Origin of the sequence: Escherichia sp. E3659 (assembly GCF_005781135.1) — a bacterium.
Lineage (GTDB): Bacteria > Pseudomonadota > Gammaproteobacteria > Enterobacterales > Enterobacteriaceae > Escherichia.
Genome location: NZ_VATQ01000026.1, coordinates 1 through 57,103, shown reverse-complemented (window position 1 = coordinate 57,103; position 57,103 = coordinate 1). Strand labels below are relative to the sequence as shown.

Sequence of the window (57,103 nt, the reverse complement as noted above, 5' to 3'; positions counted from 1 at the left end):
CCGCGCTTGGCTGCGGGATTGGTCGTGACGAGTACAACCCGGACAAACTGCGTTATCACAGCATCATCATCATGACCGATGCGGACGTCGACGGTTCGCACATTCGTACGCTGCTGTTGACCTTCTTCTATCGTCAGATGCCGGAAATCATCGAACGCGGTCACGTTTACATTGCCCAGCCGCCGCTGTACAAAGTGAAGAAAGGTAAGCAGGAACAGTACATTAAAGACGATGAAGCGATGGATCAGTACCAAATCTCCATCGCACTGGATGGTGCTTCCTTACATACCAACGCCAGCGCACCAGCTTTAGCGGGTGAAGCGTTAGAAAAACTGGTGTCTGAGTACAATGCGGCGCAGAAAATGATCGTGCGTATGGAGCGTCGTTATCCGAAAGCAATGCTGAAAGAGCTTATCTATCAGCCAACGCTGACGGAAGCCGACCTCTCTGATGAGCAGACCGTTACCCGCTGGGTGAACGCGCTGGTCAGCGAACTGAACGACAAAGAGCAACACGGCAGCCAGTGGAAGTTTGATGTCCACACCAATGCCGAGAAAAACCTGTTCGAGCCGATTGTTCGCGTGCGTACCCACGGCGTGGATACTGACTACCCGCTGGATCACGAGTTCATCACCGGTGGCGAATATCGTCGTATCTGCACTCTGGGCGAGAAACTGCGTGGCTTGCTGGAAGAAGATGCGTTTATCGAACGTGGCGAGCGTCGTCAGCCGGTAGCCAGCTTCGAGCAGGCGCTGGACTGGCTGGTGAAAGAGTCCCGTCGTGGCCTCTCCATCCAGCGTTATAAAGGTCTGGGCGAGATGAACCCGGAACAGCTGTGGGAAACCACCATGGACCCGGAAAGCCGTCGTATGCTGCGCGTTACCGTTAAAGATGCGATTGCCGCCGACCAGTTGTTCACCACGCTGATGGGCGACGCCGTTGAACCGCGTCGTGCATTTATTGAAGAGAACGCCCTGAAAGCGGCGAATATCGATATTTAATGGCGTTAACAATGCGAGCGTGCCTGATGCGCTACGCTTATCAGGCCTACAAGACTCATGCAATATATTGAATTTTCATGATTTTGTAGGCTGGAGAAGGCGTTAACGCCGCATCCGGCAAGAAGCTTTAAGAAAAGGGCGGAAATTATCTCCGCCCTTTTTATTTCTGCAATCCGCAATTATCATCCCGCAGAACTATACTTTTTGAGTCAACACGTAACGCTTTACAGGTGATTATCATGGGGCTTTTTGATGAAGTTGTCGGTGCCTTTCTGAAAGGCGATGCGGGGAAATATCAGGCGATTTTAAGTTGGGTTGAGGAGCAGGGCGGCATTCAGGTGCTGCTGGAAAAACTGCAAAGTGGCGGCTTAGGTGCCATTCTCACATCCTGGTTGAGTAACCAACAAAGTAATCAACCGGTGAGCGGAGAACAACTGGAGTCGGCGCTCGGCACAAATGCGGTGTCCGATCTCGGGCAAAAACTCGGTGTTGATACCAGTGCTGCTTCCAACATGCTGGCGGAACAATTGCCGAAGATTATTGATGCTCTATCGCCGCAGGGCGAAGTTTCGCCGCAAGCCAATAACGATTTGCTTTCCGCAGGCATGGAACTGCTGAAAGGAAAACTTTTCCGCTAAGCAAAAGGGGAGCACGCAACGCGCGTTGCATCCCCGTTTTCCCTCAGGTGTTGTACTGATTTTTGAGCGCAATCGCGTTAGCATGGGTCAGGAAACAATCTACCTGGGGAACTCATGGCTATCAAACTCATTGCTATCGATATGGATGGCACCCTTCTGCTGCCCGATCATACCATTTCACCCGCCGTTAAAAATGCGATTGCCGCAGCTCGCGCCCGTGGCGTGAATGTCGTGCTAACGACGGGGCGCCCTTATGCAGGCGTTCACAACTACCTGAAAGAACTGCACATGGAACAGCCAGGCGACTACTGCATTACTTACAACGGCGCGCTGGTACAGAAGGCTGCTGATGGCAGCACCGTGGCGCAAACAGCATTGAGCTATGACGACTATCGTTTCCTGGAAAAACTCTCTCGCGAAGTCGGTTCTCATTTTCACGCCCTGGACCGCACCACGCTGTACACCGCCAACCGCGATATCAGCTACTACACGGTGCATGAATCCTTCGTTGCCACCATTCCGCTGGTATTCTGCGAAGCGGAAAGAATGGACCCCAATATACAGCTCCTGAAAGTGATGATGATTGATGAACCCGCCATCCTCGACCAGGCCATCGCGCGCATTCCACAGGAAGTGAAAGAGAAATACACCGTGCTGAAAAGTGCGCCGTACTTCCTCGAAATCCTCGATAAACGCGTTAACAAAGGTACGGGTGTGAAATCACTGGCCGACGTGTTAGGTATTAAACCGGAAGAAATCATGGCGATTGGCGATCAGGAAAACGACATCGCAATGATTGAATATGCAGGTGTTGGTGTGGCAATGGATAACGCTATTCCTTCGGTGAAAGAAGTGGCGAACTTTGTCACCAAATCCAACCTTGAAGATGGCGTGGCGTTTGCTATTGAGAAATATGTGCTGAATTAATCAGTGGGCGGGCAAACAGCATGAATGCGTTTGCCCGCTTACTGATTATTGGTTTACTGCATATATAACCAGGAATTGCAGCGGTGCAGTAATGATGTCCAGCGTAACAGTCACTGGCAGTAATGCTGCGGTAACACCATCCGGAATGCCACTGGATGAATAGTATTCATAAAATCGCACTTTAAATGGATGGTAGAAAGCCATCACCTTTGAGTAATCCATGTTTTTATTTTTCTCATGGATTGTGCCTTTGAGGTTTTCCAGTGACCTGGTACAGTGTTGAACACCACAGGCAAAACCATAATGCGTTGCCAGTGCCTTTTCTTCTTCGTTATTCCAGTAGTAGTAAAGCGATAACGTGCCGGTAAATTTCTTTTTCCCCGCGTTTAAAACAAATCTTGCGTCGTCAGCAACCTGAATATTATGCCTGTTTAGTGCTGGATCATTGAGCATCTTAACGATGTCATCGGCGCCGTCAGTGATAAGGTAATCCAGAGATTCCCCCACAAAAACATAGCCTTTTGTTCCGTTACTATCTTTTGCCTGCGATAGCCCCGTGATGGTGTCTGACTGCGATTGATACTTTCCTGAAGTACCCTTTGCGGTATGGGAAACCAGGGCATACGAGATACAGCCTGAAAGCATCAGCGCCAGTGGGAATAAACCAGCAGCCTTAAAAAATCCTTTAAAATTCAACTTCATGATTAATCCTTTAAACGAGTAGCTAAGCCGTTGAAAGCATACTCTTCTTTCCCTCCTGATTAGCGCCTGATATCCCTTTTCAGATTTCTGCCCGACGCATGTCATTTTTTTATGCATTGTTCTTTTTGTGATCTAAATTGTAGTACAACAATATAAATTTGTACTACATTACGCGCACGGCAAACGCGAATGTCATCACGCTGGTACTACAAAGTTGCCGCGTTATGCATCGATCGGGGTAAAGTAGGGAAGAACATACAGAGCACAAGGACTCTCCATGACTCTCAATAAAACCGATCGCATCGTCATTACGCTGGGTAAACAGATCGTTCACGGCAAATACGTGCCAGGCTCGCCGCTTCCGGCCGAGGCGGAACTCTGTGAGGAGTTTGCAACCTCGCGCAACATCATCCGTGAAGTGTTCCGTTCGCTGATGGCGAAGCGGCTGATTGAAATGAAACGTTATCGCGGGGCGTTTGTGGCAGCGCGTAACCAGTGGAATTACCTCGACACTGACGTACTGCAATGGGTGCTGGAAAACGACTACGATCCACGGCTTATCAGTGCAATGAGCGAAGTACGAAATCTGGTGGAACCTGCGATTGCCCGCTGGGCGGCGGAGCGCGCGACTTCCAGCGATCTGGCGCAGATTGAATCGGCGCTGAACGAGATGATTGCCAACAATCAGGATCGCGAGGCGTTTAACGAAGCGGATATTCGCTATCACGAGGCGGTACTGCAATCGGTGCATAACCCGGTATTACAGCAACTTAGCATCGCGATCAGTTCGCTGCAGCGGGCGGTTTTTGAACGAACCTGGATGGGCGATGAGGCCAACATGCCGCAAACGCTCCAGGAACATAAGGCGCTGTTCGATGCGATACGGCATCAGGACGGCGATGCGGCAGAGCAGGCGGCGCTTACCATGATCGCCAGCTCGACACGAAGGTTAAAGGAAATCACATGACAGTGTGCTACATCGCAATTGACTGGGGAATATCTCTATAACCCCCAGCGTGTGCCTCTCTCATGACGATAACCACAATGATATGCGTGGTGAAGAAACCCAATTGCACGGCGCGCAGGCACCGGGCAATCCGTAGAACGTACCACGTAGCAGGCAGCAGCATTTGTTAAGGCGTATCGAGAGGCAGTGCAATGAAAATCACCAAAATTACCACGTATCGTTTACCTCCCCGTTGGATGTTCCTGAAAATTGAAACCGATGAAGGCGTGGTCGGTTGGGGCGAGCCAGTGATTGAAGGCCGCGCGCGCACGGTTGAAGCGGCAGTTCACGAGCTGGGTGACTATTTGATTGGTCAGGATCCATCGCGCATCAATGACTTATGGCAAGTGATGTATCGCGCCGGATTTTATCGTGGCGGTCCAATCCTGATGAGCGCCATCGCCGGGATCGACCAGGCGTTATGGGATATCAAAGGCAAAGTGCTGAATGCGCCAGTCTGGCAACTGATGGGCGGCCTGGTCCGTGACAAAATCAAAGCCTATAGTTGGGTCGGTGGCGATCGTCCGGCGGATGTTATCGACGGCATTAAAACCCTGCGTGAAATTGGCTTCGATACCTTCAAACTGAACGGTTGTGAAGAACTGGGGCTAATTGATAACTCCCGCGCGGTAGATGCGGCAGTCAACACCGTGGCACAAATTCGTGAAGCTTTTGGCAATCAGATTGAGTTTGGTCTTGATTTCCACGGTCGCGTCAGCGCGCCGATGGCGAAAGTGCTGATTAAAGAACTGGAACCGTACCGCCCGCTGTTTATTGAAGAGCCGGTGCTGGCGGAACAAGCCGAATACTACCCGAAACTGGCGGCACAAACGCATATTCCACTGGCAGCGGGTGAGCGCATGTTCTCACGCTTCGATTTTAAACGTGTGCTGGAGGCGGGCGGTATTTCGATTCTGCAACCGGATCTCTCCCACGCAGGCGGTATTACCGAATGCTACAAAATTGCCGCAATGGCAGAAGCCTATGATGTGACCCTCGCGCCTCACTGTCCGCTCGGACCGATTGCACTGGCGGCTTGCCTGCATATCGACTTTGTTTCCTATAACGCGGTACTTCAGGAACAAAGTATGGGCATTCATTACAACAAAGGCGCGGAGTTACTCGACTTTGTGAAAAACAAAGAAGACTTCAGCATGGTCGGCGGCTTCTTTAAACCGCTAACGAAACCGGGCTTAGGCGTGGAAATCGACGAAGCTAAAGTTATTGAGTTCAGTAAAAATGCCCCGGACTGGCGTAATCCGCTCTGGCGTCATGAAGATAACAGCGTAGCAGAGTGGTAATTCCTGCCACGTAAGCCCCTCATCGGGCACTAAAACAGCAATACAAAAATATAACCCTCTGTACATTACAGGGCATGGTGAGCGGCTTCGCTATGCCCAAAATCTGGAGAAAGCTCGCTATGGATATTCCCGTTAATGCAGCAAAGCCGGGGCGTCGGCGTTATCTGACGCTGGTGATGATCTTTATTACGGTGGTCATTTGTTATGTTGACCGCGCTAACCTGGCCGTGGCTTCCGCCCATATTCAGGAAGAGTTCGGCATTACGAAAGCGCAAATGGGCTATGTATTTTCGGCCTTCGCCTGGCTTTATACGCTATGTCAGATCCCCGGCGGTTGGTTTTTAGATCGCGTAGGTTCACGCGTGACTTATTTTATTGCGATATTTGGCTGGTCAGTGGCGACTTTATTCCAGGGCTTTGCCACGGGATTAATGTCATTAATTGGTCTGCGCGCGATAACCGGTATTTTCGAAGCGCCCGCTTTCCCGACCAATAACCGGATGGTGACCAGCTGGTTCCCGGAACATGAACGTGCTTCCGCCGTTGGTTTTTATACGTCTGGTCAGTTTGTCGGTCTGGCGTTTCTGACTCCGCTGCTGATCTGGATTCAGGAGATGTTGAGCTGGCACTGGGTGTTCATTGTCACCGGTGGTATCGGCATTATCTGGTCGCTGATTTGGTTTAAGGTTTATCAGCCGCCGCGCCTGACCAAAGGCATCAGCAAAGCTGAACTGGATTACATTCGTGATGGCGGCGGTCTGGTGGATGGCGATGCGCCGGTGAAAAAAGAGGCACGTCAGCCGTTAACAGCCAAAGACTGGAAACTGGTGTTCCATCGTAAACTGATCGGCGTCTATCTTGGGCAATTTGCGGTGGCTTCTACACTGTGGTTTTTCTTAACCTGGTTCCCGAACTATTTAACCCAGGAAAAAGGAATCACAGCGCTGAAAGCAGGCTTTATGACCACGGTGCCATTCCTCGCGGCGTTTGTTGGCGTCCTGCTCTCTGGCTGGGTCGCGGATCTGCTGGTACGTAAGGGCTTTTCACTGGGCTTTGCGCGTAAAACGCCGATTATCTGCGGCTTGCTGATCTCCACCTGCATTATGGGCGCTAACTACACCAACGATCCGATGATGATTATGTGCCTGATGGCGCTGGCATTCTTTGGCAACGGTTTTGCTTCGATTACCTGGTCGCTGGTTTCTTCTCTGGCACCGATGCGCCTGATTGGTTTAACCGGCGGCGTGTTTAACTTTGCCGGTGGTCTGGGCGGCATCACCGTTCCGCTGGTGGTGGGATACCTGGCGCAGGGTTACGGTTTCGCACCTGCACTGGTTTATATTTCCGCCGTCGCGTTGATTGGCGCGCTCTCTTACATCCTGCTGGTGGGCGATGTGAAGCGCGTTGGATAATCTTTCAACTGTGGAATATGCGCCACACCACTGCGCATAATCCACTTTCTTAAAGCCGGTGCGGTCAGGCATCGGCTTTTTACTATCTTGCCGAAGAGTTTTAAACGCAGTTTGCGGGTGGCGCGCCAGTAGGCGGCGTTGCTCTTCTCCGGCTGCTTCAGTAACACCGCACGCAGAATGTCTGCGCTATCCAGCGCATAGCTTATCCCCTCCAGCGAGCTGGCGCTGATAAATCCCGCCGCTTCACCAATCAGAAAGGCGTTGTCCTTACCGCAGACAAAATCCTGCCAGCGTGAGGGAAACAGCACCGTGCATTTTTCGCTTTTCACCGCCTTACCAAACTGGAACTGAAAGGCGCTCATTTTCTCTTTCAGCGTCGTGAAACGCGTCTGACCGTCTTTCATTGGATAGGCACCGCCAAAGATAAAATAACCGTCTTTGCTGATACTCCATGAATAACAGTCAGTTATCGCATTATCAAAGATGCAGGAGTAGAACGGCACCGGATGTTTCTCTGCGAACCACTGCTGGATAGCAACATATTTACGAATTTGATGGTCCGGGTAGAGATGTCGCCGTACCATCGAGTTGGCACCATCGGCACCGACCAGATAGCGGGCGGTAATATGCTGCTCCCAGCCGTCTGCGCGAAAAATGACATGCCATTTATCATCCTCACGCCAGATTTTTCGACACAGGCTGTCGTGGTAAACCTCAACGCTGGCGGGGATCAGCGATTTCATCCACAAGTCGAAAGCATGGCGATTAATATTGATATAGCTTCGCTGGTAGTTACGCGTGAGCGATGCGGCGACGTCGACGGTTTTGACGCTGAAAATCTGCGGGTTGGCGATCACATCGACAGGAAGCGTCAGCCCATCGCGAATAAAAGAACGCTGCGCGTCCGGTGCCAGCAGACCGCCGCAAGGCTTGCTGAAACCTTCAGTACCATGCTGGTGCTTTTTATCCAGCGCGATCACCTGCATTTTGCCTGCTAACTTTCGCGCCAACGCCGACCCTGCCGGGCCGAGGCCAATAATCGCCACGTCAAAATGTTCCATCTTTTCACTCACATTCATCACGATGGCAAAAGACTAATGTCTGAAAGTGAAGTCCTTGTGAAGTATGATGGCGGGAACCGTTTTGTATCAGGACCGCGCCATGAAACAGATAACCTTTGCTCCCCGTAATCACCTGCTCACCAATACCAATACCTGGACGCCCGACAGCCAGTGGCTGGTATTTGACGTGCGTCCTTCTGGCGCGTCGTTTACCGGTGAGACCATTGAGCGTGTGAATATCCATACCGGCGAGGTCGAGGTTATCTACCGCGCGTCACAGGGCGCGCACGTCGGTGTGGTGACCGTTCATCCGAAGTCAGAGAAGTATGTCTTCATCCACGGCCCTGAAAATCCTGATGAAACATGGCATTACGATTTCCATCACCGTCGTGGCGTGGTTGTTGAAGGCGGCAAGATGAGCAATCTCGATGCAATGGATATTACCTTTCCGTACACTCCAGGGGCGTTACGCGGTGGCAGTCATGTACATGTCTTTAGCCCGAACGGTGAAATGGTGAGTTTTACCTATAACGACCACGTGCTGCATGAACGCGATCCAGCGCTGGATTTGCGAAACGTCGGGGTGGCAGCGCCGTTTGGTCCGGTCAATGTGCAAAAGCAGCATCCACGTGAATACAGAGGTAGCCACTGGTGCGTGCTGGTGAGTAAAACAACGCCCACGCCGCAGCCGGGCAGCGATGAAATCAATCGTGCTTATGAAGAAGGATGGGTAGGAAACCACGCTCTGGCGTTTATTGGCGATACGCTTTCGCAAAAGGGCGAGAAAGTGCCGGAGCTGTATATTGTTGAATTGCCGCAAGATGAAAACGGCTGGAAATTGCCGGGCGACGCGCCGTTAAGCGGAACGGAATCAACTCTGCCCGCGCCACCGCGTGGCGTCGTGCAGCGACGTTTAACCTTTACCCACCATCGGGCTTATCCGGGGTTAGTCAACGTCCCGCGCCACTGGGTGCGGTGTAACCCGCAAGGAACGCAAATCGCGTTTTTAATGCGTGATGATAACGGTATTGTGCAACTGTGGCTTATCTCGCCACAGGGCGGCGAACCGCGCCAGTTAACCCATAACAAAACGGATATTCAGTCAGCATTCAACTGGCATCCATCGGGAGAATGGCTGGGCGTTGTGCTGGATAACCGTATTGCCTGCGTACACGCGCAAAGCGGCGAAGTTGAGTATTTAACCGAAAATCACGCCAACTCACCTTCGGCGGACGCGGTGGTCTTCTCGCCGGATGGTCAATGGCTGGCGTGGATGGAAGCCGGCCAGTTGTGGATAACCAAAACTGGCCGCTAAATCAGTTCACGGGCATTCTGGCTGGTGGAATGACGGCATTGATGGCTTGCGCGTCGGCTTCGCTTTTTTCCACGCGCGAGCGCACTGAACTGTCTTTGCGGAACGCATCCCATGGCAGAAGTAGCGTATCCATGACTGCGGTAAATGGCATATCGAGAATTGCCAGCGATTTGGTTCCCCAGTTTGTTGTGTCATCACCAATCATGGTGGCACTGGCGCGGGTGCCGGGATACGTTCCCTCCTTCCCCCCGGTATGGGACATTACGCTGGAGCATCCTCCGAGTAATGCCATTCCGCTGCATATCATGAACGCTAACAACACATTTCTTATCATAATAAATTCATCTGTTGATCGTGGGTGTTGGCATGATGTGTTATAGCGATCCCTTGCTGAAAATAACATCATCATTACGTCGCACTGTGGCGGCTATCGCACTTTAACGTTTCGTGCTGCCCCCCAGTCTATGCAATAGACCACAAACTGCAAAAAAAAGTCCGTCGAAAAGACTTGAAAAGTGCATATCCAGACCCATTTTTATACCGTAGCCAATGAGAACACGCCTGATGGGTGTTCTGGCTATCCGACCTGTCCATTGTGGAAGGTCTTACATTCTCGCTGATTTCAGGAGCTATTAATTATGCGTAACTTTGATTTATCCCCGCTTTACCGTTCTGCTATTGGATTTGATCGTTTGTTTAACCACTTAGAAAACAACCAGAGCCAGAGTAATGGCGGCTACCCTCCGTACAATGTTGAACTGGTAGACGAAAACCATTACCGCATTGCTATCGCGGTGGCTGGCTTTGCCGAAAGTGAACTGGAAATTACCGCCCAGGACAATCTGCTGGTGGTGAAAGGTGCTCACGCCGACGAACAAAAAGAGCGCACCTATCTGTACCAGGGCATCGCTGAACGCAACTTTGAACGTAAATTCCAGTTAGCTGAGAACATTCATGTTCGTGGCGCTAACCTGGTGAACGGTCTGCTGTATATCGATCTCGAACGCGTGATTCCGGAAGCGAAAAAACCGCGCCGTATCGAAATCAACTAATTCCCTAAGGCCGCAGTGCGCGGCCTGACATTTGATGCTCGCCGTCAGGGAGCATATGCGAATCTTCGGATTTGCAGGTACTTACTCGCTTCTTAGAAGGAGAAATGACTATGCGTAACTTCGATTTATCCCCACTGATGCGTCAATGGATCGGTTTTGACAAACTGGCCAACGCACTGCAAAACGCCGGTGAAAGCCAGAGCTTCCCGCCGTACAACATTGAGAAAAGCGACGATAACCACTACCGCATTACCCTTGCGCTGGCAGGTTTTCGTCAGGAAGATTTAGAGATTCAACTGGAAGGAACGCGCCTGAGCGTAAAAGGCACGCCGGAGCAGCCAAAAGAAGAGAAGAAATGGCTGCACCAAGGGCTTATGAATCAGCCGTTTAGCCTGAGCTTTACGCTGGCTGAAAATATGGAAGTCTCTGGCGCAACCTTCGTTAATGGTTTACTGCATATTGATTTAATTCGTAATGAGCCTGAACCCATCGCAGCGCAGCGTATCGCTATCAGCGAACGTCCCGCGTTAAATAGCTAATTAGCTATTCTCTTTGCCCCGCCAGTTTGGTGGGGCTTTTTTTTGCCTGCAATCTTCAACAATGTTTTAATTTTCGCCAATTTAAGATGTTCCGGCACTTTCTTTACCGTGATAATGTGCGCCATAAGGCAAATCTGCTTCACCGATTCAGCCATAATCCGTAGCAATTAAAATGTTATTTCAAGAGAAATGGACGATGAGTGATATAGCATTAACGGTCAGTATTCTGGCTTTGGTGGCGGTCGTCGGGTTGTTTATCGGCAACGTCAAGTTTCGCGGTGTTGGATTGGGCATTGGCGGCGTGCTGTTCGGTGGGATCATCGTCGGCCATTTTGTTTCACAGGCTGGGATGACATTAAGCAGCGACATGCTGCATGTTATCCAGGAATTTGGTCTGATCCTGTTCGTTTATACTATCGGTATTCAGGTGGGGCCGGGCTTCTTTGCCTCGTTGCGTGTCTCCGGATTACGCCTCAATTTGTTTGCTGTTTTGGTTGTCATCCTCGGTGGTCTGGTCACCGCCATCCTGCATAAACTTTTCGATATTCCACTTCCCGTGGTACTGGGGATTTTCTCCGGCGCGGTCACCAATACGCCTGCGCTGGGGGCAGGGCAGCAGATCTTGCGTGACCTGGGGACACCGATGGAGATGGTCGATCAAATGGGGATGAGCTATGCGATGGCGTATCCATTTGGGATTTGCGGCATTTTGTTCACTATGTGGATGCTGCGGGTTATTTTCCGCGTCAATGTTGAGACTGAGGCGTTGCAACACGAGTCCACGCGGACTAACGGTAGCGTGCTGATCAGGACCATTAACATTCGTGTTGATAACCCTAACTTACATAATTTAGCGATTAAAGATGTACCGATTCTCAATGGCGATAAAGTTATCTGCTCGCGATTGAAACGAGAGGAAACCCTCAAAGTACCTTCTCCGGAAACCATTATTCAGTTGGGCGATTTGCTTCATCTGGTGGGGCAGCCTGCGGATTTACATAATGCGCAATTGGTGATTGGTCAGGAAGTGGATACCTCGCTGTCGACGAAAGGCACCGATCTGCGCGTCGAACGCGTGGTGGTCACCAATGAGAATGTGCTTGGTAAACGTATTCGCGACCTGCACTTTAAGGAGCGCTATGACGTCGTTATTTCGCGCCTGAACCGTGCTGGCGTTGAATTAGTTGCAAGTAGCGATATTAGCCTGCAATTTGGCGATATTCTCAACCTGGTTGGACGCCCGTCCGCGATTGATGCCGTTGCTAATGTATTAGGTAATGCGCAGCAAAAATTGCAACAGGTACAAATGTTACCGGTGTTTATTGGTATTGGGCTTGGCGTATTGTTGGGTTCCATTCCGGTGTTTGTGCCTGGATTCCCGGCTGCGTTGAAGTTGGGGCTGGCGGGCGGTCCGCTGATTATGGCGCTGATCCTCGGGCGTATCGGCAGCATTGGTAAGCTTTACTGGTTTATGCCGCCAAGTGCCAACCTGGCGCTGCGCGAACTGGGTATCGTACTGTTTCTCTCGGTAGTTGGCCTGAAATCCGGCGGCGATTTTATCCATACACTGGTGGATGGCGAAGGGTTAAGCTGGATAGGCTATGGCGCATTGATTACTGCAATTCCGCTGATCACGGCTGGCATTCTGGCGCGGATGTTAGTCAAAATGAATTATCTCACGATGTGCGGGATGCTCGCGGGTTCAATGACCGATCCTCCGGCGCTGGCGTTTGCCAATAATCTTCATCCTACCAGTGGTGCGGCGGCGCTCTCTTACGCCACGGTGTATCCATTAGTCATGTTCCTGCGCATTATCACACCGCAGTTACTGGCGGTGCTTTTCTGGAGTATCGGCTAACTCCTTTTTGGGTGGAGTTACCGTCAATGGTACTCCACCTGGTATTCACAATGCATTTCTGAACATTACCGCGTTGCTTAAACCAGTGAACCGCCGGTCAGGAAGGAAAAGATAAGGAATATCAGCAAAATGCTGCACACGATGCCGATACCAAAAAGCAAGGTATGGAAAGCCAGCGTCCCGCCGCCAAATACCAATGCGCCTCGAATGCCCCAGCGATTTTCCTTACGCATACCGCCAATAAATGCGCAAAGTAGCGCAGCAATGGCCAGTGCGATACCGACTTGATCGAGGATTTTATCGACATCAACCGTCTCTTTTTTCTCCACCGTAGTAATTTTTTCACCTTTTATTCCGGCGAGGAGACCTCTTTTAATTTCAGCCGTTTTGTCCGCCACGATGCTTTCCAGCGTTGGTGGTGGCGCGGCAAAAGGGCCGAATGAAAAGTGGATAATACCCATCAATAAAGCGATGGCACCGAACAGCATGCCCAGTGAACTGCTTTTATTTTGCGCTATGATACCCATCTGACCTCCTTGTAATGGATGGCAAAAGCATATCAGGAAACGGGCGGACGAAATTCTTAAAAATAACCGCTAAAGGCAGAGCGTTAGTGAAAGTGCAAAGGAGCAACAATGAAAATTTCCCGCCTCGGAGAAGCGCCTGATTACCGCTTTTCGTTGGCTAATGAACGTACATTTCTGGCATGGATCCGTACCGCGTTGGGATTTCTGGCGGCGGGCGTCGGGTTGGATCAACTTGCGCCAGACTTCGCCACGCCCGTCATTCGTGAGCTGCTGGCGTTATTGTTATGCCTGTTTTCCGGCGGGTTAGCGATGTATGGCTATCTGCGCTGGTTACGCAATGAAAAAGCGATGCGTCTGAAAGAGGACTTACCCTATACCAACAGCTTATTAATCATCAGTTTAATATTGATGATCGTAGCGGTAATAGTCATGGGGCTGGTGCTGTATGCCGGATAGTCGCAAAGCCAGACGCATTGCTGATCCCGGACTTCAGCCAGAACGGACATCGTTGGCGTGGTTTCGCACCATGCTGGGCTATGGCGCGCTGATGGCGCTGGCAATTAAACACAACTGGCATCAGGCCGGCGCGTTGTTCTGGATTTCTATTGGCATCCTCGCCATTGTGGCATTAATACTTTGGCGCTATACCCGTAATCGTAATTTAATGGATGTGACTAATAGTGATTTTTCTCAATTTAACGTAATCCGTGACAAATTTATGATCTCCCTCGCGGTGTTATCTCTTGCAATACTGTTTGCTGTAACGCATATACATCAACTAATCGTATTGATTGAGAGAGTCGCATGACAGGAAGTCAGGTTGTAAATGCTGAAGAGGACAGGCATAAATTGGTTGTAGAGTATAAAGATGCGCTACAACCTGCCGATTTTTATCAGAATTTCAAACAGCGGGGTCTTCGCTCCGTGCAACTTATTCCCCATATAGAATTTGATGACCGGGGCGAGCTGACAGCTTCTTCGGTGACGGCTGAACTGTGGGGGCAATTTTTAATCGCTCTGTTCGAGCATTGGGTGCGTGCAGATATTGGTCGTATATCAGTCGAACTTTTTGACGCCACGCTGCAAAAATGGTGCGGGAGTGAAAACGTACAACTTTGGCGGGAGTGTCAGGTGTGCGACTGGCATCGCTTGTGCCGGCATTCCCAGGAGGATTCTCCTGGCAACGTGCTTTGTGTTGGCTATCAAGCTTTTTATTCCCACTCTGCGCCGCACATGCGGGTGATGCGTGACCTGATAAAGCAGCATCGTTCTCCCATGGAGTTGATGACGATGCTGCGGTGACGTGAGCTTAAACAGGCTGCCCCTGATGCGACATCCGCGTCGCCAGCGGTAGCCAGCACAGCACGATCAACAATCCCATTAAGGTCATCAACAACCCCAGGCTGCCCTGACCGGTTTGCGGCAGCATCGCGGAGAGCGACGCCAGCACGCCGGAACCAATGTTTTGCAGGCCGCCGACCAGCGCACCAGCCGTGCCAGCCAGGAAGGGGAATGGCTCCATTGCGCCGCTGGTTGCCAGCGGAAACAGCATCCCGGCACCGAAAAAGAACAGCGCGGCGGGAACGAGCAACGTCCAGACATTCATCACGCTAAACCAGCCGGGGATCCACATCATCATTCCTGCCAACAGGCAGCAGATAACCGACTGCCACATTAACGTAGAGAAGCGTTTATTCGGTCGACCAGCAAACCATGCGCCGAAGAATGCCGCTGGAATTGGCAGAATAAACAAAATACTGACTGTCATACTGCTCAACCCTAACACTGCCCCCATCAACACACCGGAACAGGCTTCGAAAGCGGCAATCCCTGCCAGACCACCAATTAACATCAGCAAATAGCAGTTAAAGCTGCCATTGCCAAAGAGTGTTTTATAACTGGTGAGCAGGCGCGTACGCGGCGCATCGACAGGGCGTGTTTCCGGCATCCAGCGCGCCATGCTGAACGTCACACTGGCACAAAGCACCAGTAAAAACAGATAACAGGCCCGCCAGCTCCACAGGGTATTCAGCAGGCCGCCAATGAGTGGTGCGAGCAACGGACTTACGAGAATCCCCATATTTAACATGCTATTAGCGTGACGAAGCTGTGTCCGTTCATATAAATCACGCGGCAATGTACGCGCCATTACGCCGCCGACCCCGGTCCCCATCCCCTGAATCGCACTGGCGGCAATTAACACCGTCAGGCTGGAAGTGGTGACTGCCACCAGTGTCGCCAACATAAAAATGGACATTCCGACGAGGATCACCGGGCGGCGTCCCACCCTGTCGGAAATTGGGCCATAAAATAGTTGTGAGATACCGTAGGTCAGCAGATAAGCGCCCATTACGCTCTGCACCGCCCCTTCACGGACGTTGAGATCTTGTGCCATATCGGCAATAGCAGGAATATAAATAGTTTGTGCCATCTGACCGACGGCCACGAGTAATACCAACATCAATAATAAATTGACGTTTCTATGCCTTTTCATTATCACGGACGCTTTTAAAAATATATTTAGAATAAGTTACTACGCATTCGAATAAATGCAGGAGAGGAATCTATCACATTGATAAATGTTAGCCAGATATATATACGGAATGATGAATAACAAAACGGCAGAAAATATAAACAACAGCGGCAATAAATGTTGCCGGAAGGGACTTTAGCTTAAATAAATACTGTGGGCCGGATAAGATGCGTCAGCATCGCATACGACACCAATCTGCCAGCAGAATATGAAAGGGGAGCGGTTTCCCGCTCCCCTTTAGTGCGGCTTGAATCTGAATCACTTCAGGTATTTCAGAACAGCATCAAGCAGTTGCAGTGCAGCAACAATGAGTTTGAGGATAAGAATGGCAATATCCACCAGGCTCATACGCGTCTCCTGTGGTTCAGGAGCACTGCCAGCTGACGTACCTTTCCGCTGCCTGTTGCCAGCTGTTGCGCACGCAGCTTCTTCAGAAGAAACGTTGTGCTTGTTGACATAACACAGTGTGCTCACGCGGGGTTAAGGCGCTGACGGCACCACCCGTTTCAGCCAGGACTTAGTGCGCCGGGTAACGATGCGGCCCCGCATAACACATTGCGTACATTGATATTATAGAATTATACTGTATAAATAAACAGTAAAAATTAGACAAAATCAAAACTGTGATCGATACTCAATTATGCGCTAAATAAGTCAAAATTCGTGCCGAAATTGCGCGTTCTGCGCGGAACACGTATACTTTCAGTGTTGACATAACACAGTGTGCTTTGCGGTTACCAGCCGCGGGCGGCTGACAAAACCTCGCTCCGGCGGGGTTTTTTGTTACCTGCGTTTCAGTACAAAACGTGATCAATCCCCCAATTATTCCTTGATGAAAAATTTTCCATTGTCTCCCCTGTAAAGCTGTGCTTGTATAAATATTGTTAAACACAAAACCAACAAGGTCCCCAATGACTACTTCCATGCTCAACGCAAAACTACTACCAACTGCGCCATCCGCCGCAGTGGTCGTCGTGCGTGTGGTGGTGGTCGTCGGCAATGCGCCGTAGGGACTGGAACAACACACGATTCCAAAACCCCGCCGGCGCAAACCGGGCGGGGTTTTTCGTTTAAACACCTCCCGGAAAGTCGGCCCAGAAGAAAAGGACTGGAGCATGGCAAGTTCGGGCACAACATCGACACGTAAGCGTTTTAGCGGCGCAGAATTTATCGTTCATTTCCTGGAACAGCAGGGCATTAAGATTGTGACGGGGATTCCGGGCGGTTCGATTCTCCCTGTTTACGACGCCTTAAGCCAAAGCACGCAAATCCGCCATATTCTGGCCCGTCATGAACAGGGCGCGGGCTTTATCGCCCAGGGAATGGCGCGTACCGACGGCAAACCGGCGGTCTGTATGGCCTGTAGCGGGCCGGGTGCGACTAACCTGGTGACCGCCATTGCCGATGCGCGGCTGGACTCCATTCCGCTGATTTGCATCACCGGCCAGGTTCCCGCCTCGATGATCGGCACCGACGCCTTCCAGGAAGTGGACACCTACGGCATCTCTATCCCCATCACCAAACACAACTATCTGGTCAGACATATCGAAGAACTCCCGCAGGTCATGAGCGATGCCTTCCGTATTGCGCAATCAGGCCGCCCTGGCCCGGTGTGGATAGACATTCCTAAGGATGTACAAACGGCGGTTTTTGAAATTGAAGAACAGCCCGCGGCGGCAGAAAAAGCCGCCGCGCCCGCCTTTAGCGAAGAAAGCATTCGTGACGCTGCGACAATGATTAACGCCGCCAAACGCCCGGTGCTTTATCTGGGGGGCGGTGTCATTAACGCGCCCGCGCGGGTGCGTGAGCTGGCTGAGAAAGCGCAGCTGCCCACCACCATGACCTTAATGGCGCTGGGCATGTTGCCAAAAGCACATCCGCTGTCGCTGGGCATGCTGGGGATGCACGGCGTGCGCAGCACCAACTATATCTTGCAGGAGGCGGACCTGCTGATTGTTCTCGGTGCGCGTTTTGATGACCGGGCAATTGGCAAAACTGAAGAGTTCTGCCCGAATGCCAAAATTATTCATGTGGATATCGACCGCGCGGAGCTGGGTAAAGTTAAGCAACCGCACGTGGCGATTCAGGCGGATGTTGATGATGTGCTGGCGCAGCTGATCCCGCAGGTGGAAGCCCAGCCGCGTGCAGAGTGGCACCAACTGGTGGCGGATTTGCAGCGCGAGTTCCCGTGTCCTATCCCGAAAGCGTGCGATCCATTAACACATTACGGGCTGATTAATGCCGTTGCCGCCTGTGTCGATGACAACGCGATTATCACCACCGACGTGGGTCAGCATCAGATGTGGACAGCGCAGGCTTATCCGCTCAATCGACCACGCCAGTGGCTGACTTCTGGTGGGCTGGGAACGATGGGCTTCGGTTTACCCGCAGCGATAGGTGCGGCGCTGGCTAACCCGGATCGCAAAGTGTTGTGTTTCTCCGGCGACGGCAGCCTGATGATGAATATTCAGGAGATGGCGACCGCCAGTGAAAATCAGCTGGATGTCAAAATCATCCTGATGAACAACGAAGCGCTGGGGCTGGTGCATCAGCAACAGAGTCTGTTCTACAAGCAGGGCGTTTTTGCCGCCACCTATCCGGGAAAAATCAACTTTATGCAAATTGCGGCCGGGTTCGGCCTCGAAACCTGCGATTTGAATAATGAAACCGATCCGCAGGCGGCATTACAGGAAATTATCAATCGCCCTGGTCCGGCGCTGATCCACGTACGCATTGATGCCGAAGAAAAAGTGTACCCAATGGTGCCGCCAGGCGCGGCAAATACTGAAATGGTGGGGGAATAAGCCATGCAAAACACAACTAATGACAACGTGATTCTGGAACTCACCGTTCGCAACCATCCCGGTGTAATGACCCACGTTTGTGGGCTTTTTGCCCGTCGTGCTTTTAACGTCGAAGGTATTCTTTGTCTGCCGATTCAGAACAGTGATAAAAGCCACATCTGGCTACTGGTCAATGACGATCAGCGACTGGAACAAATGATAAGCCAGATAGACAAACTGGAGGATGTGGTGAAAGTGCAGCGTAATCAGTCCGACCCGACAATGTTTAACAAGATAGCCGTATTTTTTCAGTAACCGCTCAAGGCTTGAACAGTGGCGCGCTTATCGTTAAGGTAAGCGCGTTTTTTTTACCCGCCAGGACAAGACCATGATAACCGTTGCCCTTATAGACGATCACCTTATCGTCCGCTCCGGCTTTGCGCAGCTGCTGGGGCTGGAACCTGATTTGCAGGTAGTTGCCGAGTTTGGTTCCGGGCGTGAGGCGCTGACTGGCTTGCCTGGGCGCGGTGTGCAGGTGTGTATTTGCGATATCTCAATGCCGGATATTTCTGGGCTGGAGCTGTTAAGCCAGCTACCGAAAGGTATGGCGACAATTATGCTCTCCGTTCACGACAGTCCGGCGCTGGTTGAACAGGCGCTTAACGCGGGGGCGCGCGGCTTTCTCTCTAAACGCTGTAGCCCGGACGAGCTGATCGCTGCCGTGCATACGGTTGCAACTGGCGGCTGTTATCTGACGCCGGATATCGCTATTAAACTGGCATCGGGCCGTCAGGACCCGCTAACCAAACGCGAACGCCAGGTGGCGGAAAAACTGGCGCAAGGGATGGCGGTGAAAGAGATTGCCGCCGAACTGGGGTTGTCGCCAAAAACAGTGCATGTACATCGTGCCAATCTGATGGAAAAACTGGGCGTCAGCAACGACGTTGAACTGGCGCGCCGCATGTTTGATGGCTGGTGATGAAGACATTTTTCTCCCGCTTAAATACTGTAGTTTCCTGCTTTTTTATCTTCTCTGCCGCATGGTTTTGCCTGTGGAGTATCAGCCTGCACCTGGTTGAACGACCGGATCTGGCGGTATTGCTGTTTCCGTTCGGTCTGCGACTGGGGCTGATGTTGCAATGCCCGCGCAGATACTGGCTGGTGCTGATGGGCGCAGAATGGCTGCTGATTTACTGGCTGACGCAGGCGGTTGGGTTAACGCATGATCCGTTATTGATGATCGGTAGTTTGCTGACGTTACTTCCTGTGGCGTTGATTTCCCGTTATCGCCACCAGCGCGACTGGCGCACGTTGCTGTTACAGGGCGCGGCACTGACGGCGGCGGCGTTATTACAGTCATCCCCCTGGCTTTGGCATGGGTACGGAAACGAGCCCTGGAACGCCCTACTGATGACCTTAACCGGCGGCCTGACGCTGGCCCCCATTTGCCTGGTGTTCTGGCACTATCTGGCGAATAACACCTGGCTGCCGCTGGGGCCATCGCTGGTTTCCCAGCCGATCAACTGGCGTGGGCGGCATCTGGTCTGGTATTTGCTGTTGTTTGTTATCAGCCTGTGGTTGCAACTGGGGCTGCCGAACGAACTTTCGCGCTTTACCCCGTTTTGTCTGGCGCTGCCGATTATCGCCCTGGCCTGGCACTATGGCTGGCAAGGGGCGCTGATTGCGACGCTGATGAACGCCATCGCGCTGATCGCCAGTCAAACCTGGCGCGATCATCCGGTCGATTTATTGCTTTCACTGCTGGTGCAAAGCCTCACTGGCCTGTTACTGGGCGCAGGCATCCAGCGGTTGCGTGAACTTAACCAGTCGCTGCAAAAGGAACTGGCGCGTAATCAACATCTTGCCGAGCGGTTGCTTGAAACCGAAGAGAGTGTGCGTCGCGACGTCGCACGTGAACTGCACGATGATATCGGCCAGACCATCACCGCCATTCGTACTCAGGCTGGCATTGTCCAGCGGCTGGCGGCGGATAACGCCAGTGTGAAACAGAGCGGACAGCTCATCGAACAACTGTCGCTGGGCGTTTACGACGCGGTGCGCCGTTTGTTAGGGCGGTTACGTCCGCGCCAGTTGGATGATCTGACCCTGGAGCAGGCCATCCGTTCATTGATGCGGGAAATGGAGTTGGAAGGGCGCGGCATTGTCAGTCATCTCGAATGGCGGATAGATGAATCAGCGCTAAGTGAAAACCAGCGCGTAACCCTATTTCGTATCTGTCAGGAGGGGCTGAACAACATTGTGAAACATGCAGATGCCAGTGCGGTTATCCTGCAAGGCTGGCAGCAGGATGAGCGTTTAATGCTGGTGATTGAAGACGATGGTAGTGGTCTGCCGCCAGGTTCCGGGCAGCAAGGTTTTGGCCTCACCGGAATGCGCGAGCGCGTCACCGCGCTGGGCGGCACCTTGACCATCTCCTGCCTGCACGGCACGCGTGTCAGTGTCTCTCTACCTCAACGTTATGTTTAAGGCTTGATGATGTTGCCGTTTCTGAAAGCGCCTGCCGACGCACCGCTGATCAGCGATAAAAGTGAAATTGATGCTCGCTACCGCTATTGGCGTCGGCATATTTTGCTGACCATCTGGCTGGGCTATGCGTTGTTTTACTTCACGCGTAAAAGTTTTAACGCCGCCGTACCAGAAATCCTTGCCAACGGCGTGCTCAGTCGTAGCGACATCGGCCTGTTAGCAACGCTGTTTTACATTACCTACGGCGTATCGAAATTTGTCTCCGGCATTGTCAGTGACCGCTCTAATGCCCGTTATTTTATGGGGATTGGGCTTATCGCCACTGGCATCATCAACATTCTGTTTGGCTTCTCCACCTCGTTGTGGGCGTTTGCCGTGCTGTGGGTGCTGAACGCCTTTTTCCAGGGCTGGGGTTCGCCGGTTTGTGCGCGTCTGTTGACTGCCTGGTATTCTCGTACCGAGCGCGGCGGTTGGTGGGCGTTATGGAATACGGCGCATAACGTCGGCGGCGCATTGATCCCCATCGTGATGGCCGCTGCTGCGGTGCATTATGGCTGGCGTGCCGGGATGATGATTGCCGGTTGTATGGCGATAGTCGTGGGGATTTTTCTTTGTTGGCGGCTGCGCGATCGCCCGCAGGCGTTAGGTTTACCGGCGGTCGGAGAATGGCGGCACGATGCGCTGGAAATCGCCCAACAACAAGAAGGGGCGGGGCTGACGCGTAAAGAGATCCTCACCAAATATGTGTTGCTGAATCCGTATATCTGGCTGCTTTCGTTCTGTTATGTGCTGGTCTATGTGGTTCGTGCGGCGATCAACGACTGGGGTAACCTGTATATGTCCGAGACGCTGGGCGTCGATCTGGTCACGGCGAATACGGCAGTAACGATGTTTGAACTGGGCGGGTTTATCGGTGCGCTGGTTGCAGGTTGGGGCTCGGACAAACTGTTTAACGGCAACCGTGGGCCGATGAATTTGATTTTTGCTGCGGGGATTTTGCTTTCCGTCGGCTCGCTGTGGTTGATGCCATTTGCCAGCTACGTGATGCAGGCAACCTGCTTCTTCACCATTGGTTTTTTTGTCTTTGGCCCGCAGATGTTAATCGGTATGGCAGCGGCAGAGTGTTCCCACAAAGAGGCGGCAGGTGCGGCGACGGGGTTTGTCGGCTTGTTTGCTTATCTGGGGGCGTCGCTTGCCGGTTGGCCGCTGGCGAAAGTGCTGGATACCTGGCACTGGAGTGGTTTTTTCGTGGTTATCGCCATTGCCGCCGGGGTCTCGGCACTGTTGTTACTGCCCTTTTTGAACGCCCAGGCTCCACGCGAAGCGTGATGCATCTCACTTTTCTACCTCATATCCGGCAAAACTAAGAAATTTTCCTGGTTTTGCCTGGACGCTATCTCAAGCCTGATTTGCTGCAGGTTTTTACAATGCCATCATTCGTTAATTCTTTCCCAAAATAATTCAAGTTGCAGGAACGCGAGCAGCTAAGGCACCTGCGGCCTGAAGTATGAAGGGAAATCAGGAGTAACCCATGCTGGCTTTCTTAAACCAGGTTCGCAAGCCGACCCTGGATCTTCCGCTCGAAGTGCGGCGCAAAATGTGGTTCAAACCGTTCATGCAATCCTATCTGGTGGTCTTTATTGGCTACCTGACGATGTACCTGATTCGCAAGAACTTCAACATCGCACAGAACGACATGATCTCGACCTACGGGTTGAGCATGACGCAGCTGGGGATGATTGGCCTGGGCTTCTCCATCACTTACGGCGTGGGTAAAACGCTGGTTTCCTACTACGCCGACGGCAAAAATACCAAACAATTCCTGCCGTTCATGCTGATCCTGTCCGCTATTTGTATGCTGGGCTTCAGCGCCAGCATGGGCAGCGGCTCGGTTAGCCTGTTCCTGATGATTGCCTTCTACGCCTTAAGCGGTTTTTTCCAGAGCACCGGCGGTTCGTGCAGTTACTCCACGATTACCAAATGGACGCCGCGTCGTAAGCGCGGGACCTTCCTCGGTTTCTGGAACATTTCCCACAACCTCGGCGGCGCGGGGGCGGCGGGTGTGGCGCTATTCGGCGCAAATTACCTGTTCGACGGTCACGTGATCGGCATGTTTATCTTCCCGTCGATTATCGCGTTAATTGTCGGTTTCATCGGTCTGCGTTATGGCAGCGACTCCCCTGAAGCGTATGGTCTTGGCAAAGCTGAAGAACTATTCGGTGAAGAGATTAGCGAAGAGGACAAAGAGACGGAATCCACCGACATGACCAAGTGGCAGATCTTTGTCGAATATGTTTTGAAAAACAAAGTGATCTGGCTGCTGTGCTTCGCCAACATCTTCCTGTACGTGGTACGCATTGGTATCGACCAGTGGTCAACCGTGTACGCTTTTCAGGAGTTGAAACTCTCTAAATCGGTGGCGATTCAGGGCTTTACGCTGTTTGAAGCCGGTGCTCTGGTTGGCACGCTGCTGTGGGGCTGGCTCTCTGACCTGGCGAACGGGCGCCGTGGCCTGGTGGCGTGTGTTGCACTGGCGCTGATTATCGCCACGCTTGGTGTGTATCAACACGCCAGCAACCAATATATCTATCTGGCTTCTCTCTTTGCATTAGGTTTCCTGGTATTTGGTCCGCAACTGTTGATTGGCGTGGCGGCTGTTGGCTTCGTACCGAAAAAAGCGATCGGCGCTGCCGATGGGATTAAAGGCACTTTCGCCTACCTGATTGGTGACAGCTTTGCCAAATTAGGTCTGGGAATGATTGCCGATGGTACGCCAGTGTTCGGCCTCACCGGCTGGGCAGGCACCTTCGCCGCACTGGATATCGCCGCTATTGGCTGTATCTGCCTGATGGCGATAGTCGCGGTGATGGAAGAACGAAAAATCCGCCGCGAGAAAAAAATTCAGCAGTTGACAGTGGCATAAACGTAACTGGTGACTTTTGCCCGGCATGACGCCGGGCTTTTTTTTATTATTCAGAGATTTCCAGCGCGGTGAAGGCAAACTTCTCGCCATCAAACAGCCCCTGACTGGTCAGTTTCAATGCGGGGATCACCGGCAGGGAAAGAAACGCCATCTGAATAAACGGTTCATCGGGTAACGGACCACATTCACGGGCAGCGACTTTTAACGCGTCAATTTGCTCTGCCAGCGACTGCGCCGTGTCGGTGCTCATCAGCCCGGCAATGGGCAACGGCAGATGACTCTGTACCTGGCCGTTACGGACCACGCACAGCCCGCCGCCATCCTGAATCACCTGATTGACCGCCAGCGCCATCTCTTCTGCGCTACGACCGATCACCACAATATTATGGCTGTCATGGCTGACTGTCGCCGCCAGCGCGCCTTCATTCAGGCCAAAGCCGCCGAGCAAACCACAGGCCGGAGCCAGATGTTGCCCGTAACGCTCAAGTACGGCAATAAAGCACACATCATCGCGATCAAAACCATTTTCGCTGTAGACGCTGGAGCGGGAGTGCGTGATCAGTTCGTTATGGATGACATCAATGACGCGATAGCGTTTTCCGGGGGTAAATTGCAGGGCAAAGTCGCTGGCGGAAACTGGCTGGCGATCAATGGTATTGCCATATGGCGGGGCGGATTGTGCCAGTCTCGCCGACTCTTCTGCCTGCAAGGTTTGTGCGTCAATCGGTTCGCCTTTCACCAGTACCTGTTGCACTGTGACTTTACGCGCGTCACTTAACAGGACAATGTCGGCCTGCTTGCCGGGAGCCAGTAAACCGAGATGATTCAGACCAAAATGGCGCGCCGTCGACCAGCTGGCTACGCGATATGCCACATGCAGCGGCACATTGTGTTGTTCAATCAGGCGGCGAATTAAGGCGTCGATATGCCCTTCGTGAGCGATTTCCCACGGGTTACGGTCATCAGTACAAAGCATGCATTGTGGGCTGTTAAATTCGGTGATCAACGGAGCCAGCGCGTTGAGATTGCGGGCAGCGGACCCTTCGCGGATCATCAACGACATGCCAAGTTGTAATTTCCGGCGTCCTTCTTCCAGCTGATAACTTTCGTGGCAGTTTTCAATACCCGCGGCAATATAGGCGTTAAGTTCTTTACCGCTTAGACCGGGGCAGTGACCATCCAGAGTCAGATGGCGAAAGGCGTCCAGTTTATCGAGCAGCGCATTTTGTCCGCTAATTACGCCAGGGTAGTCCATCATTTCTGCAAGGCCGGTAACCTGCGGATGGTCGCGCCAGGCGAGCATCTGTTCGAGGGTAAAACTGGCACCGTTAACATCGCAGCCTTCCAGGGCGGGTACGCAAGAGCTGACCTGCAAATACTGGTTTTGCTTTGCCTGTTCGGCACAGCGAGCAAACCAGGCAAACCCGGCTTCGCCCATCACGTTGACGATTTCATGAGGATCGCAAATAACAGTCGTCAGGCCGCGTGGCAGAGTGGCGGTTTCAAAGGTGACTGGGGTCATCATGCTGGATTCAATATGCAGGTGAGCATCAATAAACCCCGGTACTGCCGTTGCGCCGTGGGCGTCAATTCGGCGCAAAGCCGGAGCATCAGCGTATTCTGCGCCGACACCGGCAATGTAACGTCCTTTAATCACGATTGGGCCGGGAATTTCTCCGCCATTGATCAGATCCAGAATAGAGACATTATCAATAATATAATCGGCAGCGGCTTCGCCACGGGAAACGGCTAACAATTCCTGGTATTCTACCCGACTAATGTGATGAAATTTATGGCTAATAGAATTGTTCATATTTTTTCTCATTTTGATTTTATCAATTTGATTATTATTTATCATAAAGAAACGTCGCGAGATTATTAAAGAATATCCATTAATGTGCAATTGAAATGTGATAATTATCACTGAACCGTTGTTGTCATTTGTTTTACAAAAGCAAGGGATTAAATCTCCTCCAATGGACAAAAAAATGAATAATGACAATACCGATTACGTGAGTAATGAATCAGGGACGCTTTCGCGATTATTTAAACTACCGCAACACGGGACAACCGTTCGCACAGAATTGATTGCGGGTATGACTACTTTTTTAACTATGGTGTACATCGTTTTTGTTAACCCACAAATTCTTGGCGCAGCGCAAATGGACCCAAAGGTGGTGTTTGTTACTACCTGTTTGATTGCGGGCATTGGCAGTATTGCGATGGGAGTGTTTGCTAATCTTCCCGTCGCGCTGGCGCCTGCGATGGGGCTGAATGCGTTTTTCGCCTTCGTGGTGGTGGGAGCAATGGGTATCACCTGGCAGACGGGAATGGGCGCTATTTTCTGGGGCGCAATTGGGCTATTTTTGCTGACTCTTTTTCGTATCCGTTACTGGATGATCTCCAACATTCCGTTAAGTTTACGTATTGGTATCACCAGTGGTATCGGGCTATTTATTGCCTTAATGGGATTAAAAAATACCGGTGTTATTGTCGCCAATAAAGACACGCTGGTGATGATTGGTGATTTAAGTTCCCACGGCGTGTTGTTAGGTATTTTAGGGTTTTTTATTATAACCGTGTTGTCATCGCGTAATTTTCATGCGGCGGTGTTGGTTTCTATCGTCGTCACTTCCTGCTGTGGATTATTTTTCGGAGATGTTCATTTCAGCGGAATCTATTCTATTCCACCTGATATTAGCGGTGTTATTGGCGAGGTTGATTTGAGCGGGGCATTATCGCTTGAGCTTGCCGGTATCATTTTCTCCTTTATGCTGATCAACCTATTTGATTCATCAGGAACATTAATTGGTGTAACTGATAAAGCTGGCTTAATAGATAGTAACGGTAAATTCCCTAACATGAATAAGGCGCTATATGTTGATAGCGTGAGTTCGGTGGCTGGCGCGTTTATCGGAACTTCCTCTGTTACCGCCTATATTGAAAGTACTTCTGGCGTGGCGGTCGGCGGCCGCACGGGGCTGACTGCGGTTGTTGTTGGCGTTATGTTCCTGCTGGTTATGTTCTTCTCACCGCTGGTGGCGATGGTTCCACCTTACGCCACCGCCGGGGCCTTAATCTTCGTTGGCGTATTGATGACATCGAGCCTGGCACGCGTTAACTGGGATGATTTTACCGAATCGGTACCCGCATTTATCACCACGGTGATGATGCCCTTTACGTTCTCGATCACTGAAGGGATTGCGCTTGGCTTTATGTCGTACTGCATCATGAAAGTGTGTACTGGTCGCTGGCGCGATCTGAATCTGTGTGTGGTGGTTGTAGCGGCATTGTTTGCGCTGAAAATCATCCTGGTGGATTAGTATCTGATAAGCGTTTCCAGATATCATGAGTGCCGGTTACGCAGGAGAACTCATGATCTGGATAATGCTCGCTACGCTGGCGGTGGTGTTTGTGGTTGGTTTTCGGGTGCTGACATCCGGGGCCAGAAAAGCGATTCGCCGCCTCAGCGATCGGCTGAATATTGATGTTGTACCCATTGAGTCAATGGTCGATCAAATGGGAAAGTCAGCCGGTGACGAATTTTTACGTTATCTGCATCGCCCGGATGAGTCGCACCTGCAAAATGCCGCGCAGGTGTTGCTTATCTGGCAGGTTGTCATTGTCGATGGCAGCGAACAGAACCTGCTGCAATGGCATCGGATTTTACAAAAAGCCCGCCTTGCCGCGCCGATTACCGATGCTCAGCTCAGGCTGGCGCTGGGTTTTCTGCGCGAAATAGAGCCTGAAATGCAGGAGATTAATGCATTCCAGATGCGCTACAACGCGTTTTTTCAGCCTGCTGAGGGCGTTTACTGGCTGCATTAAAACCGCTTTGCCTGATGCGACGCTGGCGCGTCTTATCAGGCCTACAGACCGAGTACGGATAAGGCGTTCACGCCACATCCGCTATCGGATCTGACAGTAGACGGACGCATTCTCTACGTTCTATTTACAGCAGCACCTCTAGCCCGTGTTTTTGCACAATACTAAGTAGTTTTAATGACATGCCGCTGGGGCGTTTAGCGCCACTTTCCCATTTTTGTACAGTTGAAACGCTGGTATTGAGATAGTGAGCGAAGACGGGTTGACTCACTTTTAATTTTTCCCGTAGTGCTTTTATCTCAACAGGTTGTAAGTCTGGCACGCTGGACAGGCAGGCTTTGTCAAAAGTACGCATTGTTTCGGCAGAAATGGCATCAACGCTGGACAATCCAGCAGCCGCGCTGTGAATGGCCTCAAATGCAGGGCTTTTGAATTTAGTTTTTGCAGTCATAGCAGGTCTCTGTCAGTTCTTTACTGTTAATCATTACCGTCAGTTGGGCTTTCGTCAGGAAGGCATAATGCTTTGCGAGTTCACGAAATCCAGACAGTTCCTGACTATTGATGTTCGACATATCCTGTTTTGCATATAAAAACGTGTAAAACCAATAGCTACCCCCTTTCGCCAGAATAATTGCACGCTCACGATTTTGGTGAAGGCGCTTTTTAAAAACGTCACCACCAAGCGCATCAGTTTTACCCTGATCTGTTTCTAAAATGGCCCGGCATAACTCTTCATCTGTTATTGCATGAGACTTGGCTTCCCTTGCAAACCATTTGGTTTTAAACACACGCATATCGTTGATGTCCTGTTATTAAAGCATATCACTAAGTGCGATACTTTATCCCTTGTTTCCAACGAAATCGCGTCAACGCATATCACCTTGCCATATGATTTTTAATTCCTCGAGCAGCCTCGAATTTTTCCCATAACATCGTAAAAGTTGCAAAAACGTTAAATGCATCACACATTTCAATGTTAGACTGGTCGGCTTTTCCCCTGAAACATGCCACGGGTAACACCATGAGTGAATATATCGAAGAAAACCGCGGCGCGGACGCCATTACCCGACCGAACTGGTCAGCCGTTTTCTCGGTGGCGTTTTGCGTCGCCTGTCTGATTATCGTTGAGTTTTTGCCCGTCAGTTTGTTGACGCCGATGGCGCACGATTTAGGCATTTCGGAAGGGGTTGCCGGGCAATCGGTGACCGTAACCGCTTTTGTGGCGATGTTTGCCAGTTTGTTTATTACCCAGACCATTCAGGCCACTGACCGCCGCTACGTTGTCATTCTGTTCGCCGTTTTGCTGACGCTTTCCTGCTTACTGGTTTCCTTTGCCAACTCATTCAGTCTGCTGTTAATCGGTCGCGCCTGTCTGGGGCTGGCACTGGGTGGATTCTGGGCGATGTCGGCGTCGTTGACCATGCGCCTGGTACCGCCTCGTACAGTGCCGAAGGCGCTGTCGGTGATCTTCGGCGCGGTGTCCATTGCGCTGGTAATTGCCGCGCCATTGGGCAGTTTTTTAGGCGAGCTTATCGGTTGGCGCAATGTCTTTAATGCGGCGGCGGTGATGGGTGTGCTATGTATTATCTGGATTATCAAATCATTGCCTTCGCTGCCTGGCGAACCGTCACATCAGAAACAAAATGCCTTTCGCCTGTTGCAGCGTCCGGGGGTGATGGCCGGGATGATCGCTATCTTTATGTCCTTCGCCGGACAGTTTGCTTTTTTCACTTATATTCGCCCAGTGTATATGAATCTGGCGGGATTCGGCGTTGATGGCTTAACGCTGGTGCTGTTGAGTTTTGGTATCGCCAGTTTTGTTGGTACATCGCTTTCGTCGTTCATTCTCAAACGTTCGGTGAAACTGGCCTTAGCGGGCGCACCGTTTGTACTCGCCCTGAGCGCGCTGGTACTGACGCTGTGGGGAAGCGATAAAATTGTTGCTACCGGTGTGGCGATTATCTGGGGGCTGACCTTTGCTTTAATTCCTGTTGGCTGGTCAACGTGGATCACTCGATCATTGGCCGATCAGGCAGAAAAGGCTGGGTCTATTCAGGTGGCCGTTATTCAGCTTGCCAATACCTGCGGTGCGGCAATCGGCGGTTATGCGTTGGATAACATTGGTCTGACTTCGCCGCTGATGTTGTCCGGCACATTGATGTTGCTGACTGCATTGTTGGTTACTGCAAAGGTGAAAATGAAGAAATCCTGATATCAGGTAAAGAAGCGTTGGTCAGTGGTTGTTGCCGCTCTTACATATCCGGGCATTCTACCTTACCCAACGCTTCCCAATAATTGCTCTGATTATTACGTTCCATCGCCACGATGGCCTCGCGTATATGTTGTTTATTGTTTTCATCTGACAACATTAACTTTTCCCACGCTTCATCTGACAACGATGCCTTCGGGGTGCAAATTTTCCGCAAATCCTCTAATACCGTATTTTTCTCTTTTGCGGACTGCAGTGAGCTAAAAGGCGACTCGGCGTATACGATGCCTGGCATAGCGAAAAAAGTGAAAATAAGCAGTAGTGTCGTTGGTTTCATGGATTCAACCTTTTACAAATGTGTATCGAATGAAGCATAAGTGTAGTTTGCTTTCATCGCTCTCATCATGCTGTACGAAACGCGCTTGCGTGGTCAGTAAGAAGTGCCAGACCTTATATTCCACTTTTATTCCTTTTTATTCTTATCGATAGCGTTTCGTTTTTTAAACCGCAGCGACCTTACCGCTATAGTCAGGTAATCATTAATAAAAGGATAAAAAATGAAACTGACAACACATCATCTACGGACAGGGGCAGCATTATTTCTGGCGGGGATCCTGCTGGCAGGCTGCGACCAGCAAAACAGCGATGCAAAACACATTAAAGTTGGCGTCATTAACGGTGCCGAACAGGATGTGGCAGAAGTCGCTAAAAAAGTGGCCAAAGAGAAGTATGGTCTTGAAGTTGAATTGGTTGGATTTAGTGGTTCGTTGTTGCCGAACGATGCAACTAATCAGGGTGAACTGGATGCCAATGTCTTCCAGCATCGTCCTTTCCTTGAACAGGATAACCAGGCGCACGGTTACAAACTGGTGGCGGTAGGTAATACCTTTGTCTTCCCCATGGCTGGCTATTCGAAAAAAATTAAAACAGTCGATCAGCTAAAAGAAGGAGCGACAGTAGCGATTCCGAATGATCCGACCAATCTGGGGCGTGCGCTGTTACTGTTGCAAAAAGAGAAACTTATTACCTTAAAAGAGGGGAAAGGTTTACTGCCAACGGCGTTGGATATTACTGAGAATCCACGCCATTTGCAGATAATGGAGCTGGAAGGGGCACAGTTGCCACGTATACTGGACGACCCGAAAGTGGATGTAGCGATTATCAGCACCACTTACATCCAGCAAACAGGACTTTCTCCGGTGCACGACAGCGTATTTATTGAAGATAAAAATTCACCGTATGTGAACATTCTGGTGGCGCGGGAAGATAATAAGGATGCAGAAAACGTGAAGGAGTTTCTGCAATCTTATCAGTCACCAGAAGTTGCTAAAGCGGCAGAAACCCTCTTTAACGGTGGCGCGGTGCCTGGCTGGTAATGATTAACCGTGCCGCGCCGGACGATTACATTTTTCTGGCGCGGCGGCGGGAATCCATTGAAATCAAAATCACCGATGACAGAATCAGCAGCGTTCCCAGCCAATCTGGTAATGTGAAGGTGATCCCCAGCAACAGCAAAGAGAGCAGTGCGCTACTTAATGGTTCTGCACAACTCAAAATACTGGCTTTCGGCCCGCCAATTAACTGTGCACCTTTCAGATACAGACTAAAGGTCAGCGAAGTTCCAATTACCACCAGATAGAAAAAAGCCAGAATCAGGCTGCCATTAACCACGAAATTTGTTCCTTGCCCGGCATAAAAGGGCAGCAGGACCAGCCCACCAATGAGCATACTCCAGCCGACGACGGGCAGCGTGCCGTAACGGGCAATGAGCGTTGAGGGGTATGTCGTATAGAATGCAGCAGCAAAGGCTGAAGCAACCCCCCAGAACAGCGCAGCAGGAGAGATCGACAACGATGTTGGATTACCGTGGGTGACCAGCAAAAATGTGCCTATCAGGGAGGTCAAAATCGCGGTAAATACCAGAATACCGGGGCGTGATTTTCGTACCAGTGAGAACCAGGCCACGATAATCGTTGGTGATAAAAATTGCAGCACCGTTGCTGTAGCTGCATTGGATTTTTCAATCGTCAGTAAGAAAGTTAGCTGGACGGTCAGGGCGCCAACAATGGAAAAAATAAACAGGCTGATGGCATCTTTATGATTCTTAATGATTGAGAAGACTTTATCGCCGTGGACAAAAGAGAGCGTCAGCAGAATAAATCCGGCAAATATCAGTCGCGTCATGGTCAGAAACTGCGATGACATCTGACTTTGTTCCATGATGTATTGCGCGCAAACGCCTGAACTTCCCCATAATACGGCGGCAATCAGAACGTTTATCATCCCCTTTCTGGTGGAACCCATTTTTCCCTCTGCATACTGTTTTGTCGTTTATGTATGCAGGCATGATAGCAAAAATGGTGAGAATGACCCCTTCAGGTAAACCGTCATTTGATGGGGCGAGCATTTATGAAACGAGTGAAATACTTGTTAAACCGTCAGGTTATGACGTTATCATTTTGTTCTGACAGCGTGCTACTGTTCGCTTTTTAAACGCGAAGAATGTTATGCAAATCCATAAAGTAGTAACCCCCGAGTTTGTGAAGAAGTTTGCCTGCGTCGGCCCCAGCTGCCTGATTTCCTGCTGTCAGGGATGGCAGATACACATCGACAAGAAAACCCATCATACTTACCTCAACGAACAACACCCGAAAATTGCCCTGTTGGCGAAAGAGAATTTATTACGGGTGAGAAATGGTAAAAGCCGCTATTCGATAATCAAACTGGACGCGCAGGGTCAGTGTCCGTTTCTCGATGAAAATAAATTCTGCCTGGTCCATCGCGATCTGGGAGAAAAAGCACTTTCAGAAACCTGTTCTACTTATCCACGTAGCAAAAAGTACTACGCCGATACAACTCGCCATTCGATGGTGCTCTCATGTCCAGAAGTAGCCCGACTGGTATTGTTTGATGCCGACAGCATGTTAGTGCACGAACAGGATGATCTGTTGGCGAAGGCGAAAAACACCTTCACCGCCAGGCAGCCGGTTAATCAGATCCACCAGATTGTGCATCTCTTTGCCTGGCACCTCCTGCAGGCGCCATCGTTGAACGTTGAAGAAAACCTGATGGCACTGGCACAGTTTATGGTTTACCTGCAGCGCATTGAGTTCGATCTGCACAACCATTTTGCGCAGGCTGAACAGTACCATCAGGAGCTATTAAGCGAGCTGGCGGCAGGTATTAGCCTGATGAGCCAATCAACGCCTACGGAGTCGGTGGGATTGAAGGTGCGTGCGCTGACGGTATTGGGGTCGCTTGTCGCGAATAAGAGCAGCAGGGATCGTATTATTGCTGACGCGCATCGAAAGATGGCGGTGTATTTAGACGTAGCAAACAGCCCGGATAAGCAGGTTCTGGCTGACAAGTTTGCTGTCCTGAATAAACAGTGGCAGCAGCTTTGCCAGGATTCTATCCTCAGTGCTCCGCATGTATTGCGCAATTTACTGACCTACAAAATTTACCACTGCCATTTTCCGGATGCTGATTTCTCAACGGTCATGCGCCAGGTTTACCGTTTAATTCTCGACTATTTCTATATTAAGCATTTGTTGAGTCTGACATCGCTGGAAGCAACTCTGGATGAGGCAACGGTACTGAAAATTGTGGCGAGCCTTGCCGAGAAAACCTTGCATTCGTCAACGATTAACCAGCGGATGGATAAAGCGATCGACATGATCAATGCCGGGGACGATCTCTCCTGCCTGTTGTTGATTCGTTAAATTCGCCTGTCGGGGACTGGGTTAAGCGTTTGTCTGACATCTCGCTTCCGCTGTAATAAATATTAAGAACAACTTCGGTAAAGCAGGTTGAATCATGAACAGAAGAAATTATCTGCTTTAAACGGTATTACAAGGGATTGGTAAACGTCAGTAGAGGCATTTTGGCGGAAGATCACAGGAGTCGTATTTGATGGTTAACTGTATTGTTATAAATGGATTTTATCTTACTGATTTTTCTAGATGCCCCCTGTTATGCCCCCAAATGATTTTGCTTGTGGAGCAGGAGGGATTCTGTGCCACTTTGAGATTCCTGTCACTATAGTAAAGCAGCAATATTCCGTCTACTGAACTTGTAAGTTAGCCTTACAGGTTGTGAGGGGGCTGCTGCAATGATTATGTCAGAAATTAAGCTATCTTGTAGGCAGCATTTCTGGATAGTGTTTTGCAATAATATCATTAAGCCTGTCAACCAGTTCTGGTTTTCTGAACGTGATGTGCGCGGAGCCTTTCTTAAAGTATCTGATGCTGAACATCTCATCTTCATAGCTCTCTTTACCCTGAACAGACTGGATGTGATCATCCAGATGAATAGTGATGTTTTCCCGGTTGTCGGGGATCGGTTTGCCGCTGAACAGATGCAGCATTCTTTCTAGGTCGGCAAGTCGATCGGCCTGTGGGCCGTTGTTCAGATGAAATGCCCATCTGTCCCACCTCACCAGATTGTTGACGATAATTTTACTGCCAAATTTACAGGGTGAATTGTTTTTGTAATCCCAGCTCAGTCCCCTGAAGACGTTGATCACCCCTCGCTCAAACACCTCATCCTTACTCCGGTGCAGTTGTTCGAATGTACTCAGGATATTCGCCTCGCTGATTTCCGGAAAGTTATCGTATTCCAGTGACCGATACCATGTGTCCCGGGCCTGCGCATCCATCAGACTCAGCATCCCGGAACGTTGCATCAGGTCACGCCAGATTTCGCGATCGAGATTGCGTGCGATGGCTTTCATTGCCGTTTCAGGTTTCTCCATCAGCCAGCAACCGCAGCGAAAATCCTGTTTCATCGCCCAGTCCAGGGCGGTTTTGCCGCCAATGCCTGCTGTCAGCACTGAGATTTCTGCCAGTTGCCGGATAAGCGTTTCGGTTTGTTGCAGTGCTGCATTCCGTACCGTCACAGCGTGTCGGATACTGGTGGAGCAGATAACGTCCGTATGCCCGGTGACCACTTCCGGACGGGAGATTGTGATGTCTGACATTATCGGTTTCCCTTTTGGTTTATAAACGAAAACGCCAGCCCTGTTCAGGCTGACGTCAGTGGAATGAAGTCTGGTGAGTGAGATGATGAGTAAGACTCATCGGTTCTGGTGCAGAAGCTGCAGTTGGCGCAGGGTACGGATATCCTCCCTGGCCTGTTCAATACAGGGCAGCAGCGCTGCCGAATCCGTTTTATCCTCATCGTTGTCAAAGATAATTCCCGATTCGCAGTCGATATTGTCCTGCAGCCACGCAATCAGAATATCCAGCGCCGTTTCTGTGGTTAATGATTCCATACTGTGTCTTTTGTCCAGGTTACCAGTTGAAAGTGGGTAACCCCGGCAGACATCCGGCACTGGCATCCAGATGAATGAGACTGACGCCATAACGCCGGATAAGTGTGACAACCAGACGGCGGAACGTTTTTGACAGCCCCAGGCGTTTAAGCCGCAGAACCGGGTATGACCACGCATCGGTACGTAACAGATAGCCGCTACCTGTGAAATGAATCCATTCTGATTCACCGAAGTCACTGGTCTGGTGTGACAGCGAGTACAGCCAGGCGTTGTCCTTTTCAGTGATATGTGCGGTACTGCAGCGTATGCCGGAAAGAGTCGTAAACGGTGGTGGTGTGCAGGTTGACTGTTGGTCGGATTCCTCCACCACGCGGAGTGAATAATCGTTTTCAGCGACTTTGTTAATCAGTTCAGCGAGCTCAATACCATCGACGTCAACGACAATTCGCCCCATGTTTAGTGCCTGCACGTTAATGCTGTCGGCTTCCAGCGTCAGGGAAAGTTTCATCGTTTCACCTCAGTATGCTTACCCAGGGTAATGTTATTTACCGTTCTGTAATTGTCGCGGGTCATCAGGCCGGTCGCCCGGCGAGCCCGGAGGATATCGATGCTGTTTATTAACTGAGAGCGGGTACAGGTGCTGAATTCCGGCTGGTCGGTTCGTACCAGCGCGTATTTTTCAACGAGAAAGTTCACCGCATCACACAGTGAAATACCTGCCTCAATATGCTGCTCAATCACACGTTCATCAGCGAACGGTGTGTCATTCAGCGTAAGGCCGTAATGCTGGTCCAGCAGTCGGGTGAGCAGTGTCTGCCAGATGGTGACGGGAGACGGGCAGCGCGATGCCTCCCGTACGTGTGTATCGGGTAATGTTTTCATACTGAAGATTTTCCTGATATGCAGATATAAAAAATGGGAAAGTGGCGTGGTGAAAACACCAGGCCGGAGCAGAAGATTATTCTGATGATTTACTTTTTCGTTTCGGGCGTCGGATAAACAGCCAGATAAACGTAACCACAACTGCCGAGGGTATCGGCTGCGCAGGTCAGCCCTCTGGCATACAGCGTGACGGTATGCTGATGGAGGGGATTCAGTTCACCGCTGGTGAGCATGAGTTCCAGTTGTTTCATCAGCAGCGGAAAGGCCTGGTCCAGATGGTACGCATCCGCGTCGCTGAACCGGCCTCTGATACCCGCACGGTCGGCAAGGTAATGCAACCGGTTACCCTCCTGCACCAGACGGGCGCCGAAACAGGGCGTCACGGTGCAGGGGAGCCCCCAACAGGGACGGTCGTGATTGTCGTCGGGAAGCATTGTCCCGGAGAGTATGTCTGACACGATAAAATCCTCACAGAAAATCGGTTAAGAATGGTCCGGTGGTGGCGATAATTCGGCTCATCAGAATGTCCGTCCTGATTCAGTTCAGGGTGACGCTCATCAGCCGGACATACGGGCCAAAACTGTCCTTACGGCGTTCAGCAAAAACGGCCAGCACACCGGGAATATCCTGCACTTCACGACCGGTATACGCCTCAGCACTGCCGTGCCAGCGGTACTTACCGGTACAGAACGGAAAAAGACGGGATGCAGGATTTTGTTGATGAATACGCATGGCTTCACCACGGGTGATAATTTTCATGGTGGGATACCTCTGAAGACAGAAGATAAAAGTGAAAACAAGTGTGATGTGGTTGTGACGGTGACGGGTTAAAGCAGACCGTGTTCCGCAAAGGAGAAAACCTGGCTGCCACCGACTATCAGATGGTCCGGTACCCGGATATCAACCAGGGCCAGTGCCTGAACCAGACGTTCAGTAATAAGCCGGTCAGCCTTACTGGGGGTGACTTCACCGGACGGGTGATTGTGTGCCAGCACCACGGCAGCGGCATTGTGGTACAGGGCGCGTTTAATCACCTCCCGGGGATGGACTTCCGTGCGGTTGATGGTGCCGGTGAAGAGGGTTTCACTGGCAATCAGCTGATTCTGGTTGTTCAGATACAGCACACGGAACTCTTCACGCTCCAGTCCTGCCATATTTAGAATCAGCCATTCCCGTGCCGCATGCGTGGAGGTGAAGGCCACGCCGGGTTCATGAAGATGACGGTCCAGGGTTTTCAGGGCCCGCTGAATGAGGCTGCGCTCGCCGGGTGTCATCTCTCCGGGCAGAAAGGAAAGCTGCTGCATTGTGCCTCTCTCCATTCAGTCGATGATGCGCATAATAGCGTTGCATTCCGGATGCTGCAGGGCGTAATCCCGCAGCCGGTAATAGTGGACCGTCATGGCATAACATTCCGTACGACAGGCGTGATGGCTGTACGCCATCAGACAGGCGGCAATGCCGGCGGCTTCCGGACTCATTTCAGCGCGGTTACCGTTCATGGCATTGAACAGTCCCCATGTTTCGTCATCATCGTCATCCGGTTCGGGTGCCATAAATGCCCCGCCGTTGTTCAGGGTGTACAGATTCCAGATACCGCCACAGTAGTCTTCGCACAGACGGTCCATCCAGCCGAAGATACGGGGCTCCAGGGTCACCCACTGTGGAATGAGGCCAAAATGCTGCGGCCAGAAGCTGATGCGCTGTTCATCAGGGACGAGGGTGGCAACCAGCTGAGGTTGGTTATTCCCTGGTGCTGTAGCTGAAGAAAGATCAGTTGTGTTCTGAGAAACGACTTTCATGTGTGAAATCCTTACAATGTGAATAAATGAGAGGGAGTAAAGGTCGGGGGGCTGACAACATCACGTTCATCACTGACCGAGAGACCCGGTAATTTCAGGGATGAATGCAATTCGGCTGAAATTCCGGACAGCCGTACGCGTAATCGTTCCGGTCACAGGCGGATGGTCAGATGCCATTGCCTGTACTAAGTCTGCACAGCCTGAGTTCTCCGGGACGATAAAGCAGACGGGTACACCAGGCGCACAGGTCATCATCAGAAATGGAACGACACCCCGGCAGCGCCTCCGGGGCGTCGGGTGATTCAGGGACAGGCTGCATCAGCGCATGCTCTCCAGCAGCGTTTCTGCCATCACCCACAACGCGCGATTGAGCTTAATGTCAGTGTCGATGCTGTGAATGGCACGGGTATGGATACGTTTTCCTTTTGCACTGTGCCCGGGAATGCCGCCTTTCATCAGATTTTCCTGGATGGTCTGCCAGGCACTCCACAGGTCCTTACCGTAATCCTCCCTGCGTCGTGGTGTCAGAATGTCGGCAGTGGTGACGGGCTGATGTTCGTCACCATAACGGTAAGTCAGGGCTGCCTGTGCCAGCGCCTGACGTGCCGGTGGTGGCAGAACCAGCGACTGCATGGCATCACGCTTTTCCTCAATCTGGTCAAAAACGCCCACCACTTCGTAAGCCCCTTCGATAACTTTTTCCACCACGTTTCCCCGGTGTGGTACCCGGACTTCTCCCAGAGACTGACCACAGACAAGGCCATTGGTACAGATGGCACGAAAATATCCGGGTAACATCTGGTAGCTGGATGAACCGTCATGAGAGTTGAGCAGAATAATTTCAGGGACATGCTGACCGGTTATCTCTCCGTCCCGCCGCAGACGCAGCATGTGTTTTGTGTATTCCCGGCGACTCTGGTCACGCACACGGGTCTGGCAGGCGAAGAATGGCTGAAAGCCTTCCTGCTGCAGTTTTTCCAGGACGGTGATGGTGGGAATGTACGCATACCGCTCACTGCGGGAGGTATGCCGGCCTTCACCGAAAATACTCGGTACGTAGTGCATCAGCTCTTCGTGTGTCAGCGGACGGTCACGGCGTATCTGGTTTACATGACCAAAACGACTGGCTAATCGCATAATTGCTCCTTATGAATGATTAAGCGGTATAAATGAAAAAGCCGCGTCTTCCGGAGAAGGCGCGACCTGATGGGTGAAATGAATGACGTTTATTGTCTGAGAAGCCCTTCACTGGCGAGCCACACATTAAGCTGTTTTCCGGCGTTAGACTCAAAATTCCAGCACCGCCAGCGCAACTGACCTTCAGCATTACGGATAACCAGCTGGAAATGCGTTCCCTGGTCATCTTCAATAAACACATTGCTGTAAACCGTTGTGACGGCAACCGCCTGTTCGCGTGAGAAAGGGCCTTCGGGCAATAAACGTGATGTACAACCCGGCATATCTGTTACTCCCTGAAAGTAAAAGGCCCCGGTCATAATGACCGGGGCCTGAAGGGGAGTGACCTGATTATCAGAAAGTCACATTCAGCATGGCCTGACCGTTATAGCCTTCAGCGCTGCTGCCGCTGACACTGTGGGCATAACCGGCCTGAACGCCCAGGGTGATATTTTCCCGGACACGGGCTTCCAGTCCGGCCTGCAGGTCCAGTGACGTGCCATTCTGGGACGGTGAGAACGTCATGTTACTGCCGGCTGCGGCTGTACCCATGCTCATGTCACCCCGGGAGCTGAAGGTGCGGATAACAGAAGGCTGTACCCACCAGTTCACCGGCAGTTCACTCACACTGTGTTTTGCACTGTCGCGCAGGGTGTCACGGGATGAGGTGCCTTCACCAAAGCTCATATCGTTGTGGCTGCCCAGACGGAAGCCGGCACGCACATGTTGTGCACTGCCATGCCCGAACTTCACATAACCGGTGTTATCCTGGCCGTCATCCAGGGAGAGTCCCTGCCAGGTGTACTGCAGTTGTGGCTCCAGCATCAGATTGTCAGTGATACTGAAGGGCAGACCGGTTTCCAGTGAGCCCAGCCAGCCCCAGCCCCGGGCGCGGAAGTCGTTATTGTCCGATGACGCTTTCATGCTGTGGCGGGTTCCCTGGGCCACAATGTCAGCCCACAGGCCGGAGGATGTGTGTACCAGATTCAGGTATCCGCCCAGACTGCCGGCATCATCCCGGACCGTGCCGGCACGGGAGCCGTCATCATCCTTAACATCAACGGAAGAATGGCCTGCAGCACCATACACTCCTGTCGTCAGTGACATACCGGCAACCTCTGTTCTCAGCAGGTCACCCTCCAGACGGACGAGGCCATAGCTGCCGCTGCTTTCCGGCGTGGCCCCACGGGCAATACCACCGTTGTTATCGTGTCCGAGATGACCGCCCTGAATGCTGAGACGGACGCTGTTATTTTCACCGCTTACACCGGTCTGATGGCTGCGGGAGCCTGCCAGAATCCGGTCATAGTCCATTGCCTGTGTCAGCATGGAGGCATACAGGGGGACTTCAGCACGATAAGCATTTTCACTGCGCAGGTACCAGTCTTCATCGCTGTCACGGTTCAGAGTGTAGTTAAAGGCGCCGGCCTGAAGCGGGCGACTCAGGGCAAACGCACCTTCTTCTGTGGTGGCACCATTCTGTGCATCCACAACCCGGATACCCTGTCCGGAGGTTGCCACCCCGAGGTTACTGTTTCCGACATTTGTAAACGCAAGCCAGGTTTTGCCGGTTGCCTGACCACCATTAATCACCAGCTGGTCAGAGGCATTGCTGCCATCAAGGCGAACACGCATATTGATGGTGCCACCCTGACCGGTGAGGTTACTGGTGGTCAGTTTATGGAACGTTACCGGGGAGTCGCCTTTTGCAACAGCACGGCTCAGCGCGGCTTCTTGTGTCATCTGATTATCAAAGTGAATCTCCCCTGCGTTAACAATATCGCCGGTACTGACCACATCACCATTCAGTACCATGCTGGCGCCTTTACTGAGCTGTGTTCTGCCACTCAGACTTCCCCCGGCTGCCAGTGTCAGTGTTCCACGATGTCCGACAGTGGTGTTGCTGGCCTGTCCCCCGGCATTAACCGTAAAGCTGCCGCCATTTTCCAGCAGCAGGCCGCTGGCCTGACCGGATATGCCATCAATACTGAACTTACCGCTGGCATTGGTCCCCTCAACAGTGGCACCACTGTCTGCAATCAGGGCACCACCGGATGTCATGGTGACACCTGTTGCCTTACCACCGGCAGACACTGCCAGGGTACCGCCGTCATCCACCAGTGTTTTCCAGGCTGAATGGCCCTCCAGTACATCCAGACGACCGCCATTTTCCAGAACGACGTTATCTGCCATGCCATTTCCCACGGAGAAATTCCCCAGACGGTTTGTGCCGGTGACAGTTGCAGCAGTACTGGTAACCAGTGCACCGCCCGTGTTCTGGATGACTGCAGTGGCTTCCCCGCCAGCATGTACCCTCAGTTCACCGTTCTGATTTATGGTGGTGTTACCAGCAGCGCCACCTGCCTTAACAACCTGCCAGCCCCCCTCGTTAATTACCGTGTTCAGCACCAGTCCGTCCTTGTGCACATACTGGTAACCGCCATTCAGTGTGGTATTCAGAGCCCTTCCGTGTACCGACTGGTCACCACCTGCGTAAATGAGAGTGTCACGGGCTATCCCGGAAGATAAGATAATCTGCCGTCCATTTTTGTTGATGGTGGTAGATTCTGCTGTTCCCTGGACCTTCTGACCCGTGTCCGAGTTGTCAGAATCCGGGCCGCCTTCTGAGCCGGTGTTGATGATGGTTCCTGTTGCCAGTCCGCCACTTTTAACGCTCTGGTAACCGTCGCGGTTAATAATTGTACCGGTGGCAACCCCGCCTTCATGAACCCACTGCTCGCCTCTGTTAATCAGTGTGGTGTTCACCGCCAGTCCGTTCAGGCTCTGCCCCCCGCCGTCACGAATAACCGTATCACTGGCTGTTCCCCCCTCCAGCACTACCTGACGACCATTTGTGGTGACAGTGGTGTTTCTGGCTGTGCCGCCACTCTGTATCCATTGCCCACCGGTGTTTTCTTCACTGTCCGGCCCCAGTTCCAGCCCGGTACTGATGGTCATTCCGTTGGCTGAACCGAAGACAATCTGGTTGTCGTGATTTGCCAGTGTTCCGCCGTTCACGGTTTCTCCTGCCTGTACAACCGTGTCAGCAGCCAGTGCCGGAACTGACGTGACAGCCGCAAGAGATAGTGCAACCGCCACACCGGCGCGTTTTCCCCGTGAGCGGGCCAGTTCGGAAGCCACCACCAGGGTGCCTGTAATGTGATTCCATACCAGCCTGTAGCTGGTGTTCAGATGTCGTTTCATCAGCTTTTCCTTACAGAGGGTGAATAAAAAAGCCGGTACCCACAAAAGTGGATACCGGCAGGTACAAAATAGCATGGTCAGATAAAGTGGTTTTTCCCGGATATAAACGCTCCCCCTCTCTCATCCGCCAGAGAAGTATCAGTCCGTTGTGTGCAATTCCGTTCTGCATGATGAAGAGATTCAGCTGCCTTTACGCAGGCCATTAACCACTATAAATGATCGATAGTAACGATCGATACCTGTTTAATCGATCGTTTTATTCTATTGATAGCAGGACTGTCACGCAAGAGAAACAGGAGGGTGTGAGGTGTTTGTGTCATGTTTTCAGTTGGTTAACGCAATGTAATCATGCATTTCCCCTGGCAGACTGTTCAGAAGAAAATCCAGTTCCATACCGCGCGGGCAACAGAGACCACCGTGTCACGGACGGCACGCAGAACCGTGCGTGCAACAGAGGCAACACAGACGCTCTCCGCCGTGTCAAATATCCGGTCCACCGCACCGGTAAACTGTTCACGGGCCTGAGACCGGACAGACTCCGTGCGCAGCTCGCCCTGCAGGCGGGTCATCAGGGGGCTGGCGGCATGGTCGGGAAGCGCTGTCATGAGCGCACTGACCAGTGTATCCAGTTCCCAGCCAGTGCGGGCCGATACGGCAACAACCGGATGTACGGGCCGGAACAACCGGAATACCGCATCTGTTTTCTCACGAATGTTCTGTTCTTGTGCGGGAGAAGGCTGAATACCTGCCATATCCCATTCATGGCAGGGCTCCGTTTTGTCGGCCTGCGTCACCACAAACAGCACCTGCTGATGTCCCCGGTGCAGTATGTGTCGCCAGAAATACTCATCCATAGACAGGGCACGGTCATCGGCTTTAATCAGCCACAGTACCAGGTCCAGTTCAGGCAGAATGTCACGGTACAGGGCTTCATACTCTGCATCCCTGTCCCGGCTCTCGCCCACCCCGGGCAGGTCAGTGATAACCATGCTGTGACCATGGCCACTCAGACGGAAGCGCCGCACTTCCCGGGTGCCGGCGTGAACATCACTGACCGGGGTGACCTCCCCCTGAAACAGTGCATTACAGAGTGAGGATTTACCGGCCCCGCTTTTACCCATAATGCCAATCACGGGTTCGTGACTGGTGAGTTTGCGCAGATGTTCCAGGATGTGACGGGAAAGTGAATAAGGCAGGGAGGAGAGCGGTTTTTCAATTGCCTCAATGGCATCAGACGGATTCATACATGTATTCCCGGTGAAAAAAGACAAAACCCCGCGCACCGGAAAGGTGGCGGGGATCCCCGGAGATAATATCTGTCTGAAATTATTTTGAATGTGCTTCAGAATTTGTCGTCAGCCGGGTTTTTTGTTTCTGTGTGGTTGTGTTGCATGCAAAAATGTTCCTGATAGTACTCATTAATCAGTTTCTCCAGCATATCTCCAATACGCAATCTGTTGTGTTCCGCCATTAAATCGAGCCGGGTTTTAGTTTCGTTTTTCAGATAAGTGTTGATTGCTTTTTTATCTGTACGGGATTTACGTAATTTTTGCTGATTCCAGGCTTTATTCAGATTAAGCAAAAACAAACGTCTGCTGTCAGGTGCATCCCAGACATCGAGAGCTGCCTGTAAAGCCAGAGCGCGTTCTGAATGGCTGACAGGAGAGAACCATTGAGTCAGTAGAGGACCTGTATTCCCGAAAGAACCGAATGTTCCGGACTGGTGTTTTTTCAGAGATTCCCAGGCCCACAATACAGCGTCCACATCGTTATCCGGCAACCATTTTAATGGTAACGGTCTGGCGAAGACTGTTTTCCATTTTTGTTTCAGATTCTCCATCAGTGTTTTTTTTCTGTGCATCACTGGAGGTGCAGGGAAAATAAGCTCATCCATAAATGCGATGATAAGGTTTATTCTGTCCTGATGATTTGTTGGTGACAGACTTAAATTTAAACGCTGATACCAGGTGGTGGAAAGACCGTCGCGCAGGTTTTCATTGCTGTAGTCACACATGTATTTTAGCTCAATGTCATCCATGTTGTGGATTGTTGCCCATAACCAGAATGTGGCTCTCTCATTCTTTTTCAACCAGTTGAATGATTCATCCGGAAGAATATTTTCTTCCCGCTTACTCTCCAAGGCGAACATTAAACTTTTTATGGCAAATTCATTGGGCGCATATTTGTGAATTGCGTTGTTTAATTCATATCTGCAAATTTCGATATCCTGACAGGGGATATCAGGAAAGTTATTAAATTCGGTTTTTAAAACTTTTGTATAAAATTTACACACCCGCAAATCCCGGGTTTTTACAGGTCCTGTGGGGTCGTATGGATATTCTTTAGCCATTATCTGATGTCTCAAACAAACTACGTAGTGATACTTTTAGTAGTGATACAATGGTTTTGTTGTGTTCGTCAAGTCACTTAAAAATCACTCTGGTAGTCATCCTGTAGTGATATTGTGTTAATCCAGGGGCTTTTATAAGGTTTTTAACAGGTTGTATCATGGTGCTCATTGGCGTGTTTTGCTGATGTTTTCGCTGTTGAAAGCTCTTTTAAGCAGGTTTTCCTGTTGTTTGTCAGGGGCAGAGGCGATATGAGGTGGTCAGCACCAACCATCTCTTCGGTAATATTCCGGAAGAGAGTTTTTTACTTTATCTGGTTGCATGGTGATGATGAGAAGTTGTGACAGTGTCGCTTCCTTATTGCCTGCAAAACAGGGGAGGTATCCGTATCGGAGGCTATTAACAGGAATGCGCAGTGTTACCGGGGGATGTATGTATTTTTAATGTACTTTGTCAGATTGATGTATTTTTGGGGCGTGATGAGGGTATTACAACGGAAGCGGTCCACAACGCAATAAAATGTACTGTTGCTTTCAGGAGGGTACAATACACTGGCTGAAAACAGTGATGATATCGCCATAATTGTCTGTCCTGATTTATTAAGGTTTGGAGCGAATATTACTGTGCAGAAATCATGTTTTTATACACTTTAGTATACGGTCCGCATTTGAATGTTATCTGACGAACGTATTGGCGGAATTGCAGGAAATCCGGGAGAAACTGCTCAGGATAAATGTTCTGGTTACTCTGAATAAAAGACAAATTTTATGTTGTTATTTTTCAACGGAGCAAATTCTGTAAGGAGAAAGGAAGCGATGCTGTAAAGGAAAGATTATTTCTGTGCAGGCGTGAAAAAACGACTTACAGGTTTTTTTCTGGTTAAGTAACTTTTGATGATGTCCCGGTATACATTCAGGGCACGACAGATAGTGCATTGGCTTTTTTATTATCCTTTGCTGGACTGGTATTCAGCACGTAAATCTGGATGAGAGGGGACATATCAGATGTAAGCGGGCGCATGTGATTATGCTGAGTGACAATTCAGAAATCTGAACGCAGAGAATTAATGAGGGGATTTGGCATTTTTTCAGTATGGACAGATGAGCGTCAACAGGCTCTCGTTAACATCTGCGTATTTTCATTGGTGGTATATGTAAATCATGTTGTCAGCGGATGCAGATACGCCAAAAAAGTTATAATGCTTCAGTGTGATACACATATTATTATTCAATGTGAGCTGGCCCCCTGAATCTCCAGACAACCAGTATCACTTAAATAAATGATAGTCTTACTACTGGTTTTTAGACCAGTCATTGGAGAACAGATGATTGATGTCTTAGGACCGGAGAAACGTTAACGGGCGGAGTTCCGCTGTGCTTTGCTGTCGGGGCAGCCGGGAGTATCCTCTGCTGCCCCGGAATTGTACCTTCCGGTATCACTAAAGGGCCATCAGTAGTGAGCAGTATCAACCGTTGTGCGGTATGCCAGAAGTACATACTGATCCATCAGATACGTCAGGGGTTCATTTTCAGTCTGTCGTTCGATGACCCATTCCGCCAGTTCTTTTTCTGATTTGCGCTTCAGATTCTCTGTCCAGTCTTTCAGGCTGTTGCCGATCATTAAGTCATACCAGCACAACCAGACCAGCTTGAGGCGTAGTTCGGTACCACTGAACTGACGAAAGAGGCTGATCAGTCTGTTTGCCAGAGAGTGCTGTCCCAGGCGCTCACATTCAGATAACAGAACACCTTCCAGCATCGGATGATGCACAAGCAAATGCTCAGTGGTACATAAACTCACCACCAAATCATCGTCCAGGGGCGGTATGGCTTTTTTATCATTACCGTTAATGATCCGGTGCAGGCTCTGGGGAACAATGGCGATCTCAGGTTTTTCACCATTGAATGATATCCATCCGGCCATCAGATTATGGAAGTAATAGATGTTCGGATGGCACATCCCCCAGGATACGGCGTGTCGGGTGAAGCCGGTCAGCCATTTCTGGTAGCTTTCGTGCAGCGATTCGTAACGGGTCTGATACTGTGGTTTCATTTTCATATTCCTTACGGGGTATAACAGGCAGCAGAATGCCCCGGCAGGCCGGAAATTGCGTCTGCTGCAGGTGAACGGATAACGGTTAAGAATTACGGACGGGATTGTGCAATACGCGCCTGCAACCAGGCTTCCACTTCGCTTTTCAGCCAGCGGGAACTGCGGCCCAGTTTGATGGGAGCAGGAAAGGCACCATCTTTGATGAGCTTATAAAACCACTTATCGGTTAAGCCGGTCAGTTGAGTGATAAATGCCATGTCGACCATCTGGTCATCCATCAGCGAAACTGGGGTATTCATGAAAATGTTCCTCCGGATGTTGTTAATCTCAACCGGCGTTGGTGATGAAAACAACGCACCACCTTCACCGGCATAACAACCGGGAAGAAACGTAAAAAATGAGTAGGGGAATGTTCCTGCCGGGAGATAAACAGGGAGCATGATGCTGAGATACCCGGTGGCTACCGCGAAACGATGCTTCTCGCGCGTACGCACGACAGAGAAGGTATGATTTTCGGGAGGACGAGGGGAAGAGCCGTCGTTCTGATAATTGCAGAGTTATTTACGGGGCGGTTACGGTGGGGCAGCCCGTGCTTGGTGGGCAGGCGACAGGTACCACCGATGGGATAAGACTGTCTGATTGGTATTATAAATATATAAGAGAGATCAAATACATGAGTTCATATATGTGAAATAAACACTGTGAGTGTAATCAGTGGGCATGAGAGCGCAGTAGCAACAGATTGCGTTGTACCCACAGGGCTATCCCTGATAGCTGGCGTATAACCTGCGTATATAAAACGTACCTGCAACCCACGTGAACAGAGTGCATTAAGCATCCGCCTGAGCGGTAAGTGTATCCGACCTGGTGAGTGACAGTCTGAGAGAGCGGTTAAGTGCTGGCATGGGAGTAATGAGTTTGGGGAGGGTACCAGAATGCCAGTCTGGTGCGGTATGCTTACAGTATCACGTTAATTGCAGCATAAAGTGATGAGAGGCTAATGGAAGTTAAAACCAAAGAAGACTGGCTGTATCAGTTCCGTCGTTGTTCATCCCGGGAGACGCTGGAAAAAGTGATTTCCCACACTCGTTATAAACTTACCCCTGCGGAGCTGGAAGCCTTCAACTCTGCGGTCGATCACCGGCTGGCAGAACTAACCATGAACAAACTTTACGATCGCGTTCCGGCTTCTGTCTGGAAATATGTCACCTGAACGTTCGGCAATCACAGCGGTATTGCGCCAGGTGTTATTTGCTCTGTGATTCTTTTTGGCTCTTCTCAGGTTGTTAAAAGCTGAATATGTTCCTGTTGTCGGGAGCCAGGATAATACCGGGAACGTTAAGCGGTATAGCGACAACAAAGAATTCGAAATCAAAAGGGAATGGTGTCCGGAGGTGTGGGTGGTCATAGGCTGATTTTCGGCATTACCGACCTCTGTTGAGGTTTTCTCGTATTTACCGGGGATCCGGTGCGTTACTGTCTGGCACAGCAAACGCAGAGGCGGCGGGGCGTTCTGCCCCGTTGATTCCGGATAATCCCTCCCCTGTAACCTACTGCAACAGTACAAATACACTGACGCCTGAAACGACAGCCAGAATCAGCACAAGCCACAATCCCTGCACACCGTTTTGCGTATCACCATAACGCCCTCCTCACAGTTTTATCCGTAACCGGCTTTTTGCATTAAAAAAACAACGCTGAAAATTCAACCGTCAGCCCGGAGACGACAGTTGGGGTATCACAGAGTGCCTGAGACATTGTCCGGTTGGAGATCACTTCAGGGACTCTGCACATTTTTTACAGCGTGGTTATTCCGTATGAACGAAACCATACGGAGATTTAACCATGACATACGAGTACAACCCCTTCTGGCAACAACGTATCCGTGAGACGGTGCTGCGCGCACTGGATGTTCATCCCCGCCTGACGGCATTGCGGGTTGACCTGCGTCTCCCGGATGTACCGGCAGCAACGGACGCAGCTGTGATATCCCGCTTCATCAATGCCCTGAAAGCCCGAATCGACGCTTACCAGAAGCGTAAGCGCCGTGAAGGTAAACGCGTACATCCCACGACCCTGCATTACGCCTGGGCCCGGGAATTCGGGGAGCTTAAAGGCAAAAAACACTATCACCTCCTGCTGCTGGTTAACCGGGATACCTGGTGTCGTGCCGGCGATTACCGCGCTCCGGGATCACTGGCCGGGATGATTAAACAGGCCTGGTGCAGTGCCCTGGGGGTGGATACCGGATGCTATGCCACGCTGGTGCATTTTCCGGCCTGGCCGGCGGTGTGGCTGGAACGCGATGATGATGCTGGTTTACGGGATATGCTGAAGCGTGCTGACTATCTCGCGAAAGAGTACACCAAAGTCAACGGCACCGGTGAGCGCAATTTTGGCTGTAGCCGGAGTTGAGCACGACTAGTGCGCCAATACCCGGCAAACCAAAAGCATGGGCTGTTGTCTGGCGGCAACGATGTATCCACTCGCCCACTGACTGTTTTTTACGCCAGAGCGCCATTGTGTGACAACCACAGTGCTGTAACAGCAACCAGCCTGCTTTACCCAAACCCCAGTCCAGATTTTAACTGAACCGCCATTCACACCCTGACCATGCTGTCCGTACCAGGACGGCTGTTGCCTGCGTGTCGTCTGGCGGCTGAGGAATATGACTATGTACGCAAAATCCTTTCTCGCACTTGATGGCAACGGACGTCTGACTGGTGCCCGTACCGCACAGATTGCGCCATACGATCGTTATACCTGCCATCTTTGTGGCAGTGCTCTCAGATACCATCCGCAATACGACACTGAACGTCCCTGGTTTGAACACACTGACGAAGGGCTGACAGAGCACGGTCATGAGTGCCCTTATGTCAGACCGGAGCGCAGAGAAATACAGTTGATTAAACGTCTGCAGCAATGGGTACCGGATGCTTTACCTGTAGTGCGTAAAGCCAGCTGGCACTGCAGACAATGTCGCCACGATTATTATGGGGAACGCTATTGTACACATTGTCATACAGGGCGTTTCAGTGAGGAGGCAGCAGCAGGATGAACGGTATAAACACGGGGCTGGGGATCACGCCGGGTGAGCACATTATCAGTGCAGACTCTGCGCTCAGCAGAAATATCCGGCATTGTTTCTGCCTTTCCTGTCATGGCCGGTTGATTTTGCAGACAGATGCTCAGGAGACGTGGTTTGAGCACGATTTACATGCCCTGACCGCGCAACAGAAGGCAGCCTGCGTGGTGCTGAATCCGGAAAAATCCCATCCTTACATTGAAGATATGGCGATATTTTTGTCACCATTATCGGTCGTGCTGGAGTGGCATTGTGTGATGTGCGAGAGGCTTTTTCATGGGAAGAAGTTCTGTGAGGCCTGTGGTTCGGGGATTTATTGCAGAGCGACATGTACGAAGTATGTTTACAGGTACCAGCCAGATTTGCATCGGGACCTGGAGTGAGGGAGATGCAACATAATTACTTGGTCATGCCAGTTATGCCCCTGCCGGATCCGTGCGTGGTCCGGCGCTTTGTTCCGCGGATGGTGGTTCACTGGCTGTGTCTGCTGATGATCCTCTTTATGCACCATTCTGACAGGAGAAAAGAGATACATCGACGAACATAATCACCTGATGGCAAATGTTTGTGCCATTCAACGAAGTTACACAGAATGGTCATTGTCACTGGTTATGGCAGAAATTGCCCGGTAATGACCAGGCAAACCATCTGTATTTCAACGGATTTTTACGAACCGATGAAGTTATGTCAGTTGAAACTTTATACGGGATTGCCTTCAGTACACGGTAAGTGTTAACGGAGCACCGTATTGACGGTTATTTATTGGTGAGTGCTATGTTCCATGGCAGGAGTTCGTCAATATGGTTGGAAGGTCATTCCGGCAGCACGCTCAGGATGTAGCAGATACGCTTCCGGATCGATGCTGTTCAGACGGCAAGCCCCGATTAGTTCGTATAACAGTGTACCGCGCTCATACCCGATGGCGTACAGTTGACTGATACGTTTCAGGGGCTCTTCCGCTGTCGCACTTTTGGTACTGACGTATACGATACATCATGGATTTTGCGTCGGGCATGAGTCTGGCATCCCTATTCTGTCAGTGTGCCGCCTTCACGTTCGGCACTGAACAGCCGATCGTAACAGCTGAACGCATCTATCTGAGGGGGACCCCGGAATGGGCTAAGGTGTTGCTCCGTATGTTTTCCCTGATGGTCCGGTGAGTAGGCGAATTAGACTACTCAGTTCCAGCTGTTCCGTTTTTAATCGAGATAGATGCGTTCATTACATTTTGACGGTGTTCCCCCGTCGATCACGGAAGATGAACAGGGGACCGGACAGCGTTTTTCAAGGTAGTTGTCGCCTGATGTAATAAAATTACAGTTATGCCGCTTCTTTTTCTGGATTCAGATAAACTGCCTGAATGAGTTCCCAGTCACGCAACTGTTTGCTCCAGCGCTCAGGATGACGTTTGCGAGCTTCGCGATAAACTTTTTTTCTGGCTTCCAGTATTTGTGCGTCAATTCCGCGATGGCGTTCATCCGGAGTAACATACTTAATACCGCTGTGCTTGTGTTCCAGGTTGTACCATCGCGTGAACCTGCTTAACCAACTTCTGGCTTCATCTATGGTTCGAAAACCATTCTCTGGCCACCATAGACAATACTTAATCGTCCGGAAGAGCGATTCGGAATAAGGGTTATCATTGCTGACCCGGGGACGGGAATAAGAACTTAATACGCCAAGAGCGTACATTTTTGCCAGTAACGTACAACTGCGCATTGGTCCTCCGTTATCAGAATGAAGCACGAGATTGCGGGATGAACATTTTTCATTCCATACAGCACGTTGAAGCAGTTCTGCCTCATATTGCCCAGATTCTTTCGTAAATACTTCGGCAGCTATAATTTTTCGGCTATAAATATCGACGATCATTTAGAGATAAAAATGCTGCCCCTTAACCCACGATGGGATATAACTAATATCCCAGCTCCACACCTGGTTGGGGGCTACAGCTTTGAGTACTTCAGGCCGCTTATATTGGTGTTCACGGGTTCTCCTTGTCAGTTGGTTAGCTGATTTTAATACGCGATAAAAAGTTGATTTTGACGCGATATAAACCCCCTGTCGGCAAGAGTCGGAACAATAATATTCGGAGACAATGATGCAAACTCCGGAGAATTGCATACATCAAGTATTCTTAATCTTTCTGTTTCTGACAGTTTATTCCCCGGGGTACGCCTTGATGCACCTGGTCTCTGATCTGCATGAACCACACCACCCTGCATCCAACGTTGAAGTGTTCTGACTGAAATACCAATACACTGGCAGGCTTGTGTTTTTCTCGCTCCTGAACTGACAGCCTCGCTGACCAGATTAATAATCTTCTGCCGCTCTGGAACTCTGGAAGAGGAGTCAGCCTTCCTCGCTGTTGTCCCAGAGGGCATTGAACTTTTCCCTTAACATCAAAAGAGCAGCTGCTTCCGCCAGAGCTTTATCTTTACGGAGAAGTTCTTTTTCCAGTTCCCGTAACCGGGTCTTTGCTTCGCGTAATTCTTTATCAGCACGGCGACTTTCTGCCATTTTCATTTCATGAGCCTGAATGGATATAGCTCTCCATTCTTTAACTTGCTCAACAAATAACCCCATTCTCCGACAATAATCAGCCAGTTCCATTTCAGATAATGTTGCAGTTTCAATTACAACAGAAAATCGTCGCTCCGGTGTCCATTCATTTCCATCGACAGAAGATATTTTTTCATTTTCAGGTAACAGGCCTTGTTGCACCAGTTCAAGTCTCCATCTTGCTATTACTGAAGGGCTCAGGTCCAGTTTACGAGCAATATGCCGTATGGACCAACTATAAGGTGGTAATAACCAGGTAACGCCCTGTTCTTTTATATCAATTGGTACTGCATGTGCGGGCATAGTCTCTCTCCTGTGTAAAAATCTAGGCGACAACTATGCTGACACAGGGGGTTATTGAGTGATCTCCTTTCATGAAAATACGCAGTTCTGACTCAGCCCACGTCATTCAGTCAGGAGGACTGGGAGAACCGCAGTTTTACCTTTGACAGGCTGTCACTGAAGAACACTGATTTTGGTCTTGGTCGCAATGCCACGCTGAACACCACGCTTGAAGCAACAGATTCGATTGTCACACTGGGCGACAGCCGGGTTTTTATCGACAAAAACGATGGTAACGGTACGGCCTTTACGCTGGAAGAAGGCACATCAGAAGCGGTGAAGGATGCAGCTCGTAGTGTGTTTAATGGCAATGCTGTCTTAATTCCTGAGAGGATATGATGAAGCATCGGCGTCATACACCTCCCTGAACGCAGCGTCACCCGTGATAACACTCTTTGTGGAATAGCCGTTGCGAGGCCTCCAGGGTTAGTGTTTATAGCCGAGAGAAAAACTCTGTATCTGCATCATACTGCACTATTGACATAAACATATATTAACAGCGCATAAATCACAAAGTAAGTGATGTTGCTCAATCCTCTTCGCTTAAATCTGAAAAAAACACTGCAGGATCGTTATTTATTATTCTAACAATACGAGGGTCTGCTACTTTATAAAGGATTACTGGCTTACCACCGACATCACTTGGAGTGGTCCCCTTTTTTGACAACCTGCATGTCTTACTGGGCTTTAATTTTATTACGGGTACCTTGAGCACTTATTTTGAATAATTTTAAACATCTTTGTTGACAATGTTATCCTTATCTAATCTGTAAACGTAAGGGAAAATAATGTTGTCGCACCTCCGCCAAGAACAAGAATATATTAATAGTGTTCATGCAATGAGCAAACACTGTACTATCTGTTGCTTTTGCAATCTTAATCGTTAACACTACCAACGAACTTATATAGTTACATTGCGAAAGATTGTTGATTTTTTTATTTTGTAAAAACACCTGCCAGATCTCATATAGAGGTATTTTTATATTTTTTCCTATTTTGTTATCAATGATGCCTTTTTCTTAAGAGTGGAGGAAGTTATTAGAGAAGATAAAGCATAAAACTATTTATAGTGGTTGTTAATTTCAATATTATATTATCACTTGGGTTATTAATGAATAAAAAATTTAAATATAAAAAATCGCTTTTAGCGGCTATTTTAAGCGCAACCTTATTAACCGGTTGTGATGGCGGCGGTTCAGGTTCTTCCTCTGATACGCCGCCTGTAGATTCTGGAACAGGGGCTTTGCCGGAAGCGAAACCCGATCTAGCGCCAAACCCGGAGCCGACACCAGTACCGGAGCCGACACCAGTACCGGAGCCAAAACCTGTTCCCACGAAAACCGGTTATCTGACCCTGGGCGGAAGCCTGCGGGTAACTGGTGCTACCTGTAATGGTGAATCCAGCGACGGCTTTACCTTTACGCCAGGCAATACAGTGAGTTGCATGGTTGGCAGTACGACCATTGCCACTTTCAACACTCAGTCAGAAGCTGCGTGTAGCCTGCGTGCGGTTGACAAAGAGTCGTTTAGCTTGGAGGATGCACTGGAGTTGGCGGATTCTGCAAATAAGAAAACTAATGCGGTTTCGCTGGTTACGTCCAGTAATAGTTGCCCTGCTGATGCAGAACAGATCTGTCTGACCTTCTCATCAGTAGTTAATCGCGCACGCTTTGAAAAACTCTATAAGCAAATTGATCTGGCAACAGACAATTTCAGCAAGCTGGTCAATGAAGAGGTGGAAAACAATGCTGCGACTGATAAAGCGCCATCCACTCATACCTCTCCGGTCGTGCCAGTCACCACGCCGGGAACAAAACCGGATCTGAACGCTTCCTTCGTGTCGGCCAACGCGGAGCAGTTTTATCAGTATCAACCTACTGAAATCATTCTCTCCGAAGGTCGCCTGGTGGATAGCCAGGGATATGGTGTTGCTGGCGTCAACTACTACACCAGCTCAGGCCGTGGCGTAACTGGCGAAAACGGCAAATTCAACTTCAGCTGGGGCGAAACCATCTCCTTTGGTATCGACACCTTTGAACTGGGCTCAGTACGCGGCAATAAGTCGACTATTGCGTTGACTGAGCTGGGCGACGAAGTTCGCGGCGCGAATATTGATCAGCTTATTCATCGCTATTCGACGACCGGGCAAAATAATACCCGTGTTGTTGCGGACGATGTACGCAAGGTCTTTGCCGAATATCCCAACGTGATCAACGAGATTATCAATCTCTCGTTGTCCAATGGCGCTACGCTGGATGAAGGCGATCAAAATGTTGTGCTGCCAAACGAATTTATCGAGCAGTTTAAGACGGGTCAGGCCAAAGAGATCGATACCGCGATTTGTGCGAAAACCGACGGCTGTAACGAGGCTCGCTGGTTCTCGCTGACGACGCGCAATGTTAATGACGGCCAGATTCAGGGCGTTATCAACAAGCTGTGGGGCGTGGATGAAGATTACAAATCGGTGACGAAATTCCACGTCTTCCATGACTCTACCAACTTCTATGGTAGCACCGGTAATGCGCGCGGTCAGGCAGTGGTGAATGTCTCCAACGCGGCCTTCCCGATTCTGATGGCGCGTAATGATAAAAACTACTGGCTGGCCTTCGGCGAAAAACGCGCCTGGGATAAAAACGAGCTGGCGTACATTACTGAAGCGCCTTCCATTGTGCGCCCGGAGAACGTGACACGCGAAACTGCCACTTTCAACCTGCCGTTTATCTCGCTGGGGCAAGTCGGCAAAGGTAAGCTGATGGTTATCGGTAACCCGCACTACAACAGCATTCTGCGTTGCCCGAACGGTTACAGCTGGGAAGGCGGCGTTGATAAAAGCGGTCAGTGTATGCGTAACAGTGATTCAAATGACATGAAGCACTTTATGCAGAACGTGTTGCGCTATCTGTCCGACGATAAATGGACGCCGGACGCGAAAGCCAGCATGACCGTAGGCACCAACCTGGATACCGTCTATTTCAAACGTCATGGTCAGGTTACAGGAAACAGTGCTGAGTTCGGCTTCCATCCGGATTTCGCGGGTATCTCCGTTGAGCATTTAAGTAGCTATGGCGATCTCGATCCGCAGAAAATGCCGCTGCTGATCCTTAACGGCTTTGAGTATGTGACTCAGGTGGGGGGCGATCCCTATGCAGTGCCTCTGCGTGCAGATACCAGCAAACCGAAGCTGAGCCAGCAGGATGTGACCGATCTAATCGCCTATCTGAACAAAGGTGGCTCGGTGCTGATCATGGAAAACGTGATGAGCAATCTTAAGGAAGAGAGCGCGTCTGGCTTTGTGCGCCTGTTGGATGCCGCAGGTCTGTCGATGGCTCTTAACAAGTCGGTGGTGAATAACGATCCTCAGGGATATCCGGATCGCGTTCGTCAGTTGAATGAAAAAGGGATGTGGGTCTATGAACGTTATCCGCTGGTAGAAGGTGAACTGCCGTACACCATTGATGAAAAAACGAAAGAAGTTATCTGGAAATATCAGATTGATAACAAACCAGATAAGAAACCGAAACTGGAAGTTGCCAGCTGGCAAGAAGAGGTTGATGGTGAACAAGTAACTCAATACGCATTTATTGATGTTGCTAAACATCCAACTGATGAGTCTCTGAAAGCCGCAAAAGATAAGATCTTTGCAGCGTTCCCGGGGCTGAAGGAGTGTAAGGACTCGACATACCACTACGAGGTCAACTGTCTGGAATACCGTCCTGGCACGGGTGTTCCTGTGACGGGGACAATGTATGTTCCGCAGTATACGCAACTGAATCTTGACGCCGACACCGCGAAAGCGATGGTGCAGGCTGCGGATTTAGGCACCAACATTCAGCGTCTGTATCAGCATGAGCTCTACTTCCGGACCAATGGTCGCAAAGGTGAGCGTCTGAACAGCGTCGATCTGGAACGTCTGTACCAGAACATGTCGGTCTGGCTGTGGAATAAAATTGAATACCGCTATGAAAGCGGCAAGGACGACGAGCTGGGCTTTAAAACGTTCACCGAGTTCCTGAACTGCTACGCCAACAATGCCTATACTGGCGGCACGCAGTGTTCTGATGAGCTGAAAAAATCGCTTGTCGATAACAAGATGATCTACGGTGAAAGTAGCGGCAAAGCGGGCATGATGAACCCAAGCTATCCGCTCAACTATATGGAAAAACCGCTGACGCGCCTGATGCTGGGGCGTTCCTGGTGGGATCTGAACATCAAAGTTGATGTCGAGAAGTATCCGGGAGCAGTATCGGCTGAAGGTGAGAATGTTACTGAAACCATCAGCCTG

General features: G+C 50.6%; 55 protein-coding genes, 7 pseudogenes and 1 other annotated feature (1 of these 63 cut by a window edge). Of the genes and pseudogenes, 34 read left to right on the top strand and 28 right to left on the bottom strand.

Going from position 1 to position 57,103, the window contains the following annotated elements; translation table 11 throughout:
• The 3 genes from gyrB to yidA form a co-directional block, all read left to right on the top strand.
• Positions 1–1,001: the end of a DNA topoisomerase (ATP-hydrolyzing) subunit B gene (gene gyrB, locus FEK47_RS17445; protein ID WP_130206798.1), read on the top strand. It extends 1,414 nt beyond the left edge of the window; 1,001 of the gene's 2,415 nt are visible here — the last part of the coding sequence; the start codon falls outside the window, past its left edge; the stop codon is at positions 999–1,001.
• 239 nt (positions 1,002–1,240) lie between these two features.
• The gene (locus tag FEK47_RS17440) at positions 1,241–1,639 is read left to right on the top strand and encodes a YidB family protein (protein ID WP_205712847.1); all 399 of its coding nucleotides are present in this window, start codon (positions 1,241–1,243) and stop codon (positions 1,637–1,639) included.
• Positions 1,640–1,753: 114 nt separating this feature from the next.
• Positions 1,754–2,566, top strand: a complete 813-nt coding sequence (gene yidA, locus FEK47_RS17435) for a sugar-phosphatase (RefSeq protein ID WP_130215106.1) — start codon at positions 1,754–1,756, stop codon at positions 2,564–2,566.
• Between the two features lie 45 nt (positions 2,567–2,611).
• On the opposite strand, the gene yidX is transcribed toward yidA, so the two are convergent.
• Positions 2,612–3,268, bottom strand: coding sequence for a protein YidX (yidX, locus tag FEK47_RS17430; RefSeq protein WP_135487011.1), 657 nt, complete (start codon positions 3,266–3,268; stop codon positions 2,612–2,614).
• A gap of 277 nt (positions 3,269–3,545) precedes the next feature.
• Between yidX and dgoR the strand changes: the two genes are divergently transcribed.
• From dgoR to FEK47_RS17410, 5 genes and pseudogenes are all read left to right on the top strand, one after another.
• Positions 3,546–4,235, top strand: coding sequence for a D-galactonate utilization transcriptional regulator DgoR (gene dgoR, locus FEK47_RS17425; protein WP_000174297.1), 690 nt, complete (start codon positions 3,546–3,548; stop codon positions 4,233–4,235).
• Between the two features lie 28 nt (positions 4,236–4,263).
• Positions 4,264–4,365, top strand: a pseudogene (locus FEK47_RS25505) (2-oxo-3-deoxygalactonate kinase); the annotation flags it as partial.
• A pseudogene (locus FEK47_RS17420) lies at positions 4,359–4,430 on the top strand (2-dehydro-3-deoxy-6-phosphogalactonate aldolase); the annotation flags it as partial. The pseudogenes FEK47_RS25505 and FEK47_RS17420, both read left to right, overlap by 7 nt.
• Positions 4,427–5,575 carry a galactonate dehydratase gene (gene dgoD, locus FEK47_RS17415; RefSeq protein WP_131161522.1) on the top strand — a complete coding sequence of 383 codons (1,149 nt, stop codon included), beginning with the start codon at positions 4,427–4,429 and terminating at the stop codon, positions 5,573–5,575. The pseudogene FEK47_RS17420 and the gene dgoD, both read left to right, overlap by 4 nt.
• Positions 5,576–5,649: 74 nt before the next feature.
• The gene (locus FEK47_RS17410) at positions 5,650–6,987 is read left to right on the top strand and encodes an MFS transporter (RefSeq protein ID WP_000253471.1); all 1,338 of its coding nucleotides are present in this window, start codon (positions 5,650–5,652) and stop codon (positions 6,985–6,987) included.
• On the opposite strand, the gene cbrA is transcribed toward FEK47_RS17410, so the two are convergent.
• Complete coding sequence (gene cbrA, locus FEK47_RS17405) at positions 6,948–8,048, bottom strand: colicin M resistance lipid reductase CbrA (RefSeq protein WP_135486988.1); 1,101 nt, start codon at positions 8,046–8,048, stop codon at positions 6,948–6,950. The two genes, FEK47_RS17410 and cbrA, sit on opposite strands and share 40 nt — an antisense overlap.
• 100 nt (positions 8,049–8,148) lie before the next feature.
• Between cbrA and FEK47_RS17400 the strand changes: the two genes are divergently transcribed.
• Positions 8,149–9,363, top strand: coding sequence for a DUF3748 domain-containing protein (locus FEK47_RS17400; protein ID WP_205948677.1), 1,215 nt, complete (start codon positions 8,149–8,151; stop codon positions 9,361–9,363).
• Position 9,364: 1 nt separating this feature from the next.
• On the opposite strand, the gene FEK47_RS17395 is transcribed toward FEK47_RS17400, so the two are convergent.
• On the bottom strand, positions 9,365–9,697 hold the full coding sequence (locus tag FEK47_RS17395; protein ID WP_130215114.1) for a YceK/YidQ family lipoprotein: 333 nt from the start codon (positions 9,695–9,697) through the stop codon (positions 9,365–9,367).
• Positions 9,698–9,935: 238 nt separating this feature from the next.
• Positions 9,936–10,008 (top strand) — a sequence feature (ROSE (Repression Of Heat Shock gene Expression) occurs in the 5'-region of heat shock genes and acts as an RNA thermometer to modulate expression.).
• On the opposite strand from FEK47_RS17395, the gene ibpA reads away from it, so the two are divergent.
• The 3 genes from ibpA (at position 10,002) to FEK47_RS17380 (ending at position 12,812) form a co-directional block, all read left to right on the top strand.
• Positions 10,002–10,415: a small heat shock chaperone IbpA gene (gene ibpA / locus FEK47_RS17390; RefSeq protein ID WP_001243437.1), complete on the top strand. Its 414-nt coding sequence runs from the start codon at positions 10,002–10,004 to the stop codon at positions 10,413–10,415. (Overlaps the previous feature by 7 nt.)
• 110 nt (positions 10,416–10,525) lie before the next feature.
• The gene (gene ibpB / locus FEK47_RS17385; protein WP_001243431.1) at positions 10,526–10,954 is read left to right on the top strand and encodes a small heat shock chaperone IbpB; all 429 of its coding nucleotides are present in this window, start codon (positions 10,526–10,528) and stop codon (positions 10,952–10,954) included.
• 196 nt (positions 10,955–11,150) lie between these two features.
• Positions 11,151–12,812 carry a putative transporter gene (locus FEK47_RS17380; protein WP_130206782.1) on the top strand — a complete coding sequence of 554 codons (1,662 nt, stop codon included), beginning with the start codon at positions 11,151–11,153 and terminating at the stop codon, positions 12,810–12,812.
• Between the two features lie 77 nt (positions 12,813–12,889).
• Here FEK47_RS17380 and yidI read toward each other — a convergent pair whose 3' ends face one another.
• A complete protein-coding gene (gene yidI / locus FEK47_RS17375; protein WP_135486989.1) occupies positions 12,890–13,339 on the bottom strand; it encodes a protein YidI in 450 nt (149 codons plus the stop codon).
• Between the two features lie 108 nt (positions 13,340–13,447).
• Between yidI and FEK47_RS17370 the strand changes: the two genes are divergently transcribed.
• The 3 genes from FEK47_RS17370 to FEK47_RS17360 are packed head-to-tail and all read left to right on the top strand — an operon-like array spanning position 13,448 to position 14,641.
• On the top strand, positions 13,448–13,795 hold the full coding sequence (locus FEK47_RS17370; RefSeq protein WP_000703955.1) for a YidH family protein: 348 nt from the start codon (positions 13,448–13,450) through the stop codon (positions 13,793–13,795).
• Positions 13,785–14,147 (top strand): DUF202 domain-containing protein, encoded by a 363-nt coding sequence (locus FEK47_RS17365; protein WP_130206779.1) that lies wholly within the window; start codon positions 13,785–13,787, stop codon positions 14,145–14,147. The genes FEK47_RS17370 and FEK47_RS17365 overlap by 11 nt, the downstream gene beginning before the upstream one ends.
• Positions 14,144–14,641: a radical SAM protein gene (locus FEK47_RS17360; RefSeq protein ID WP_135486990.1), complete on the top strand. Its 498-nt coding sequence runs from the start codon at positions 14,144–14,146 to the stop codon at positions 14,639–14,641. The genes FEK47_RS17365 and FEK47_RS17360 overlap by 4 nt, the downstream gene beginning before the upstream one ends.
• A 7-nt stretch (positions 14,642–14,648) precedes the next feature.
• Here FEK47_RS17360 and emrD read toward each other — a convergent pair whose 3' ends face one another.
• Both emrD and tisB read right to left on the bottom strand, forming a co-directional pair.
• Positions 14,649–15,833 (bottom strand): multidrug efflux MFS transporter EmrD, encoded by a 1,185-nt coding sequence (emrD, locus tag FEK47_RS17355; RefSeq protein WP_130206777.1) that lies wholly within the window; start codon positions 15,831–15,833, stop codon positions 14,649–14,651.
• A 297-nt stretch (positions 15,834–16,130) separates the two neighbouring features.
• A complete protein-coding gene (gene tisB, locus FEK47_RS17350) occupies positions 16,131–16,220 on the bottom strand; it encodes a type I toxin-antitoxin system toxin TisB (RefSeq protein WP_000060506.1) in 90 nt (29 codons plus the stop codon).
• Between the two features lie 563 nt (positions 16,221–16,783).
• Between tisB and ivbL the strand changes: the two genes are divergently transcribed.
• The 7 genes from ivbL to uhpT all read left to right on the top strand — a co-directional run bounded on the left by ivbL (position 16,784) and on the right by uhpT (position 24,065).
• Entirely contained in the window at positions 16,784–16,882 is a 99-nt protein-coding gene (gene ivbL, locus FEK47_RS17345) for an ilvB operon leader peptide IvbL (protein WP_001300753.1), read from the top strand.
• Positions 16,883–16,987: 105 nt separating this feature from the next.
• Positions 16,988–18,676: an acetolactate synthase large subunit gene (gene ilvB / locus FEK47_RS17340; RefSeq protein ID WP_135486991.1), complete on the top strand. Its 1,689-nt coding sequence runs from the start codon at positions 16,988–16,990 to the stop codon at positions 18,674–18,676.
• A gap of 3 nt (positions 18,677–18,679) precedes the next feature.
• The gene (gene ilvN / locus FEK47_RS17335) at positions 18,680–18,970 is read left to right on the top strand and encodes an acetolactate synthase small subunit (protein ID WP_135486992.1); all 291 of its coding nucleotides are present in this window, start codon (positions 18,680–18,682) and stop codon (positions 18,968–18,970) included.
• A gap of 73 nt (positions 18,971–19,043) precedes the next feature.
• A complete protein-coding gene (gene uhpA / locus FEK47_RS17330; protein WP_047612689.1) occupies positions 19,044–19,634 on the top strand; it encodes a transcriptional regulator UhpA in 591 nt (196 codons plus the stop codon).
• Positions 19,634–21,142: a signal transduction histidine-protein kinase/phosphatase UhpB gene (uhpB, locus tag FEK47_RS17325; protein ID WP_130261101.1), complete on the top strand. Its 1,509-nt coding sequence runs from the start codon at positions 19,634–19,636 to the stop codon at positions 21,140–21,142. The genes uhpA and uhpB overlap by 1 nt, the downstream gene beginning before the upstream one ends.
• Before the next feature lie 9 nt (positions 21,143–21,151).
• Positions 21,152–22,471: an MFS transporter family glucose-6-phosphate receptor UhpC gene (uhpC, locus tag FEK47_RS17320; RefSeq protein WP_135410595.1), complete on the top strand. Its 1,320-nt coding sequence runs from the start codon at positions 21,152–21,154 to the stop codon at positions 22,469–22,471.
• Positions 22,472–22,673: 202 nt separating this feature from the next.
• Complete coding sequence (gene uhpT / locus FEK47_RS17315; protein ID WP_130206773.1) at positions 22,674–24,065, top strand: hexose-6-phosphate:phosphate antiporter; 1,392 nt, start codon at positions 22,674–22,676, stop codon at positions 24,063–24,065.
• A gap of 46 nt (positions 24,066–24,111) precedes the next feature.
• Here uhpT and adeD read toward each other — a convergent pair whose 3' ends face one another.
• A complete protein-coding gene (adeD, locus tag FEK47_RS17310) occupies positions 24,112–25,878 on the bottom strand; it encodes an adenine deaminase (protein ID WP_135486993.1) in 1,767 nt (588 codons plus the stop codon).
• A 175-nt stretch (positions 25,879–26,053) separates the two neighbouring features.
• On the opposite strand from adeD, the gene adeQ reads away from it, so the two are divergent.
• Together adeQ and FEK47_RS17300 are read left to right on the top strand one after the other, a co-directional pair.
• A complete protein-coding gene (adeQ, locus tag FEK47_RS17305) occupies positions 26,054–27,388 on the top strand; it encodes an adenine permease AdeQ (protein ID WP_130235748.1) in 1,335 nt (444 codons plus the stop codon).
• A gap of 52 nt (positions 27,389–27,440) precedes the next feature.
• On the top strand, positions 27,441–27,893 hold the full coding sequence (locus FEK47_RS17300) for a DUF1198 domain-containing protein (RefSeq protein WP_138183301.1): 453 nt from the start codon (positions 27,441–27,443) through the stop codon (positions 27,891–27,893).
• A 124-nt stretch (positions 27,894–28,017) separates the two neighbouring features.
• Here FEK47_RS17300 and FEK47_RS17295 read toward each other — a convergent pair whose 3' ends face one another.
• The gene (locus FEK47_RS17295; RefSeq protein ID WP_000125641.1) at positions 28,018–28,341 is read right to left on the bottom strand and encodes a DNA-binding transcriptional regulator; all 324 of its coding nucleotides are present in this window, start codon (positions 28,339–28,341) and stop codon (positions 28,018–28,020) included.
• A complete protein-coding gene (locus tag FEK47_RS17290) occupies positions 28,325–28,678 on the bottom strand; it encodes a type II toxin-antitoxin system RelE/ParE family toxin (protein WP_135486994.1) in 354 nt (117 codons plus the stop codon). Before FEK47_RS17290 ends, FEK47_RS17295 begins: the two co-directional genes overlap by 17 nt.
• 233 nt (positions 28,679–28,911) lie before the next feature.
• On the opposite strand from FEK47_RS17290, the gene nepI reads away from it, so the two are divergent.
• On the top strand, positions 28,912–30,102 hold the full coding sequence (gene nepI, locus FEK47_RS17285; RefSeq protein WP_130215134.1) for a purine ribonucleoside efflux pump NepI: 1,191 nt from the start codon (positions 28,912–28,914) through the stop codon (positions 30,100–30,102).
• Between the two features lie 40 nt (positions 30,103–30,142).
• Here nepI and yicS read toward each other — a convergent pair whose 3' ends face one another.
• Positions 30,143–30,436, bottom strand: a complete 294-nt coding sequence (gene yicS, locus FEK47_RS17280) for a protein YicS (RefSeq protein WP_064526021.1) — start codon at positions 30,434–30,436, stop codon at positions 30,143–30,145.
• Between the two features lie 220 nt (positions 30,437–30,656).
• Between yicS and nlpA the strand changes: the two genes are divergently transcribed.
• Positions 30,657–31,475: a lipoprotein NlpA gene (nlpA, locus tag FEK47_RS17275; protein ID WP_135486995.1), complete on the top strand. Its 819-nt coding sequence runs from the start codon at positions 30,657–30,659 to the stop codon at positions 31,473–31,475.
• A gap of 3 nt (positions 31,476–31,478) precedes the next feature.
• On the opposite strand, the pseudogene FEK47_RS17270 reads toward nlpA, so the two are convergent.
• Positions 31,479–32,403: pseudogene (locus FEK47_RS17270) on the bottom strand (carboxylate/amino acid/amine transporter).
• A 203-nt stretch (positions 32,404–32,606) separates the two neighbouring features.
• Here FEK47_RS17270 and fliB point away from each other — a divergent pair.
• Positions 32,607–33,821, top strand: a complete 1,215-nt coding sequence (fliB, locus tag FEK47_RS17265) for a flagellin lysine-N-methylase (RefSeq protein WP_135486997.1) — start codon at positions 32,607–32,609, stop codon at positions 33,819–33,821.
• Between the two features lie 410 nt (positions 33,822–34,231).
• Here the strand turns inward: fliB and FEK47_RS17260 are convergent, their stop codons facing one another.
• The 15 genes from FEK47_RS17260 to FEK47_RS17180 form a co-directional block, all read right to left on the bottom strand.
• Positions 34,232–35,077 carry a DUF4942 domain-containing protein gene (locus FEK47_RS17260; protein WP_135487012.1) on the bottom strand — a complete coding sequence of 282 codons (846 nt, stop codon included), beginning with the start codon at positions 35,075–35,077 and terminating at the stop codon, positions 34,232–34,234.
• A gap of 96 nt (positions 35,078–35,173) precedes the next feature.
• Positions 35,174–35,371: a DUF957 domain-containing protein gene (locus tag FEK47_RS17255; protein WP_021581277.1), complete on the bottom strand. Its 198-nt coding sequence runs from the start codon at positions 35,369–35,371 to the stop codon at positions 35,174–35,176.
• A gap of 19 nt (positions 35,372–35,390) precedes the next feature.
• On the bottom strand, positions 35,391–35,879 hold the full coding sequence (locus FEK47_RS17250; protein WP_135486998.1) for a DUF5983 family protein: 489 nt from the start codon (positions 35,877–35,879) through the stop codon (positions 35,391–35,393).
• On the bottom strand, positions 35,876–36,253 hold the full coding sequence (locus FEK47_RS17245) for a TA system toxin CbtA family protein (RefSeq protein ID WP_001604178.1): 378 nt from the start codon (positions 36,251–36,253) through the stop codon (positions 35,876–35,878). The genes FEK47_RS17250 and FEK47_RS17245 overlap by 4 nt, the downstream gene beginning before the upstream one ends.
• Before the next feature lie 89 nt (positions 36,254–36,342).
• Positions 36,343–36,711, bottom strand: coding sequence for a type IV toxin-antitoxin system YeeU family antitoxin (locus FEK47_RS17240; RefSeq protein WP_135486999.1), 369 nt, complete (start codon positions 36,709–36,711; stop codon positions 36,343–36,345).
• Positions 36,712–36,790: 79 nt separating this feature from the next.
• Positions 36,791–37,012 carry a DUF987 domain-containing protein gene (locus FEK47_RS17235; protein ID WP_001603702.1) on the bottom strand — a complete coding sequence of 74 codons (222 nt, stop codon included), beginning with the start codon at positions 37,010–37,012 and terminating at the stop codon, positions 36,791–36,793.
• A 68-nt stretch (positions 37,013–37,080) separates the two neighbouring features.
• Positions 37,081–37,557 carry a RadC family protein gene (locus tag FEK47_RS17230; RefSeq protein ID WP_135487000.1) on the bottom strand — a complete coding sequence of 159 codons (477 nt, stop codon included), beginning with the start codon at positions 37,555–37,557 and terminating at the stop codon, positions 37,081–37,083.
• A gap of 15 nt (positions 37,558–37,572) precedes the next feature.
• Positions 37,573–38,052 (bottom strand): antirestriction protein, encoded by a 480-nt coding sequence (locus FEK47_RS17225; RefSeq protein WP_135487001.1) that lies wholly within the window; start codon positions 38,050–38,052, stop codon positions 37,573–37,575.
• A 318-nt stretch (positions 38,053–38,370) separates the two neighbouring features.
• Positions 38,371–39,189, bottom strand: a complete 819-nt coding sequence (locus FEK47_RS17215; RefSeq protein ID WP_135487002.1) for a DUF932 domain-containing protein — start codon at positions 39,187–39,189, stop codon at positions 38,371–38,373.
• Positions 39,190–39,278: 89 nt separating this feature from the next.
• The gene (locus tag FEK47_RS17205) at positions 39,279–39,512 is read right to left on the bottom strand and encodes a DUF905 family protein (protein WP_135487003.1); all 234 of its coding nucleotides are present in this window, start codon (positions 39,510–39,512) and stop codon (positions 39,279–39,281) included.
• Positions 39,513–39,582: 70 nt separating this feature from the next.
• Positions 39,583–42,432, bottom strand: coding sequence for a calcium-binding autotransporter Cah (cah, locus tag FEK47_RS17200; RefSeq protein ID WP_135487004.1), 2,850 nt, complete (start codon positions 42,430–42,432; stop codon positions 39,583–39,585).
• Positions 42,433–42,803: 371 nt separating this feature from the next.
• Entirely contained in the window at positions 42,804–43,676 is an 873-nt protein-coding gene (locus FEK47_RS17195) for a GTPase family protein (protein WP_135487005.1), read from the bottom strand.
• Between the two features lie 98 nt (positions 43,677–43,774).
• Complete coding sequence (locus FEK47_RS17190; RefSeq protein ID WP_135487006.1) at positions 43,775–44,782, bottom strand: hypothetical protein; 1,008 nt, start codon at positions 44,780–44,782, stop codon at positions 43,775–43,777.
• Positions 44,783–46,229: 1,447 nt separating this feature from the next.
• Positions 46,230–46,838 (bottom strand): hypothetical protein, encoded by a 609-nt coding sequence (locus FEK47_RS17185; protein ID WP_064717899.1) that lies wholly within the window; start codon positions 46,836–46,838, stop codon positions 46,230–46,232.
• Between the two features lie 86 nt (positions 46,839–46,924).
• Positions 46,925–47,131, bottom strand: coding sequence for an AlpA family transcriptional regulator (locus tag FEK47_RS17180; protein WP_001095912.1), 207 nt, complete (start codon positions 47,129–47,131; stop codon positions 46,925–46,927).
• A 174-nt stretch (positions 47,132–47,305) separates the two neighbouring features.
• On the opposite strand from FEK47_RS17180, the pseudogene FEK47_RS25500 reads away from it, so the two are divergent.
• From FEK47_RS25500 to FEK47_RS17155, 5 genes and pseudogenes are all read left to right on the top strand, one after another.
• Positions 47,306–47,523 (top strand): annotated as a pseudogene (locus FEK47_RS25500) (hypothetical protein).
• Positions 47,524–47,832: 309 nt separating this feature from the next.
• Positions 47,833–48,045 (top strand): hemolysin expression modulator Hha, encoded by a 213-nt coding sequence (hha, locus tag FEK47_RS17175; protein WP_000453333.1) that lies wholly within the window; start codon positions 47,833–47,835, stop codon positions 48,043–48,045.
• A gap of 632 nt (positions 48,046–48,677) precedes the next feature.
• Positions 48,678–49,247 (top strand): inovirus Gp2 family protein, encoded by a 570-nt coding sequence (locus tag FEK47_RS17165; RefSeq protein ID WP_001603511.1) that lies wholly within the window; start codon positions 48,678–48,680, stop codon positions 49,245–49,247.
• Between the two features lie 259 nt (positions 49,248–49,506).
• Positions 49,507–49,890, top strand: a complete 384-nt coding sequence (locus FEK47_RS17160; RefSeq protein WP_001603510.1) for a putative zinc ribbon protein — start codon at positions 49,507–49,509, stop codon at positions 49,888–49,890.
• Positions 49,887–50,300, top strand: a complete 414-nt coding sequence (locus FEK47_RS17155; protein WP_135487007.1) for a putative zinc ribbon protein — start codon at positions 49,887–49,889, stop codon at positions 50,298–50,300. Before FEK47_RS17160 ends, FEK47_RS17155 begins: the two co-directional genes overlap by 4 nt.
• A gap of 429 nt (positions 50,301–50,729) precedes the next feature.
• Here FEK47_RS17155 and FEK47_RS17150 read toward each other — a convergent pair.
• Together FEK47_RS17150 and FEK47_RS17145 are read right to left on the bottom strand one after the other, a co-directional pair.
• Positions 50,730–51,092, bottom strand: a pseudogene (locus FEK47_RS17150) (transposase); the annotation flags it as partial.
• Positions 51,093–51,237: 145 nt separating this feature from the next.
• Positions 51,238–52,782, bottom strand: a pseudogene (locus FEK47_RS17145) (IS3 family transposase).
• Between the two features lie 78 nt (positions 52,783–52,860).
• Between FEK47_RS17145 and FEK47_RS17140 the strand changes: the two are divergent.
• A pseudogene (locus tag FEK47_RS17140) lies at positions 52,861–53,130 on the top strand (hypothetical protein); the annotation flags it as partial.
• 802 nt (positions 53,131–53,932) lie between these two features.
• Positions 53,933–57,103 (top strand): SslE/AcfD family lipoprotein zinc metalloprotease (locus FEK47_RS17135; RefSeq protein WP_138183300.1); only part of this gene is annotated, 3,171 nt, incomplete at its 3' end.

Coding starts and splice junctions, on each gene's coding strand:
- FEK47_RS17410 (WP_000253471.1), top strand. CDS start 5,650: ATGGTGAGCGGCTTCGCTATGCCCAAAATCTGGAGAAAGCTCGCTATG.
- yidX (WP_135487011.1), bottom strand. CDS start 3,268: ATGAAGTTGAATTTTAAAGGATTTTTTAAGGCTGCTGGTTTATTCCCA.
- FEK47_RS17365 (WP_130206779.1), top strand. CDS start 13,785: ATGCCGGATAGTCGCAAAGCCAGACGCATTGCTGATCCCGGACTTCAG.
- FEK47_RS17215 (WP_135487002.1), bottom strand. CDS start 39,189: ATGCGATTAGCCAGTCGTTTTGGTCATGTAAACCAGATACGCCGTGAC.
- FEK47_RS17235 (WP_001603702.1), bottom strand. CDS start 37,012: ATGAAAATTATCACCCGTGGTGAAGCCATGCGTATTCATCAACAAAAT.
- adeD (WP_135486993.1), bottom strand. CDS start 25,878: ATGAACAATTCTATTAGCCATAAATTTCATCACATTAGTCGGGTAGAA.
- FEK47_RS17295 (WP_000125641.1), bottom strand. CDS start 28,341: ATGACTGCAAAAACTAAATTCAAAAGCCCTGCATTTGAGGCCATTCAC.
- tisB (WP_000060506.1), bottom strand. CDS start 16,220: ATGAGCCTGGTGGATATTGCCATTCTTATCCTCAAACTCATTGTTGCT.
- cah (WP_135487004.1), bottom strand. CDS start 42,432: ATGAAACGACATCTGAACACCAGCTACAGGCTGGTATGGAATCACATT.
- FEK47_RS17300 (WP_138183301.1), top strand. CDS start 27,441: ATGATCTGGATAATGCTCGCTACGCTGGCGGTGGTGTTTGTGGTTGGT.
- FEK47_RS17395 (WP_130215114.1), bottom strand. CDS start 9,697: ATGATAAGAAATGTGTTGTTAGCGTTCATGATATGCAGCGGAATGGCA.
- FEK47_RS17225 (WP_135487001.1), bottom strand. CDS start 38,052: ATGAAAGTCGTTTCTCAGAACACAACTGATCTTTCTTCAGCTACAGCA.
- FEK47_RS17245 (WP_001604178.1), bottom strand. CDS start 36,253: ATGAAAACATTACCCGATACACACGTACGGGAGGCATCGCGCTGCCCG.
- yidI (WP_135486989.1), bottom strand. CDS start 13,339: ATGGGTATCATAGCGCAAAATAAAAGCAGTTCACTGGGCATGCTGTTC.
- ilvN (WP_135486992.1), top strand. CDS start 18,680: ATGCAAAACACAACTAATGACAACGTGATTCTGGAACTCACCGTTCGC.
- FEK47_RS17165 (WP_001603511.1), top strand. CDS start 48,678: ATGACATACGAGTACAACCCCTTCTGGCAACAACGTATCCGTGAGACG.
- FEK47_RS17205 (WP_135487003.1), bottom strand. CDS start 39,512: ATGCCGGGTTGTACATCACGTTTATTGCCCGAAGGCCCTTTCTCACGC.
- FEK47_RS17230 (WP_135487000.1), bottom strand. CDS start 37,557: ATGCAGCAGCTTTCCTTTCTGCCCGGAGAGATGACACCCGGCGAGCGC.
- uhpB (WP_130261101.1), top strand. CDS start 19,634: ATGAAGACATTTTTCTCCCGCTTAAATACTGTAGTTTCCTGCTTTTTT.
- yidA (WP_130215106.1), top strand. CDS start 1,754: ATGGCTATCAAACTCATTGCTATCGATATGGATGGCACCCTTCTGCTG.
- nepI (WP_130215134.1), top strand. CDS start 28,912: ATGAGTGAATATATCGAAGAAAACCGCGGCGCGGACGCCATTACCCGA.
- ibpA (WP_001243437.1), top strand. CDS start 10,002: ATGCGTAACTTTGATTTATCCCCGCTTTACCGTTCTGCTATTGGATTT.
- adeQ (WP_130235748.1), top strand. CDS start 26,054: ATGAATAATGACAATACCGATTACGTGAGTAATGAATCAGGGACGCTT.
- ilvB (WP_135486991.1), top strand. CDS start 16,988: ATGGCAAGTTCGGGCACAACATCGACACGTAAGCGTTTTAGCGGCGCA.
- FEK47_RS17180 (WP_001095912.1), bottom strand. CDS start 47,131: ATGAATACCCCAGTTTCGCTGATGGATGACCAGATGGTCGACATGGCA.
- FEK47_RS17190 (WP_135487006.1), bottom strand. CDS start 44,782: ATGGCTAAAGAATATCCATACGACCCCACAGGACCTGTAAAAACCCGG.
- FEK47_RS17185 (WP_064717899.1), bottom strand. CDS start 46,838: ATGAAAATGAAACCACAGTATCAGACCCGTTACGAATCGCTGCACGAA.
- emrD (WP_130206777.1), bottom strand. CDS start 15,833: ATGAAAAGGCATAGAAACGTCAATTTATTATTGATGTTGGTATTACTC.
- FEK47_RS17360 (WP_135486990.1), top strand. CDS start 14,144: ATGACAGGAAGTCAGGTTGTAAATGCTGAAGAGGACAGGCATAAATTG.
- FEK47_RS17250 (WP_135486998.1), bottom strand. CDS start 35,879: ATGAAACTTTCCCTGACGCTGGAAGCCGACAGCATTAACGTGCAGGCA.
- dgoR (WP_000174297.1), top strand. CDS start 3,546: ATGACTCTCAATAAAACCGATCGCATCGTCATTACGCTGGGTAAACAG.
- FEK47_RS17260 (WP_135487012.1), bottom strand. CDS start 35,077: ATGTCAGACATCACAATCTCCCGTCCGGAAGTGGTCACCGGGCATACG.
- ibpB (WP_001243431.1), top strand. CDS start 10,526: ATGCGTAACTTCGATTTATCCCCACTGATGCGTCAATGGATCGGTTTT.
- uhpT (WP_130206773.1), top strand. CDS start 22,674: ATGCTGGCTTTCTTAAACCAGGTTCGCAAGCCGACCCTGGATCTTCCG.
- dgoD (WP_131161522.1), top strand. CDS start 4,427: ATGAAAATCACCAAAATTACCACGTATCGTTTACCTCCCCGTTGGATG.
- FEK47_RS17370 (WP_000703955.1), top strand. CDS start 13,448: ATGAAAATTTCCCGCCTCGGAGAAGCGCCTGATTACCGCTTTTCGTTG.
- hha (WP_000453333.1), top strand. CDS start 47,833: ATGGAAGTTAAAACCAAAGAAGACTGGCTGTATCAGTTCCGTCGTTGT.
- FEK47_RS17400 (WP_205948677.1), top strand. CDS start 8,149: ATGAAACAGATAACCTTTGCTCCCCGTAATCACCTGCTCACCAATACC.
- FEK47_RS17195 (WP_135487005.1), bottom strand. CDS start 43,676: ATGAATCCGTCTGATGCCATTGAGGCAATTGAAAAACCGCTCTCCTCC.
- uhpC (WP_135410595.1), top strand. CDS start 21,152: ATGTTGCCGTTTCTGAAAGCGCCTGCCGACGCACCGCTGATCAGCGAT.
- FEK47_RS17155 (WP_135487007.1), top strand. CDS start 49,887: ATGAACGGTATAAACACGGGGCTGGGGATCACGCCGGGTGAGCACATT.
- fliB (WP_135486997.1), top strand. CDS start 32,607: ATGCAAATCCATAAAGTAGTAACCCCCGAGTTTGTGAAGAAGTTTGCC.
- uhpA (WP_047612689.1), top strand. CDS start 19,044: ATGATAACCGTTGCCCTTATAGACGATCACCTTATCGTCCGCTCCGGC.
- FEK47_RS17380 (WP_130206782.1), top strand. CDS start 11,151: ATGAGTGATATAGCATTAACGGTCAGTATTCTGGCTTTGGTGGCGGTC.
- ivbL (WP_001300753.1), top strand. CDS start 16,784: ATGACTACTTCCATGCTCAACGCAAAACTACTACCAACTGCGCCATCC.
- FEK47_RS17440 (WP_205712847.1), top strand. CDS start 1,241: ATGGGGCTTTTTGATGAAGTTGTCGGTGCCTTTCTGAAAGGCGATGCG.
- cbrA (WP_135486988.1), bottom strand. CDS start 8,048: ATGGAACATTTTGACGTGGCGATTATTGGCCTCGGCCCGGCAGGGTCG.
- FEK47_RS17160 (WP_001603510.1), top strand. CDS start 49,507: ATGTACGCAAAATCCTTTCTCGCACTTGATGGCAACGGACGTCTGACT.
- FEK47_RS17255 (WP_021581277.1), bottom strand. CDS start 35,371: ATGGAATCATTAACCACAGAAACGGCGCTGGATATTCTGATTGCGTGG.
- nlpA (WP_135486995.1), top strand. CDS start 30,657: ATGAAACTGACAACACATCATCTACGGACAGGGGCAGCATTATTTCTG.
- yicS (WP_064526021.1), bottom strand. CDS start 30,436: ATGAAACCAACGACACTACTGCTTATTTTCACTTTTTTCGCTATGCCA.